Annotated in this window: 51 protein-coding genes (2 of these 51 running past the window's edge); 44 read left to right on the top strand and 7 right to left on the bottom strand. The window is 47.5% G+C overall.

The window, feature by feature from the left end:
- Positions 1-2,690, top strand: the 3' portion of a protein-coding gene (gene addB / locus ABCW45_RS03385; RefSeq protein WP_343220272.1) for a helicase-exonuclease AddAB subunit AddB. The gene continues 859 nt to the left of window position 1, outside the view; only the last 2,690 of its 3,549 coding nucleotides appear in the window; its start codon lies beyond the left edge, outside the window; the stop codon is at positions 2,688-2,690.
- Complete coding sequence (gene addA / locus ABCW45_RS03380) at positions 2,690-6,361, top strand: helicase-exonuclease AddAB subunit AddA (protein ID WP_343220271.1); 3,672 nt, start codon at positions 2,690-2,692, stop codon at positions 6,359-6,361. The genes addB and addA overlap by 1 nt, the downstream gene beginning before the upstream one ends.
- 212 nt (positions 6,362-6,573) lie before the next feature.
- Here the strand turns inward: addA and ABCW45_RS03375 are convergent, their stop codons facing one another.
- A complete protein-coding gene (locus ABCW45_RS03375) occupies positions 6,574-7,194 on the bottom strand; it encodes a hypothetical protein (protein WP_021904841.1) in 621 nt (206 codons plus the stop codon).
- Between the two features lie 307 nt (positions 7,195-7,501).
- On the opposite strand from ABCW45_RS03375, the gene ABCW45_RS03370 reads away from it, so the two are divergent.
- The 6 genes from ABCW45_RS03370 (at position 7,502) to ABCW45_RS03345 (ending at position 13,916) form a co-directional block, all read left to right on the top strand.
- On the top strand, positions 7,502-7,882 hold the full coding sequence (locus ABCW45_RS03370) for a PBECR2 nuclease fold domain-containing protein (RefSeq protein WP_117484779.1): 381 nt from the start codon (positions 7,502-7,504) through the stop codon (positions 7,880-7,882).
- A 251-nt stretch (positions 7,883-8,133) separates the two neighbouring features.
- On the top strand, positions 8,134-9,084 hold the full coding sequence (locus ABCW45_RS03365; protein WP_158553032.1) for an MBL fold metallo-hydrolase: 951 nt from the start codon (positions 8,134-8,136) through the stop codon (positions 9,082-9,084).
- Positions 9,059-9,577, top strand: a complete 519-nt coding sequence (locus ABCW45_RS03360; protein WP_343220270.1) for a dihydrofolate reductase — start codon at positions 9,059-9,061, stop codon at positions 9,575-9,577. Before ABCW45_RS03365 ends, ABCW45_RS03360 begins: the two co-directional genes overlap by 26 nt.
- A gap of 470 nt (positions 9,578-10,047) precedes the next feature.
- Positions 10,048-10,932 (top strand): sulfide/dihydroorotate dehydrogenase-like FAD/NAD-binding protein, encoded by an 885-nt coding sequence (locus ABCW45_RS03355; RefSeq protein WP_015553565.1) that lies wholly within the window; start codon positions 10,048-10,050, stop codon positions 10,930-10,932.
- A 22-nt stretch (positions 10,933-10,954) separates the two neighbouring features.
- Positions 10,955-12,349: an NADPH-dependent glutamate synthase gene (gene gltA / locus ABCW45_RS03350; RefSeq protein ID WP_343220269.1), complete on the top strand. Its 1,395-nt coding sequence runs from the start codon at positions 10,955-10,957 to the stop codon at positions 12,347-12,349.
- 196 nt (positions 12,350-12,545) lie between these two features.
- Positions 12,546-13,916 carry an MATE family efflux transporter gene (locus tag ABCW45_RS03345; protein ID WP_343220268.1) on the top strand — a complete coding sequence of 457 codons (1,371 nt, stop codon included), beginning with the start codon at positions 12,546-12,548 and terminating at the stop codon, positions 13,914-13,916.
- Between the two features lie 199 nt (positions 13,917-14,115).
- On the opposite strand, the gene ABCW45_RS03340 is transcribed toward ABCW45_RS03345, so the two are convergent.
- Complete coding sequence (locus tag ABCW45_RS03340) at positions 14,116-15,135, bottom strand: GGGtGRT protein (protein ID WP_021904832.1); 1,020 nt, start codon at positions 15,133-15,135, stop codon at positions 14,116-14,118.
- A gap of 131 nt (positions 15,136-15,266) precedes the next feature.
- Positions 15,267-15,959 carry an iron-sulfur cluster assembly scaffold protein gene (locus ABCW45_RS03335; protein WP_343220267.1) on the bottom strand — a complete coding sequence of 231 codons (693 nt, stop codon included), beginning with the start codon at positions 15,957-15,959 and terminating at the stop codon, positions 15,267-15,269.
- A 499-nt stretch (positions 15,960-16,458) separates the two neighbouring features.
- Between ABCW45_RS03335 and ABCW45_RS03330 the strand changes: the two genes are divergently transcribed.
- The 3 genes from ABCW45_RS03330 (at position 16,459) to rpoN (ending at position 18,832) form a co-directional block, all read left to right on the top strand.
- Positions 16,459-16,710 carry an acyl carrier protein gene (locus ABCW45_RS03330; RefSeq protein WP_015553560.1) on the top strand — a complete coding sequence of 84 codons (252 nt, stop codon included), beginning with the start codon at positions 16,459-16,461 and terminating at the stop codon, positions 16,708-16,710.
- 139 nt (positions 16,711-16,849) lie between these two features.
- Positions 16,850-17,503, top strand: coding sequence for an endonuclease III domain-containing protein (locus ABCW45_RS03325; protein ID WP_117567386.1), 654 nt, complete (start codon positions 16,850-16,852; stop codon positions 17,501-17,503).
- A gap of 6 nt (positions 17,504-17,509) precedes the next feature.
- Positions 17,510-18,832, top strand: a complete 1,323-nt coding sequence (rpoN, locus tag ABCW45_RS03320) for an RNA polymerase factor sigma-54 (protein WP_343220266.1) — start codon at positions 17,510-17,512, stop codon at positions 18,830-18,832.
- A 200-nt stretch (positions 18,833-19,032) separates the two neighbouring features.
- Here rpoN and ABCW45_RS03315 read toward each other — a convergent pair whose 3' ends face one another.
- Positions 19,033-19,875, bottom strand: coding sequence for a D-amino acid aminotransferase (locus ABCW45_RS03315; RefSeq protein ID WP_117470720.1), 843 nt, complete (start codon positions 19,873-19,875; stop codon positions 19,033-19,035).
- Positions 19,876-20,319: 444 nt separating this feature from the next.
- On the opposite strand from ABCW45_RS03315, the gene ABCW45_RS03310 reads away from it, so the two are divergent.
- Positions 20,320-21,051 carry a GTP pyrophosphokinase gene (locus ABCW45_RS03310; protein ID WP_015553556.1) on the top strand — a complete coding sequence of 244 codons (732 nt, stop codon included), beginning with the start codon at positions 20,320-20,322 and terminating at the stop codon, positions 21,049-21,051.
- Between the two features lie 58 nt (positions 21,052-21,109).
- Here ABCW45_RS03310 and ABCW45_RS03305 read toward each other — a convergent pair whose 3' ends face one another.
- Positions 21,110-21,970, bottom strand: coding sequence for a GNAT family N-acetyltransferase (locus ABCW45_RS03305; protein WP_343220265.1), 861 nt, complete (start codon positions 21,968-21,970; stop codon positions 21,110-21,112).
- Between the two features lie 291 nt (positions 21,971-22,261).
- Between ABCW45_RS03305 and ABCW45_RS03300 the strand changes: the two genes are divergently transcribed.
- The 25 genes from ABCW45_RS03300 (at position 22,262) to ABCW45_RS03180 (ending at position 49,675) form a co-directional block, all read left to right on the top strand.
- Positions 22,262-22,621, top strand: coding sequence for a CidA/LrgA family protein (locus tag ABCW45_RS03300; protein ID WP_015553554.1), 360 nt, complete (start codon positions 22,262-22,264; stop codon positions 22,619-22,621).
- Positions 22,622-22,623: 2 nt separating this feature from the next.
- Positions 22,624-23,298, top strand: coding sequence for an LrgB family protein (locus tag ABCW45_RS03295; protein ID WP_015553553.1), 675 nt, complete (start codon positions 22,624-22,626; stop codon positions 23,296-23,298).
- Positions 23,299-23,623: 325 nt separating this feature from the next.
- Positions 23,624-25,417: an oligoendopeptidase F gene (pepF, locus tag ABCW45_RS03290; RefSeq protein ID WP_343220264.1), complete on the top strand. Its 1,794-nt coding sequence runs from the start codon at positions 23,624-23,626 to the stop codon at positions 25,415-25,417.
- Positions 25,418-25,607: 190 nt separating this feature from the next.
- Positions 25,608-26,375: a nitroreductase family protein gene (locus ABCW45_RS03285; protein WP_343220263.1), complete on the top strand. Its 768-nt coding sequence runs from the start codon at positions 25,608-25,610 to the stop codon at positions 26,373-26,375.
- A 351-nt stretch (positions 26,376-26,726) separates the two neighbouring features.
- On the top strand, positions 26,727-26,954 hold the full coding sequence (locus ABCW45_RS03280) for a helix-turn-helix domain-containing protein (protein WP_015553550.1): 228 nt from the start codon (positions 26,727-26,729) through the stop codon (positions 26,952-26,954).
- Positions 26,947-28,518: a type I restriction-modification system subunit M gene (locus tag ABCW45_RS03275; protein ID WP_343220262.1), complete on the top strand. Its 1,572-nt coding sequence runs from the start codon at positions 26,947-26,949 to the stop codon at positions 28,516-28,518. Before ABCW45_RS03280 ends, ABCW45_RS03275 begins: the two co-directional genes overlap by 8 nt.
- Positions 28,511-29,518, top strand: a complete 1,008-nt coding sequence (locus ABCW45_RS03270) for a virulence RhuM family protein (RefSeq protein WP_015553548.1) — start codon at positions 28,511-28,513, stop codon at positions 29,516-29,518. The genes ABCW45_RS03275 and ABCW45_RS03270 overlap by 8 nt, the downstream gene beginning before the upstream one ends.
- A 5-nt stretch (positions 29,519-29,523) precedes the next feature.
- Positions 29,524-30,879: a restriction endonuclease subunit S gene (locus ABCW45_RS03265; RefSeq protein WP_343220261.1), complete on the top strand. Its 1,356-nt coding sequence runs from the start codon at positions 29,524-29,526 to the stop codon at positions 30,877-30,879.
- Positions 30,880-31,052: 173 nt separating this feature from the next.
- Positions 31,053-31,517, top strand: a complete 465-nt coding sequence (locus ABCW45_RS03260) for a restriction endonuclease subunit S (RefSeq protein ID WP_425518586.1) — start codon at positions 31,053-31,055, stop codon at positions 31,515-31,517.
- Positions 31,518-31,529: 12 nt separating this feature from the next.
- Positions 31,530-34,745, top strand: coding sequence for a type I restriction endonuclease subunit R (locus ABCW45_RS03255; RefSeq protein ID WP_117470716.1), 3,216 nt, complete (start codon positions 31,530-31,532; stop codon positions 34,743-34,745).
- 38 nt (positions 34,746-34,783) lie between these two features.
- A complete protein-coding gene (locus ABCW45_RS03250) occupies positions 34,784-36,319 on the top strand; it encodes an ATP-binding protein (protein ID WP_343220259.1) in 1,536 nt (511 codons plus the stop codon).
- A gap of 163 nt (positions 36,320-36,482) precedes the next feature.
- On the top strand, positions 36,483-37,400 hold the full coding sequence (pyrF, locus tag ABCW45_RS03245) for an orotidine-5'-phosphate decarboxylase (RefSeq protein ID WP_021904817.1): 918 nt from the start codon (positions 36,483-36,485) through the stop codon (positions 37,398-37,400).
- A 127-nt stretch (positions 37,401-37,527) separates the two neighbouring features.
- Complete coding sequence (locus ABCW45_RS03240) at positions 37,528-38,361, top strand: dihydroorotate dehydrogenase electron transfer subunit (protein ID WP_343220258.1); 834 nt, start codon at positions 37,528-37,530, stop codon at positions 38,359-38,361.
- Positions 38,358-39,260 (top strand): dihydroorotate dehydrogenase, encoded by a 903-nt coding sequence (locus tag ABCW45_RS03235; RefSeq protein ID WP_343220257.1) that lies wholly within the window; start codon positions 38,358-38,360, stop codon positions 39,258-39,260. Before ABCW45_RS03240 ends, ABCW45_RS03235 begins: the two co-directional genes overlap by 4 nt.
- Before the next feature lie 31 nt (positions 39,261-39,291).
- Positions 39,292-39,966: an orotate phosphoribosyltransferase gene (gene pyrE / locus ABCW45_RS03230; protein WP_015553544.1), complete on the top strand. Its 675-nt coding sequence runs from the start codon at positions 39,292-39,294 to the stop codon at positions 39,964-39,966.
- 14 nt (positions 39,967-39,980) lie between these two features.
- Positions 39,981-40,130 carry a hypothetical protein gene (locus tag ABCW45_RS03225; protein ID WP_015553543.1) on the top strand — a complete coding sequence of 50 codons (150 nt, stop codon included), beginning with the start codon at positions 39,981-39,983 and terminating at the stop codon, positions 40,128-40,130.
- A gap of 196 nt (positions 40,131-40,326) precedes the next feature.
- A complete protein-coding gene (locus ABCW45_RS03220; protein ID WP_181968511.1) occupies positions 40,327-40,794 on the top strand; it encodes a VanZ family protein in 468 nt (155 codons plus the stop codon).
- Complete coding sequence (locus tag ABCW45_RS03215; RefSeq protein ID WP_021904813.1) at positions 40,775-41,092, top strand: DUF6142 family protein; 318 nt, start codon at positions 40,775-40,777, stop codon at positions 41,090-41,092. The genes ABCW45_RS03220 and ABCW45_RS03215 overlap by 20 nt, the downstream gene beginning before the upstream one ends.
- A gap of 85 nt (positions 41,093-41,177) precedes the next feature.
- On the top strand, positions 41,178-43,247 hold the full coding sequence (locus tag ABCW45_RS03210) for an aminopeptidase (protein WP_343220256.1): 2,070 nt from the start codon (positions 41,178-41,180) through the stop codon (positions 43,245-43,247).
- A 402-nt stretch (positions 43,248-43,649) separates the two neighbouring features.
- Positions 43,650-44,168: a 5-(carboxyamino)imidazole ribonucleotide mutase gene (gene purE, locus ABCW45_RS03205; RefSeq protein WP_015553540.1), complete on the top strand. Its 519-nt coding sequence runs from the start codon at positions 43,650-43,652 to the stop codon at positions 44,166-44,168.
- A 208-nt stretch (positions 44,169-44,376) separates the two neighbouring features.
- Positions 44,377-45,408, top strand: a complete 1,032-nt coding sequence (gene purM, locus ABCW45_RS03200; RefSeq protein WP_343220255.1) for a phosphoribosylformylglycinamidine cyclo-ligase — start codon at positions 44,377-44,379, stop codon at positions 45,406-45,408.
- Positions 45,402-45,995 (top strand): phosphoribosylglycinamide formyltransferase, encoded by a 594-nt coding sequence (gene purN, locus ABCW45_RS03195; RefSeq protein WP_015553538.1) that lies wholly within the window; start codon positions 45,402-45,404, stop codon positions 45,993-45,995. Before purM ends, purN begins: the two co-directional genes overlap by 7 nt.
- A gap of 80 nt (positions 45,996-46,075) precedes the next feature.
- Entirely contained in the window at positions 46,076-47,353 is a 1,278-nt protein-coding gene (purD, locus tag ABCW45_RS03190; RefSeq protein ID WP_015553537.1) for a phosphoribosylamine--glycine ligase, read from the top strand.
- Between the two features lie 152 nt (positions 47,354-47,505).
- On the top strand, positions 47,506-48,726 hold the full coding sequence (locus tag ABCW45_RS03185) for a diaminopropionate ammonia-lyase (RefSeq protein WP_343220254.1): 1,221 nt from the start codon (positions 47,506-47,508) through the stop codon (positions 48,724-48,726).
- Positions 48,727-48,886: 160 nt separating this feature from the next.
- Entirely contained in the window at positions 48,887-49,675 is a 789-nt protein-coding gene (locus ABCW45_RS03180; RefSeq protein ID WP_015553535.1) for a tRNA threonylcarbamoyladenosine dehydratase, read from the top strand.
- A gap of 133 nt (positions 49,676-49,808) precedes the next feature.
- On the opposite strand, the gene ABCW45_RS03175 is transcribed toward ABCW45_RS03180, so the two are convergent.
- Both ABCW45_RS03175 and ABCW45_RS17890 read right to left on the bottom strand, forming a co-directional pair.
- Positions 49,809-50,099 carry a DUF4368 domain-containing protein gene (locus tag ABCW45_RS03175; protein WP_343220253.1) on the bottom strand — a complete coding sequence of 97 codons (291 nt, stop codon included), beginning with the start codon at positions 50,097-50,099 and terminating at the stop codon, positions 49,809-49,811.
- Positions 50,039-50,377, bottom strand: a complete 339-nt coding sequence (locus ABCW45_RS17890; protein WP_420324472.1) for a plasmid mobilization protein — start codon at positions 50,375-50,377, stop codon at positions 50,039-50,041. Before ABCW45_RS17890 ends, ABCW45_RS03175 begins: the two co-directional genes overlap by 61 nt.
- Before the next feature lie 217 nt (positions 50,378-50,594).
- Here ABCW45_RS17890 and ABCW45_RS03170 point away from each other — a divergent pair, with 217 nt between their 5' ends.
- The 7 genes from ABCW45_RS03170 to ABCW45_RS03140 form a co-directional block, all read left to right on the top strand.
- The gene (locus ABCW45_RS03170; protein ID WP_117484219.1) at positions 50,595-51,212 is read left to right on the top strand and encodes a TetR/AcrR family transcriptional regulator; all 618 of its coding nucleotides are present in this window, start codon (positions 50,595-50,597) and stop codon (positions 51,210-51,212) included.
- A gap of 104 nt (positions 51,213-51,316) precedes the next feature.
- Complete coding sequence (locus ABCW45_RS03165; RefSeq protein WP_343220252.1) at positions 51,317-53,092, top strand: ABC transporter ATP-binding protein; 1,776 nt, start codon at positions 51,317-51,319, stop codon at positions 53,090-53,092.
- On the top strand, positions 53,089-54,819 hold the full coding sequence (locus ABCW45_RS03160; RefSeq protein WP_117484221.1) for an ABC transporter ATP-binding protein: 1,731 nt from the start codon (positions 53,089-53,091) through the stop codon (positions 54,817-54,819). Before ABCW45_RS03165 ends, ABCW45_RS03160 begins: the two co-directional genes overlap by 4 nt.
- A gap of 1 nt (position 54,820) precedes the next feature.
- Positions 54,821-55,006 (top strand): cysteine-rich KTR domain-containing protein, encoded by a 186-nt coding sequence (locus tag ABCW45_RS03155; RefSeq protein ID WP_117484222.1) that lies wholly within the window; start codon positions 54,821-54,823, stop codon positions 55,004-55,006.
- 396 nt (positions 55,007-55,402) lie between these two features.
- Positions 55,403-55,867 carry an RNA polymerase sigma factor gene (locus ABCW45_RS03150; protein ID WP_181968364.1) on the top strand — a complete coding sequence of 155 codons (465 nt, stop codon included), beginning with the start codon at positions 55,403-55,405 and terminating at the stop codon, positions 55,865-55,867.
- Positions 55,830-56,045, top strand: a complete 216-nt coding sequence (locus tag ABCW45_RS03145) for a helix-turn-helix domain-containing protein (RefSeq protein ID WP_343220251.1) — start codon at positions 55,830-55,832, stop codon at positions 56,043-56,045. The genes ABCW45_RS03150 and ABCW45_RS03145 overlap by 38 nt, the downstream gene beginning before the upstream one ends.
- Before the next feature lie 816 nt (positions 56,046-56,861).
- Positions 56,862-57,671: the 5' portion of an alanine/glycine:cation symporter family protein gene (locus tag ABCW45_RS03140; RefSeq protein ID WP_343220250.1), read on the top strand. 582 nt of this gene lie beyond the right edge of the window; only the first 810 of its 1,392 coding nucleotides appear in the window; the start codon lies at positions 56,862-56,864; its stop codon lies beyond the right edge, outside the window.

Genomic DNA, 57,671 nt, shown 5'->3' with positions numbered 1-57,671 from the left:
GCCCGGCTCTTGATCATCTGGAGCGGACGTTTTTCCGCTATCCGTATACCCGGTACCACGGCGGAGAGAGAGAGATCATGCTGGTTCAGGCAAAGGACCCGGCGGATGAGATTGACTTTATCACGAACCGGATCGAGGAGCTGGTGAAAAAGGACGGGTACCGCTACCGGGATATCGCCCTGGTCTGCGGGGATCTTCCGGGATATGGCCGGGAGATCACGAGAAGCTTTGAAGAGAATAGGATCCCGCTGTTCTTAGATGAAAACCGGGATGTGTCGGGAAATCCGCTGATCCGGCTGATCCAGAGCGCCCTGGATATTTTGCAGAAGGGCTTTGACTATGAGAGCATGTTCCGGTATCTGAGGACCGGGCTCGTGACAGAGGAGACGGAGGCCGTGGACCGGCTGGAGATCTATGTGCGGGCCATGGGGATCCGGGGATTTGCGAAGTGGGACGCGGCGTGGGAGAAGACCTTTGAGGGCGGAGAAAATTTAAATCTTGTGGAGATGAATGCGTTCCGGGAGAAGATCATGGAACCGCTCCGTGTTTTAAGAGAGCGCTGCGCCGGACGGGGAGTTCCGGTGGCGGTGGTGACGGATGCCTTAAAAGAGCTCCTGGAGACCCTGGGAGCCGAGGAAAAGCTGGAACAGTTTTCGGAGAGGTTCGCGGATTCCGGCATGGACCGGGAGGCGAGGGAGTACGAGGAGATCTATGGTCTTGTCATCGAGCTTTTCGAGAAGTTTAAGAGCCTGTTGGGCGATGAGTGCGTGTCAAGGAGAGAGTACGCGGAGATCCTTTCCGCGGGCTTTTCGGAGCTCTCTGTGGGAATGATCCCCGCGGGGGCGGACCGGGTGGTCTGCGGTGACCTGAAGAGAACGAGACTCGATAAGATCAAGGTCCTCTTTTTCCTCGGTGTGAGCCAGGGCGTGGTTCCGGCGGACCACTCGAAAGGCGGTCTTTTTACGGACAATGAGAGGGAGATCCTAAAGAAGAATTCTATGGAGCTGGCACCAACGGCCAGGGAAGAGGGCTTTATGGAACGATTTTACCTCTATCTCATGATGACGAAGCCGTCGGATCAGCTGATCTTATCTTACCCGACGGTGACGGCGGAGGGAAAACAGACACGGCCGTCCGGAATTATCGGGGAGATGAAAAAACGGTTCCCGGACCTCTTTATCCGGGAGACGGAAGCGGAAAAACGACCGGATATTTCTGTGACGGCGGCGGGAAGAGCCATACTTTCCTGGCTTCAGGAGCCGGACCGGCTGATGGATCCGGAGAATGAGAAGGCGCGGGAGCTTTACAGTTTCCTGTCTTCCGATGAGGCGAAAGCGAAGGAGATGGAAGATCTCGCGAAAGCCGTGGCCTATTCTTATAAGAAAGGCGGCATTGGCCGGGCGGCGGCGAGAGAGCTCTACGGAACACTTTTAAGGGGCAGTGTGACGAGAATGGAAGGTTACGCTGGATGCGCCTACTCCCACTTCCTGAATCATGGACTTGGGCTCCGGGCGGGAAGAGAGTATGAGCTGGACCTCTCCGACATGGGAAATCTGTTCCACCAGTCCCTGGACACCTTTTTCCGCAATGTGCGTGACCATGGAAAGGATTTCCGGACCATCACGGACGCGGAGCGGCGAGCTCTCGTGAAGCGGGCGGTGGAGGAAGTCTCCGCGAAGTACCGGAACACGATCATGAAGAGTTCCGCGAGAAACGCCTACCTGGAAAAAAAGGTGGAGCGGATCACGGACCGGACGGTGCGTGCGCTGATCTACCAGATCCGGAAGGGCGATTTTGAGCCGGAGGCGTTCGAGGTGGATGTGAGCACGCGGATCCCGCTGAAGGATGGGGAAGCCGTGAACCTTCGCGGGCGGATCGACCGCATGGACGTGTTTGAGGATGAGGACAAGATCTATGTGAAGATCATGGACTATAAGTCGGGAAGCACGTCCTTTGACCTGGCGCTTTTGTACCATGGGCTGCAGCTTCAGCTTGTGGTCTACATGGACGCGGCGTTAAAGCTCCAGGAGAGCCGGCATCCGGGGAAACAGGCGGTTCCGGCGGGAATCTTCTATTACCATATCGATGATCCTGTGATCGACCGGGAGGACGGAATGACGGACGAGGAGATCGAGGCGGGAATCTTAAGGAAGCTCCGCATGAATGGTCTCGTGAACAGCAGTCTCGACGTGATCCGGCATATGGACCGGGAGATCGAGAAGGAATCAGATGTGATCCCGGTGGCACTGAAGGACGGGTATGTGCAGGAGTTAAAGTCCTCTGTGGCTGGAGGAAAACGGTTTGCCCATTTGACAGATTATGTAAACCAGAAGCTCAGGGAGATGGGCGAGGAGATCCTGGATGGAAATGTGGCAGTGGATCCCTACAAGCAGGGGAACCGGACGGCGTGCGATTACTGTCCGTACCACAGTGTGTGTGGGTTTGATCTGAAGACTGATGGGTATGGATTCCGGAGATTTAAGCCTATGAAGGCGCAGGAGATCTGGAAGGAGATCGACCAGGAAGAAGATGGGGAAGAGATGGATTCCGGTGCAGTGGAAGATGCTGCAGATAAGGTCGATCCTGTACAGCTGGATCCCGGTAAAACGAAGAAGAAAACTTTAGAGGGCATAGAAAGCGGGAAAAAGAAATCGCCTGGAAAAGAAAATGACGGAAAGGAGATTCTGTAATGGCGACAAAGTGGACAGACGAGCAGAAAAAAGTCATTGAGACGAGACACCGGAATCTCCTTGTCTCGGCGGCAGCAGGAAGCGGAAAGACGGCAGTCCTCGTTGAGCGGATCATCCGCATGATCACAGACCCGGAACACCCGGTGGATATCGATAAGCTGCTGGTCATGACCTTCACGAACGCGGCGGCGGAGGAGATGCGGGAGCGTGTGGAGACGGCACTCGGGAAGCTTCTGGACGAGGATCCGGGGAATAGGAATCTGGAGCGCCAGAACACGCTGATCCACCACGCGAAGATCACCACCATCGACAGCTTCTGCTTAAACCTTCTGCGGGAACATTTCCACGAGCTGGACCTGGATCCTGGATTCCGGGTGGCGGACGAAGGCGAGCTGATGCTCTTAAAAGCCGATGTGATGAAGGAGCTTCTGGAGGAATATTACGGAAGGGAAGATGAGCGGTTCATAAAGTTTGTGGATACCTACGCCACAGGGCGGACAGACGGTGGATTGGAAGAGTATATTTTAAAGGTATGGGAGTTCTCCCAGAGCAATCCGTGGCCGGGGGAGTGGATCGCGGCCTGCAGGAAGGAACTCTGGGCTGGCGGAACCGGTGAAGATGGGGATCCTATGGAGGAGACCGCATGGATGAAGTATCTGATCCAGGATGTGAAACGCCAGGCGGAAGAATTCTTAGACGGACTTTACGAGGCAGCGGATCTCGCGGCAGAGGAAGACGGTCCCCAGGCATATGCACCGATGTTAGCGGAAGACATCCGGGGAATGGAAGAACTCAGGGAAGCCGGGACTTACCAGGAGATTGCGGAGTGCCTTGAGGAGCTGAAGTTTGGAAGGCTGGCGGCTGTCCGGGGAAAAAATATGGACCCGGAGAAGAAAGAACAGGCAGCGGCCTACAGGAACCTCGCAAAGGACGGCATCAAGAAGATGAAGGCATTGTACCTTCCAGGAGATATCGATGAGGTGTTCGCGGATCTCGACGCCTGCCGGGAGCCGATCCTGATGCTTTTGGAGCTTGCGGAGGAGTTTTCTGCGAAATTCCAGGAGGCGAAGGAGGAGAAAAACCTGGTGGACTTTAATGACCTGGAACATTTTGCGCTGGAAGTCCTCACCGGAGGCAGCCTGGATCATAAGCCGGGACTGGTGGCGGATGAACTCTCGGAGATCTACGAGGAGATCCTTGTGGACGAATACCAGGACAGCAACGAGGTCCAGGAGACGCTGATCCGCTGTGTTTCCAGGGAGCGGTTCGGGACGCCGAATGTGTTTATGGTGGGTGATGTGAAGCAGAGCATCTATAAGTTCCGTCTCGCGAAACCAGAGCTGTTTCTGGAAAAGTATGAGTCCTACGGGAAAGAGGACGGGCTGTACCAGAAGATTGAGCTCCACAAGAACTTCCGAAGCCGGCCGGAGGTGCTTTCCAGCATCAATGACGTGTTCTACCGGATCATGACGAAGCAGCTTGGCAATATTAAGTACACGGATGACGCGGCGTTGTATCCGGGGGCGGAATTTCCGGCACTGCCGGTGGACGGTCAGGCGAAGACGGAGGTCCTGCTTTTAAATACCGGGGATCCGCTGTTTGACGGCATGGACGAGGAGAAGGCGGATTATACCGCGAAGGAGGCGGAGGCGAGACTTATCGCCGGGGAGATCAAAAAACTCACGGACCCGGAACACGGGATGAAGATCTTTAACGGGAAGACCGGGGAGTATGAGCCGTTAAAGAAGAAGGACATCGTGATCCTGCTCCGCAGTCTCTCCGGGTGGTCCGAGGAATTTTTAAGTGTCCTTGGGGCAGCAGGGATCCCCGCCTACGCGGATTCCAGGACCGGATATTTCACGGCGGTGGAAGTGGAGACCGTGCTCAACATGCTGGCACTCATCGACAATCCAATGCAGGATATTCCGTTAGCTGGTGTGTTAAAGTCGCCCATCGGCGGCATGAAGGACCGGGAGCTGGCCATCGTGATGGCGGAATTCAAGAAAGATCCGGACCGCGGGGAAGACGTTGGATTTTATGGGGCGGTGAAAAGATATTTGGAGAAACACGGGGAATCGGAGGAAGATGCGGTTATCTATCGCAAGTTGGCAGCATTCCAAAATCTCCTGACGACTCTGAGAGAAGAATCTATGTACCTCCCGGTCTCTCGCCTGATCTACCGGATCTTCGACCTCACCGGGTACGACAAGTACGCCGCCGCCATGCCGGCAGGAAAGACGAGGCAGGCGAACCTCGCCATGCTGGTGCAGAAAGCGGAAGATTACGAGAAGACCAGTTATCAGGGACTTTTCGACTTTATCCGGTACATCGAGAAGTTAAAAAAATACAACACCGACTTCGGTGAGGCTTCCCGCTCCGGGGAACATGACGACGCGGTGCGGATCATGAGCATCCACAAGAGCAAAGGTCTGGAGTTCCCGGTGGTGTTCTTAGCCGGATGCGGGAAGAAATTCAACAGACAGGACGCGAGAGGACGGATCCTGATCGACGAGGAGCTTGGAATCGCAGCGGATTTCTTCGACCCGGAGAAGAAGGTCAAGGCACCGACGTTAAAGAAAAATGTCCTGGCGAGACGGTCAAATCTGGAAAACATGGGCGAGGAGCTTCGTATCCTCTATGTTGCCATGACCCGTGCGAAGGAAAAACTGATCATCACCGCAGGCGACAAGTATATGGACAACAAGCTGGAAAAATGGGGTGGGATCCCGGCTGGCGGCTCGCTGCCGTTTACGATCTTAAGCGCGGCATCCTCCTATCTGGACTGGATCCTGATGGCGTCAAACGGGGCGAAAAACACCCTCGATGTGAAGAATGTTCCGGTGAAGGACCTTCTCGTGGAGGAGGCGAAGAACCAGGAGGAGAAGGCAAAGATCTATCTGGAACTGGAACAGCTGCGGAAAGCGCAGCCGGAGAAAATTCCGGGGCTCATCGGGGTAAAATATCCTTACGCGGCGGACCTTGCGCTGCACGCAAAGATGTCAGTTTCGGAGCTTAAGGAACAGGGGCAGTTTGTGGATGACGCGGAGAGTGCGTTTTTGATTAAGAACGTCAGGGAAAAAGAAGATTCAGAAATTATTGATAAAATGTCTGATACAGCGGCCGAAGAAAAAGCCAGAATAAAGCGTGCCTCCGACCGCGGTACCGCTTACCACCGTGCCCTGGAGCTGATCCACTTCGCGGAAATTTCCGGTTACGATGATATCGTGAAAGAACTCGACCGGATCCGTGAGGAAAAGCGGATGCAGGAGACCGCCATCGATATGGTTTATCCGGGCGTTTTGACGAAGTTTTTCCACTCAGATATTGCAGCCCGCATGAAACAGGCGGACCGGAACGGAAAATTGCGGAAAGAGAGCCAGTTTGTGGTGGGTATCCCTGCACGAGAGATGAACAAGGCGGATTCCGATGCGCTGATCCTGTTACAGGGTATCATCGACGCCTGGTTCGAGGAGGATGACGGTCTCGTACTTGTGGATTACAAGACAGACCGGGTAAAAGAAGGCGGAGAGAATATACTTCTGGACCGCTACCAGATCCAGCTCTTCTACTACGCAAAGGCACTTGCCCAGATCACCGGGAAAGAGGTGAAGGAAGCCGTGATCTACTCTCTGGCGCTGCAGAAAGAGATTCTGGTCCCGATCAATTTATGATAAGATATGATCAAAAACTGCCCGGCACCATAACTAAGGTGCCGGGCAGCGGTTTTTTATGTAACAGGAAATTCAGAGGAATTCCCTGTTACATAAAAAGGCACAAAGATGCGCACTCGCGCGAAGACGTAGATTGTCGCAAGCGACCGCGCGAGGCGCGAGAATGTGCCAAGGTACATTCTTTTTCAAGTTATGAAGTTATCACAAAAAAATTAGTCCGCAATGATCAGCTCTTTTGCATACGGCAGAGTCCCGATCCAGTCGCAGAAGGTATGCCACTCCACAAGCTTGTGAGCCTTTCTCGCATGATAAATATTGACGAGTGTCTCATAATTCATTGTGCAGGTGCGCATCTGGTTGTAGCTGGACGGGAGAAGCTGGATCATGTCGTACCAGTCCTCCTTATTTTTTCCTTCGTTCATGTATTTCAGACGGATCTGTTCGAGGCGGTCTACAACGGTCTGCATATAAGCGAGCGTATCCGGAGTCATATGATCATGGCTGAAATCATCGATGTCGAACGGCTTGGAGTGGATTTTATGCATGGTGCTTGTGGAGTTTGCAACAGTCGCCACTTTGTAGGTGTCATATTCCTTCCACCAGTAGAGCGGAGCCGTAATATCCACGGATACAAAGATCTGGCGGATAAACTTTCTGTGGTCGCTTCCAGCCATGCGGAGACGCTTCGCAAGATCGAGATCGTTCGGTCCAAAGACAAAGTTTCCGTCCTCATCATAGCTGCTGTCCATACGTCCCCAGCTGTTCAGCGGGTTTCTTGCGCCGCGCATGGCATTTTCAAAGTTCATGACGCTTGTGCGTTCAAATTTTATCATAATGTTTTCTCTCCTTGGTTAAAGTCTGGCGGATATGGCATATATTCCATATATACCGGATGCATTCCCATTATAGCTATTTTTTCTTGCAGACACAAGATGATTTTAAGAAGCATTGCAATGTGCGTGTAAATCTGTTACGATATACATAATAAAAATTACTTGTTGATATGTGTTTCATATTTCTATCCCAAGCTATCTATTAGTTTAGCGGTTCTGAACATCTTTATTTTCTGGTGCTTCTAGCAATTTATATGCCAGAGTCTATGAAATCTTATAAGTAAACCCGATAAAAGAGGTATTTGTATTGTATATTGTTGGAAAAATTGATGTGAAAATTTATAGGTGCATATCAGAATACATAATTACAGACGAAGTGATTATTACAGATGAGCGAGTTGGTCATGTGAAGGAAAGACATCCTGATGATTATGAAAAATACTGTGAATACTTAAAAGAGATTGTTGAGCATCCTGACTATATTATTGAAGCGAACAAACCTGATACAGCTTTGATTTTAAAACAAATTATAGAATCAAAAGAGAAACAGTTTAAAACAGTTTTGAGATTAAAGACATCGACAGATAAGCCGGAATATAAGAATTCTATTATTACGTTTATGAAAATCAATGAAAAAGAATGGAAAAGACTTCTGAGAAATAAAAGGATTCTTTACAAACGGGAATAAAATTGATATACTAAGCATAACTTAATCAGGCTTTACCCAGATGATCGTTTGAGGTGGAAGATTTCGTACCCGTCCACACGCCGATGGCTTGACAGGGGAAACCCGAGAGATGCAGGAGAATGGTACGCCTGCCAAATGATTGTCTGGCTAAGTATATAAAAGATAGTGGATACCACCAACTAATAAGCGGGTGGTATTTTATATTTGTACAGGCAATGTCAAATAATAATCAATTAGAGAAAGATAAAAAAATGGAAAATGATTATATCGTCTGCGTCTGCGGGGACGCGAGCCGGGCGGCGTATCTCATTAAGGGTGAGAAGAACGTGCTCTTTGACGCCGGAATGGCCTACTCCGCGGACAGAATGATCGAAAATATTAAACGGGAACTGGGAGATCAGCCGCTGGACGCGGTTCTCTTGTCCCATTCCCACTATGACCATATCTCCGGCGTTCCGTTTCTCAGAAAGGAATGGCCGGATCTTGTGGTATATGGAAGTGCCTACGCGAAGAGGATCCTGGAGAAGCTGTCAGCGAAAAAGACGATGCGGGAGCTTTCCGACGCGGCGGCCCAGGGGGCAGGCCTGAAAAAAGCCCCGGACTACCGGGACGAGGATCTTGTGGTGGACAAGGTCGTAAAAGAGGGGGATGTCCTAGACTTCGGTGATCATAAGATCACGGTATTCGAGACACCTGGACACACAAAATGTTCCCTGTCCTACATGGTGGACCACGATGTGGTCTTTGCCAGCGAGACGGTGGGCGTGACCACTAGCGAGGTGTATATGCCCTGCTACCTCGTCGGATACCAGATGTCCCTGGACGCGGTAGAAAAGCTGCGCCGTGCGGGGGCAAAGCGGATCTTCATTACACATGTGGGAATCCTGACACCGGAGGACGCAGGAACAGCGTTGCTTCCGGGCTTAAAGAAGGAAGAATTTTCCACGGACCGGGTATGGGATTATCTGGAGGCAGGACTGAAGCGGACAAAAGATGAGATCGTGGAGATCATCAAAAAATACCCGACAGAGGAAGAACGCCTTAAGGTCATGCTGGCGACGTATCACAAAGGCGTAAAGCAGGAAGAACAGCCGGATTTCGCGTTCCTTTTAAACGCGGCGGCGACGCTAAAAGTTGTCGAGCGGGAATGCATGAATGAAAAGGAGGAAAGCAGCCATGAATATCATTGCGGCAGTAGATAAACACTGGGCCATTGGAAACAGAGGAAAACTCCTGGTGACGATCCCGGATGACCAGAAGCTTTTCCGTGAGGAGACAAAGGGAAAAGTGATCGTCATGGGAAGAAAGACACTGGAAAGTCTTCCGGCAGGACAGCCATTGGCAGGGCGGATAAACGTGGTCCTCACAAGGGATGAGGCGTACAAGGCAAAGGGATGCGAGATTTTTCATAATCTGCAGGATGCCCTGAAATACTTAAAGCAGTTCAAGTCAGAGGATATTTTTGTGATCGGCGGCGCTGAAATTTACGAGACGTTCCTCCCGTACTGCGATACTGCCCACATTACATGGATCGACTACGAGTATATGGCAGATACCTGGCTTCCGAATCTGGACAAAGAGCCGGACTGGGAGATAACGGCGGACAGCGACGAACAGACATACTTTGATCTCTGCTATGAATTCCGGAGATATGAGAGAACCGGGAAGAAAGCACTGGCGATGGGAGAAGTATAGGAGTTGTCAGATGCTGGCTTCAGAAAAGAAGCTTGCTTGCGAAAACAATCGTAACTATTCAGTACCTTCATAGTTACGTGCAAAAATCCATTCCAGATCAGCTTCGCTGATGGGATTTTTGCCTTCCAGCCTATGTTTTCTTACGGTCAGCGCAGCAAGTGCGCAGAACTACTGAACAGTTACAAATAATCACTGCGTTACAGGAAAGTGATACAGAAGTACAGAAAAATAAAGGAAACTATGTTGCGCATCCAGGCAAAAGATGATAAAATATCTCTAATATTGCCGTATTGCTGTAAGAACAGCGGGCAATAAGTGTGTGTGAATGGTCTGATATCCGAAAACACATCGGAGTCAGATCTGCAATCAGTGTGTGATGGATGAGAAAGCAGCCATTGTGCTGCAATCGTATGATTTCTGTGCCGAAAATCTCAGGTGCAGAAAGACTCAGGAAACAGGAGGTATGGGATATGTACCCTATTTTAGAGGCAAAAAAGCTTGCAGATAAGATCTATCTGATGGTCGTAAAAGCCCCGAGAATTTCCGCGAACTGCAAACCGGGTGAGTTTGTGATCGTGAAGATGGATGAGAAGGGCGAGCGCATTCCGCTTACGATCTGTGATTATGACCGTGAGAAGGAGACGATCACCATCGTATTCCAGACAGTGGGCGCGTCCACAGAGCGTATGTCCGCGTTACAGGCCGGAGATTCCTTCCGCGACGTTGTCGGACCGCTTGGAAATCCGTCTGATTTCGTAAAAGAAGATATCGAAGAATTAAAGAAGAAAAAATATCTGTTCGTTGCGGGCGGTGTCGGAACCGCTCCGGTATACCCGCAGGTAAAATGGTTAAAGGAACATGGGATCGATGTTGATGTCATCATGGGATCCAAGACAAAGGATCTGCTGATCCTTGAGGAGGAGATGAAGGCTGTTGCCGGAAATCTCTATGTGACAACAGATGACGGCTCTTACGGACACAAGGGAATGGTTACCGAGGTCATCAAGGATCTTGTCAACAATCAGGGCAAGAAATACGATGTCTGCGTTGCGATCGGACCGATGATCATGATGAAATTCGTATGTCTTCTCACAAAAGAACTTGAGATTCCGACAGTCGTAAGCTTAAACCCGATCATGGTAGACGGAACCGGTATGTGCGGTGCCTGTCGTGTGACCGTAGACGGCAAGGTGAAATTCGCCTGCGTAGACGGACCGGAATTTGACGGACATGCCGTAAACTTCGACGAAGCAATGAAACGTCAGCAGATGTATAAGACTGAGGAAGGCCGTGCACTTTTAAAACTCCGTGAGGGCGATACCCACCACGGCGGATGCGGTAACTGCAGCGAATGATCGGTGATATGGAGGAAATGACATGGATGGAATGAAAAAAGTCCCGGTAAGAGAGCAGGAGCCGAAGGTTCGCGCAACGAACTTCGAGGAAGTCTGCTATGGATATAATGAAGAAGAGGCTGTCGCAGAGGCGTCCAGATGCTTAAACTGCAAAAACGCGAGATGTGTACAGGGATGTCCGGTTAAGATCGATATCCCGGCATTCGTAAAAGAAGTAAAAGAAGGAAATTACGCAGAGGCTGCAAAGGTCATCGGCAGATCCTCCGCGCTTCCGGCTGTCTGCGGACGTGTCTGCCCGCAGGAGAGCCAGTGCGAGGGCCAGTGTGTCCGCGGCATCAAGGGCGAGGCTGTCTCCATCGGTAAGCTCGAGCGTTTCGTAGCTGACTGGTCCAGAGAGAACGGTGTCGTTCCGGAGAAGCCGGAGAAGACAAACGGCATCAAGGTCGCTGTCATCGGTTCCGGTCCGTCCGGTCTTACCTGTGCAGGTGATCTCGCGAAACTTGGATATGAGGTAACGATCTTTGAGGCACTTCACGAGCCGGGCGGAGTTTTAACCTACGGTATCCCGGAGTTCCGTCTCCCGAAACAGGGCGTTGTACAGCCGGAGATCGAGAATGTGAAGAAGCTCGGCGTTGATATCGAGACAAACGTAATTATCGGCAAGTCTGTAACGGTGGATGAGCTGATGGATGAAGAGGGATACAAGGCTGTCTTCATCGGTTCCGGTGCCGGTCTTCCGAGATTCATGGGAATCCCGGGCGAGAACGCGAACGGCGTATTCTCCGCGAACGAGTACCTCACAAGAAGCAACCTGATGAAGGCGTTCCGCGATGACTACGATACCCCGATCGCAGCAGGAAAGAAGGTTGCTGTTGTCGGCGGTGGAAACGTTGCGATGGATGCAGCGAGAACCGCTCTCCGTCTCGGTGCGGAGGTTCATATCGTATACAGAAGAAGTGAGGCTGAGCTTCCGGCAAGAGCGGAGGAAGTTCACCACGCAAAGGAAGAGGGAATCATCTTCAACCTCTTAACAAACCCGACGGAGATCCTGACCGATGAAAAGGGCTGGGTCAAGGGCATGACTGTAAGAAAGATGGAACTCGGCGAGCCGGATGCATCCGGAAGACGCCGTCCGGTAGAGATCGAAGGTTCCGACTACACCATCGATGTCGATACCGTCATCATGGCTCTCGGTACTTCCCCGAACCCGCTGATCTCCTCCACAACAGGTGGACTTGAGATCAACAAGCACAGATGCATCGTTGCAGATGAGGCGAATGGCCAGACATCCCGCGAGGGTGTATTCGCAGGCGGAGATGCTGTGACAGGTGCTGCTACCGTTATTCTTGCCATGGAGGCAGGAAAAGCAGGAGCGCGCGGAATCCATGAGTATCTGAGCAGTAAGAAAGCAGAATAAAAAGAGGCGGGTCAAGACCGGACCGATCTTGACCGGATGATAAAGAGCTGCTGTGGAAGAGGACTTCCGTCGGCGGCTCTTTTGATTCACAGGAGCTTTCTGTGGATCAAAAAGGCACGACTGTGCCGAGAAAGCACACTTGCGCGAAGAAGTAGGTTGCATATCTGTAAAAAAATAAGATACGGAGGAAGCAAGCATGAGGAGTCCCATGACTCAGGAAGAACGATATATCAAAATGACAGAAACCCCGATCTCCCGGCTGATCCCCAGTCTGGCGATCCCAACGATCATCAGTATGCTGGTGACATCCATCTATAATATGGCGGACACCTTCTTCGTCAGTCGGATCAGCACCAGTGCATCGGCAGCGGTAGGCGTCAGTTATTCGCTGATGGCGATGATCCAGGCACTTGGATTTACACTTGGAATGGGAAGCGGAAATTATCTTTCCAGAGTCCTTGGAAGCCGGGATGAGGAGAAGGCCGAGCGGATCGCCTCCACCGGTTTTTATACGGCTATTTTTGTAGGACTTGTGTTTGCGGCGATCTGTCTGCCGAATCTGGATCTGCTGGTGCGCCTTTTAGGGGCCACCGATACGATTGCACCATATGCGAAGGATTATGCGAAATACATTCTGATGGCAGCACCTGTCATGACGGGAGCCCTTTCTATGAATAATCTGCTCCGGTTTCAGGGACTTGCCGTTTATTCCATGATCGGAATCACAACCGGTGGGATCCTGAATATGATCCTGGATCCGATCCTTATTTTTGGCCTGAATCTTGGAATCTCCGGTGCGGCTCTGGCAACGGCGCTCAGCCAGTGCATCAGCTTTGGAATCCTGTTCTTCCAGAGCCTTTTGAGAAAGGATTGTGTCCATCTCAAACCGGGGAAGATCACCTTGTCTCTTTCACTCTATGGAGAGATTCTCCATGGCGGAATCCCGTCACTTTGTCGTCAAGGCGTTGCTAGCATTGCAACCGCGGCGTTAAATGTAGCGGCGAATCCGTTCGGAGATGCAGCGATCGCAGCACTTTCCATTGTGAGCCGTTATATGATGTTCATTGGTTCGGCCATGATCGGCTTCGGACAGGGCTTTCAGCCGGTGTGCGGATTCAATTTCGGTGCGAAACGGTATGACCGCGTATTGGAAGCTTTCTGGTTCTGCGTTAAGGTCGCTGTGGTATTTCTGGTGACACTTTCGATCGTAAGCTTTGTCGGCGCTCCGCAGATCATGCGGATCTTCCGGAAGGAAGATCTTGATGTGATCGAGATCGGAACCTGGGCATTGCGCTTCCAGTGCGTTACCCTGCCGTTGTCGGCATGGATCGTTATGTCCAATATGATGACGCAGACGATCGGATATGGCTTCCGCGCTTCCCTTGTGGCAGCAGGACGTCAGGGATTATTCCTGATCCCGGCACTCTTTGTTCTTCCGGTGAAATTCGGAATCCGAGGTCTGCAGCTGTGCCAGCCGGTAGCAGATGCTCTGACCTTTGTGCTGGGAGTAGTGATTGTTCTGGGGATTTTGCGGGAGCTGAAGGAAAAACAGGAGCAGCCGGAATAGACGAAAAGAACATAAAACAGGATTTTATCCGAAAGAAGATCATTTGAATTCATGAATCTGGGGCTGTCGCACTAATGTGCGGCAGCCCCAGATTCTTTGGTATACAAGTGTGGTATACAAATAATCGACAAATGAACGACTTTTTATTACTATCCCACACTATAAACGACTTGAAAAAGTCCCATAAAATAAGGATTTTTTAGAACTTTCCTTCATCAGCAGCCTGCTGTACGGAAACAGCAACAGCAACTGTCGCACCAACCATCGGGTTGTTGCCCATACCGATCAGACCCATCATCTCAACGTGAGCCGGAACGGAGGAGGAACCTGCGAACTGTGCGTCAGAGTGCATACGGCCCATGGTATCTGTCATACCGTAGGAAGCCGGACCTGCTGCCATGTTATCCGGGTGAAGGGTACGGCCTGTGCCGCCGCCGGATGCTACGGAGAAGTACTTCTTGCCTTTTTCTACGCATTCCTTCTTGTATGTACCTGCAACCGGATGCTGGAAACGTGTCGGGTTTGTGGAGTTACCGGTGATGGAAACGTCTACGCCCTCTTTCCACATGATTGCAACGCCCTCTGTTACGTCGTTAGCACCGTAGCAGTTTACCTTTGCACGCGGGCTTTCCGGATCAGCGGAATAGCATTTGCGGAATACTTCCTCAACCTCGCCGGTATAGTAGTTCATCTTTGTCTCAACATATGTGAAGCCGTTGATACGGGAGATGATCTGTGCAGCGTCTTTTCCAAGACCGTTTAAAATGACACGGAGCGGTTTTTTACGAACCTTGTTTGCCTTCTCTGCGATACCGATCGCACCCTCTGCAGCAGCGAAGGATTCGTGTCCTGCAAGGAAGCAGAAGCAGTCAGTCTCTTCCTCAAGGAGCATTTTACCGAGGTTACCATGTCCAAGACCTACTTTTCTCTGGTCAGCAACGGAACCCGGGATACAGAAAGCCTGAAGACCTTCACCGATCGCAGCAGCAGCATCTGCAGCACGGCGGCAGCCTTTCTTGATCGCAATCGCAGCGCCTACTGTGTAAGCCCAGCAAGCGTTCTCAAAGCAGATTGGCTGGATCTTCTTTACCTGATCATATACGTTAAGGCCAGCATCCTTTGTGATCTTCTCAGCTTCTTCGATGGATGCGATGCCATAGCTGTTTAATACGGAATTGATCTTATCAATTCTTCTCTCATAGGATTCAAATAATGCCATTTTATTCTCCTTCTTCCATTAAAACTCACGGAAATGTTACGTCAGTTCTTCATTGTGAAAACGGGAAACGCGAACTTTGCGCTGCTCCGTTTGCGCAGCGTAAAATTTCCCGCAAGGCGTGAAATTTTACTTTACTCCTGACGCGGATCAATGATCTTCACTGCATCTGCTACGCGGCCGTACTGTCCTTTTGCCTTCTCGTAAGCAGTTGTCGGATCGTCGCCTTTTTTGATGAAGTCAGTCATCTTACCAAGATTTACGAACTGGTAGCCGATGATCTGGTCCTCAGCGTCAAGAGCGATACCGGTTACATAGCCTTCAGCCATCTCAAGGTAACGCGGTCCCTTCTTTAAAGTACCGTACATGGTACCAACCTGAGAACGGAGACCTTTACCGAGGTCCTCAAGGCCTGCGCCGACCGGAAGACCTTCTTCGGAGAATGCACTCTGAGTTCTTCCGTAAACGATCTGGAGGAAGAGCTCTCTCATTGCTGTATTGATCGCATCACAGACAAGGTCAGTGTTTAATGCTTCGAGGATCGTTCTGCCCGGAAGGATCTCTGCTGCCATAGCTGCGGAGTGGGTCATACCGGAACATCCGATGGTTTCTACAAGTGCTTCCTGAATGATACCCTCTTTTACATTCAGGGTCAGCTTACAGGCACCCTGCTGCGGAGCACACCAGCCAATCCCGTGTGTCAGACCGGAAATATCTTTGATTTCCTTAGACTGTACCCATTTCGCTTCCTCCGGGATCGGAGCTGCGCCATGGTTCACGCCCTGCGCAACCGTGCACATCTGTTCTACTTCATGTGAATAAATCATGTTGAGACTCCTTTCAATATATGGTTCTTAATGCTCGTTAAAAAAATCACATCATACCCGTTTCATTTTCTCACAAAAATCATGTTTCGTCCATACCTTTTTCCAAAATATTCAAATTTTGAGAAGTAATTTTAACAGAAATCGGAGCTATGACAGGACAGCAGAACCCGGGATTTCTTATAGTGGAATGAGTTTTATATCTCGGAAAATCATGTTCTAAATATGTCTTGGCACATCCATATGCCTGGCATAGATGTTCGCGGCGGCAAGCAATTTCATACTGGTGTGCATTGCAGATTACTGTACACGGGAAGGAATTTTCTGAACTGAAAATTCCGTACAGGACAGTGGTGGGAGTGGATTTTGCCGATTTGGCATGCGGCATCTTTTTGAAAGGAAAATCATTGTAAACCAGACATTTCAGCGTTATACTAAAAGGAACGTAACTTCGTCTTCCTGGATGTTCAGATCCTGGGAGCACATAAACGGAGGTGGGTAAATGGATCCTCAAAAAAATGATCTGACAGAACAGGAAGAACTGAAAATTCTCGGAGAGATCCTGGAAGCGTACATCGACACACCGATCGAAAAAGACGCATTTCTGATCAGTGATCTCGGGCTTGATTCCTTCCTGATCGTATACTTTATATCGGAAGTGGATGACCGGTTCGGCGTGACGATTGAGATGCCGGAACATGTGGAATATATGACGGTCCAGGACGTGCTGGATCAGCTGAATCAGAAAAACTGACTGCCTGAAAATTGCGGACAGCATCAAATTCTAGAACAACTGCCGAAGAAAATTCTGGCTGGTGTCTATGAAAAACATAAACGGCAGCTGATTTTGGACATGCGGGGAAAACAGGCAGGAAATATACAGGAGCATACATATGGAAAAAACACTTGAAGAAAAGAAGAAACTTGCGGCAAAAGTGATTGCGGCATTAAAAAAAGAATACCCGGATGCCGGCTGCACCCTGGATTACAACGAGGCGTGGAAACTTTTAGTCAGTGTCCGCCTTGCGGCTCAGTGTACCGACGCCAGAGTCAATGTGGTAGTCCAGGATCTCTACAAAAAGTTTCCGGATGTGAAGGCATTGGCGGAAGCAGATGTGGACGAGATCGAGGAGATCGTCCGCCCCTGCGGCCTTGGAAGAAGCAAGGCCCGGGACATCAGCGCCTGCATGAAGATTCTTTACGAGCAGTATCACGGAAACGTACCGGATGATTTCGATGCCCTCTTAAAGCTTCCGGGCGTTGGAAGAAAGAGTGCAAACCTTATTATGGGGGATGTATTCGGGAAACCGGCGATCGTCACTGATACCCACTGTATCCGCCTGACGAACCGGATCGGTCTTGTGGATGGGATCAAGGAGCCGAAAAAAGTGGAGATGGCTCTCTGGAAGATCATCCCGCCGGAAGAGGGCAATGATTTCTGCCACAGACTTGTAGAACATGGCCGGGCTGTCTGTACAGCGCGGACGAAACCGTACTGTGACAAATGCTGTCTGGCAGAATTTTGTGAGAAGAACGGAGTGGAGTAAAGAGACATGGAGATAAAGACAGGAATTTCATTGCAGACAAAGCAGCAGCTTTCGCAGCTTCAGGTAGAGTCTCTGAATATTCTGGCAATGTCCATGACGGAGTTAAAGGATTTTCTGCAGAATGAGGAGATCGAAAATCCGCTGGTGGAATATACATCGGGAAAAGAAGAAGCAGCGCCGATTACCTATAAAGAGACGGAACGGTTTTACAATGGTACAGACCGGGATGAGAGAAGGGAAAATGAGCTGTATGAGATTGAGGACAGCGAGAAATCACTGGAAGACCTTGTGAATACGCAGCTCCAGTGGGAGCAGATCGGGGAGACGGAACGAAAGATCGTGGACTTCTGCATCCAGTCCCTGGAACAGAGTGGATATCTGATGATTCCGCCTAAAGATATTGCGAAAGATCTTGGAGTTGCGGAAGAACAGGTGGAGGAAGTTCTCTCTATGTTGAAGGAGCTGGAGCCGCAGGGACTCTTTGCGTCAGGACTTGAAGAATGTCTTCTGATGCAGGTTCGTGGGATGGACGAGGAAGAACTCCTGTCCGACATAATAAGGAACCATCTCCAAGACATCGCGGAAGGAAAGATCAGCACGATCTCGCGAGGCCTGAAAATCTCTTCAGCAGAGGTGAGAAAACTGATCCATGTGATCAAGAACTTAAATCCGCGCCCATTAAATGGGATCGGCGGTGAGAAAGCCCAATATATTCTCCCGGATGTGATCCTGGAGTTTCAGGATGGGCAGTGGAACATCGAACTGAATGATAAATGGACTGGAAATCTCCAGGTCAGCGATTTCTACATTCATATGATGGAGACCGCCCAGGATGAGGAATTAAAATCATATTTTGAGAATAAACTGCGCAGAGCCCGCTTTATTATGAACGCGGTGGAGCAGCGCAGAGCAACAATTTTGGGAATCGCACGGGAAATCCTGAAACGACAGGAAGATTATTTCCTCGGAAAAGGTCAGCTGAAACCGATGACACTGGAGGATATCGGCGATGTACTGGAGATCCACAAATCCACGGTCAGCCGCGCGATCCGTGACAAATATCTGAGAGTGCCGTCGGGATGTGTCCTGTTCCGCAGCTTATTTACGACTGGAATCGTCTCATCGGACGGAAACGGCGATGTGAGCAGAAATACAGTAAAGACAAAGCTGAAAGAACTGGTTGCGGCGGAGGATAAGAAAAAGCCCTGGAGCGATGAACAGCTCGCAGGTCTTTTACAGGATGCAGGAATGCCGATATCGAGAAGAACCGTTGCCAAGTACCGGATGGAGCTTGGAATTGGAGGCGTGTTCCAGAGAAAAGATGGATAAGGGTAACTGTTCAGTAGGTCTGCGCACTTGCTGCGCTGACCGTAAGAAAACTTGGGCTGGAAGGTAAAAATCCCATCGGCGCAGCCGATCTGGAATGGATTTTTGTATGTAACTGTGAGGGTACTGAACAGTTACGGATAAAAATGGGGGCTGCCGTCTCAGTGATATGTGAATATCGCTGAGCGGCAGCCCCTGATCATTTACATGGTCTCATTTTCAAATTTTTCCGTATACTTCTTCTGGATCAGATCCACTAACTCCGGTGCCTTTCCTCCGATCGGAGTGCCATTCATCTCGCAGGCCGGGGAGCAGAATTTTGTGGAGCTGGAGACAATGATCTCGTCGGCATCCATGAGTTCTGCCATGGTAAATGGTGTCTCGTCGACGATGATTCCGTTATCCTTGCAGATCTGGATGATGTGCATTCTTGTGATTCCCGGTAAAATATAGTGGTCTGTCGGGTGGGTCTTAAATACGCCGTCCTTGATGATGGAGACGTTGCTGTGGGCGCACTCAGTGACGATATCGCCGCGGTGGAAGACACATTCGCCGCATCCGAGGGACTCCGCTTTCTCTGCAGCCATGACGTTGACAAGAAGGTTCAGAGTCTTGATATTGCAGTGCAGGAAACGCGTATCCTCCATATCAGTGAGCTTTAAGCGTTTGCCGGAGTCGGCCGGTTTTCCAGGTTTCATGAAGATCCAGAGATTCGGCTTTGTTCCTTTTTCCGGGAACTGGTGCTGACGGATACCGGTTCCCCGGGTCATCTGCCAGTAGATGAAGATATCCTTATCGTCCATCTTTGCCAGCATATCATAGAGAATTGCTGCCAGCTCGTCTTTAGTGTAGGGAATATCGATCTTGATCAGACCTGCGCTGTTGAAAAAACGGTCCAGATGATCTTTCAGGGCGAAGATCTTTCCATTTCTTGCCAGCGTTGCCTCGTATACTCCGTCTCCGAAGTAACATGCGCGGTCGTTCATCGGAACGGTCATCTCTTCCAGAGGCCCGAATTTGCCGTTGTAGTAGCCAAGTGTTTTCATTTACATTTCCTCCTGAATTCACGAAAAATTTTTCGGATATAACTGAAATTATTCTATTGCTATCATAGCATGGAACAGGAGGAAAGTAAAGGAAAGAGGAAGAATTTCAGCCAATGTTTTTGGACGTATTGTATAAAACGCCCTATATTTTCCCATTGTCATATGTGAGAATTTCCTGTATAATATAGAATAATTGTAACTGTTCAGTAGGTCTGCGCATTTACTGCGCTGACCGTAAGAAAAATTAGGCTGGAAGGCAAAAATCCTATCGGCGCAGCCGATTTGGAATGGATTTTTGCGCGTAACTGTGAGGGTACTGAACGGTTACGCGTAATTATGAAAATCTTGCAGGGCGGAAGCAAAGCAGCTTTTCGCGGCATGGCGGCAGATATCTGGAAAAGATCTGTCGCATAAATAAAATCAGGAAAGTGCAGGGAGTTACCAATGAACATCAGTATGAACCCAAACGGCGAACTGTACCAGTCTGCTGTCAACGCGCCGGGAACGATCGAGATCCCGGAGAGTTTTTTAAATGAGGCACGTCAGTTCCGGGAATTGAATATGCGTTACACATGTGCGATCCGGGAAGTGAAGACGAAATTAGAGGTATTGAACGATGATCTGGCGATTCGGAATCAGAGAAACCCGATCCAGATGATCAAATCCAGGGTGAAGAAGCCGGAGAGTATTATTGAGAAGCTTCACCGCCGCGGTTTCCCGATCTCCGTAAAATCGGTACGGGAGAACCTTTACGATGTGGCGGGGATCCGCGTGATCTGTTCCTTCGTGGACGATATCTATACGGTGGCTGAGATGTTAGCACGCCAGGATGATATCAATGTCCTTATGGTAAAGGATTATATCCGATGCCCGAAGGTCAATGGATACCGCAGTTACCATATGATCATCGAGGTTCCGGTATTCTTTTCCGACCGGAAAGAAAATATGCGCGTGGAGGTCCAGATCCGGACCATCGCGATGGATTTCTGGGCTAGTCTTGACCACCAGATGAAGTATAAGAAAGATGTGGAAGATGCAAGTGAGATCAGTGAAGAGCTGAAGGAATGCGCTGAGGTGATCGCGCAGACAGATCTAAAGATGCTGTCGCTCCGCCGGAAGATCGAGGACCGGGAGAGTAAGGAAAATCTGCTCCAGTTCGATAAGGATCCGATGTAAGGAGCGGTTCGGGGACTGCGGAAGCGTAAAGTCCACAGCAGTCCCGATAAGGTATAACTTAATAGAGATAGCAGCACAGGGTTTCGGTGATACGGAACCCTGTTTTTTTGTACAGGGTGAGAGCCGGGGCGTTGCCGCCGGATACCTGGAGAAGGACCGGGCGTGGGGCAGTATTGTCAGCAGCGGCACCTGCGCTTCTCACGTCTGAAATATGGTACGAAGTTTCCGGCGAAAGTGGTGAATGCTCGATGGCGGCTGCGTTACCGTTCAGCAACTGTGCAAGTACTGTACTTAAAAACTTTGTCCCATATCCCTTACCGCGGCAGGATTTTTCCACTTCAAAGCCATAGAGGTAGTAGTGGGAAGGGAAGACGGAGAAGTTGATAACGGCGTGGTCAGAGTGAAAGCGGAGAGTCAGAGTGCCGTCAAGATTCAGACATTCAGAGTGAATATCAGCAATTAAATCAAGGGCACTGACATCGGATCCTGTCTGGCTGGAGTGGCAGTCAATGATGGAAAAGTTTTCTGGCAGCAGCTTCATCATATGTTCTTCGGAATTCATTTCTGCTCCGATCGCCTCCAGAACGGCAGCAGCGGCAGAATTTCCCTTATCCGCATAAAAAATCAACTCCGAATCTTCCGGAAGTTCATCGATTCCCGCATCCAGAAGCCCAGAAAAGTGTCCATGACCGCGAAACTCCGGATCCGTGAAGGCAGAGCATTCATAGAGCAGGCCCTCTATAGGGATAAAAGCGATGGCGGAGACGATGGAACCGTCGTGTTCAAAATAGAGAAAGAGATCAGCCTCATCAAACGGGAACGAAAGTCTGGTTCCGTCAGAATCGGTGCATTTATTTACCATGGTTTGGAGCTGTCTGATCTGGGAAGAATCAAGGGAATGGACCCTGTGTAATTTCATAAAAAAATCCTCCTGAAAAAGCCGGAAAATTTCCGAAAGTCATTTACTGGAATACCATACTGATTCCGGGCAGTGGAATGCTTTGCGGATTGCCAGAGCACGCAGTGCGGAGTGATCCTGTATCGGAGAGAGTAAAAGCTTTTTGTCTCCAATATCATGAACATAAGTATATACAGAAAAATCGACCAATTCAAGAAAAATTCCGTGCTTTTTTCTATTGCCGTTCCGCATAAGCGGTGCTAAAATGGTTGCTAGTCTTTGCGTGAGACAACAAAATGAGGAGGAAACATTATGAAGTACGTGAAGGAAATTGTGATCATCTTCGGGATCACAATGGTCGGAGAACTCTTAAATAAGTTCATTCCGCTTCCGGTACCTGCCGGAGTATATGGTCTGTTCATTCTTCTTGGCGGTCTGTGCAGCGGAATCATTAAGCTCTCTGACGTGGAAGTTACGGGAAACCTGCTTCTGGATCTGATGCCGGTGATGTTTATCCCGGCGGCTGTGGGAATTATTGATAAGATCGAAGAGCTGAAGGCTGTCATGATCCCGATGCTCATCATTACCTTCGTGACCACATTCATCGTCATGTCCATCACCGGAGTGACGGCAGAGTGGATCATCAAGAGACAGAAGAAAGGGGAGAAATAGAGATGCCGTTATATTTTGGAGTATTTGTCAGTCTTTTCGCATACCTGATCGGTATGGAATTAAAGAAGAAATTCGGCTGGCCGGTGTTAAATCCGCTGCTTGTGGCGATCATTCTCGTAATCGCGTTTTTAAAGGCCACGGGGATCACCTACACGGATTATAATGAGGGAGCGTCCTATATCAGCTATTTTCTGACCCCGGCGACGGTATGCCTTGCGATCCCGCTTTACAAGCAGCTGGAACTGTTGAAGAGAAACTTGACGGCTGTTGCGACGGCGATCACCGCGGGTGTCATCGGAAGCGTTGTCAGCGTCTATGTGATGTCCATGATCTTTAAGCTGGAACATGTGCACTATGTATCCCTGCTTCCAAAGTCCATCACCACAGCGATCGGAATGGGCGTATCTGAGGAAGCAGGTGGGATCGTGACCATGACCATCGTGAGCATCATCATCACAGGAATTCTTGGAAATATCGTTGCGGACGGCTGGTTCAAGCTCATCGGAATCAAGGAGCCGATCGCGAAAGGCCTGGCACTGGGAACATCCGCCCATGCTATTGGAACAGCAAAGGCCCTGGAGCTTGGTGAAGTGGAAGGTGCCATGAGCAGCCTGTCTATCGCGGTAGCAGGACTTATGACGGTTGTGAGCGTGCCGATCATGTCGGGATTGATCTGATCGTTAGACGTATTTTTATAGCTGTATTGGTCCGACCAATAAATGGAGAAATGTGTCCTGAATGCATGACCCTGCGCAAATGTGTAAGCTGCTGTATGTGGCTGTGCGGGGCAAATCAATGTATCAGGGCACATTCTTTTACATACGAAATATACCAACATTGAATTCTGTCACTGGTGAACATTCATGACCTTTGCTTCGTGATGAACGGAGTGGGGGGACACGCAATAATTTGAGAAAAAATTAAAAATGGGATGGATTTTTGCGCGGGATTGTGCAAAAATTAGATCATGAAAAAGATCTGATTTAAGAAGGAGAGAAAGCCATGGCTGAGAGTGTAAAGAAACGTTCAGAGATCGAAGAACAGGATACCTGGAAACTGGAGGACATGATCGAATCACTGGAAAAGTTCGAGGAACTCATGGACGGTGTGGAGGAGCGGATCCAGGAGTATGAGGCATACCGGGAAAAACTTGGAAACTCCGCGGAATACCTGAAGAACTATCTGACATATGATGAGTCTGTGGACGAGACACTTTCTCTCCTTTATGCGTATGCGATGCAGAGGCGGGACCAGGATACCTCCGTCAGCGAGAACCAGGCGCTGGTGTCGAGAGTCCAGTCCCTGGCTGTGAAGGCGATGGCGGCATCTTCCTTCGCGGATCCGGAGATTTTAAGTATCCCGGATGAGAAGATGGCAGAATTTCTTGCATCTCCGGAGCTTGCCCACTATAAGAAACAGCTGGAACGTCTGCTGGCGAAAAAGGCTCACAGGTTATCGGAGAAGGAGGAGGCGATCTTAGCTGCCGCCTCCGAGATCTCGGGAACTCCATCATCGGTGTTTGCCCTGTTCAACAACGCGGATCTGAAATTTGAGCCGGTGAAGGATGAAAACGGGGAGCTGGTGGATGTGACCCACGCGAGATACGGAAAGCTCATCGAGAGCAGGGACAGGAGTGTCCGCGAGGCAGCGTTCCATTCCCTGTACGCCTCCTACCGTCAGTTCGCAAATACCGTTGCCGCAAATTATGAGGGAAATGTCAAACAAGGAAATTTCTATGCGAGAATGAGAAAATATCCGTCCGCAAGAGCCATGTACCTGGCGGGGAATGAGATCCCGGAAAAGGTTTACGACAACCTGATCGAGTCCGTCCATAACGCTCTGCCGCTGATGCACCGGTACATGAAATTCAGAAAGAGCTATATGAATGTCTCTGAGCTCCACATGTATGATCTCTATGTGCCGCTGACGGAAGATTATGAGAAGACCTACACCTACAAGGAGGCGCAGGAGCTGATCTTAAAGGCGCTGAAGCCGTTAGGAGAGGAGTATCTGAATCTCCTGAGAACAGGATTTGAGAACCGCTGGATCGACGTCTATGAGAATGAGGGAAAAAGAAGCGGCGCGTACTCCAACAGCGCTTACGGCGTTCACCCGTATGTGCTGATGAGCTTTGATGGGACATTGAATTCTGTCCTCACGCTGGCCCATGAGATGGGGCATTCCATTCACTCCTGGTATTCCAACGCGAACCAGAGCTACACCTACGCAGGATACAGGATCTTTGTGGCTGAGGTGGCCTCCACCTGCAATGAGATCCTGCTCTTAAACTACATGATCAACGAGGCAAAGGACAGAAAAGAGAAGTTTTATCTGGTGAACCAGCTTGCGGAACGGTTCCGCACGACACTTTTCCGTCAGGCCCTGTTCGCGGAGTTCGAGTGGGAGACTTATAAGCTTTCCTGGAATGGAACCCCGCTCACAAAAGATTTGCTCTGTGGTCTTTACCATGAGCTGAATTCGGAGTATTATGGGAAAGAGACCGTGATCGACTCCGACATCGACCACGAGTGGGAGCGGATCCCGCACTTTTACATGCAGTTTTATGTGTACCAGTACGCCACCGGATTTTCGGCGGCGATGGCCATCGCGAGACGGATCCTGGCAGGCGACCCGGAGACGAAGGAAGGCTATTTCCGCTTCTTAAAAGGCGGCTGTTCCAGGACACCGGTGGAATTACTGAAGCTTGTAGGTCTTGACATGGAAGAGCCGGAGGTTGTGAATGAGGCTGTGAAGGTGTTTGAGGGGCTGCTGGATGAGATGGAAGAACTGGCGTAAAAAGGAATTTTTTGTCAGAGATTTCTGGTTCGTACCGACGCAGTACGGACTGAAAGGTATCAAAATGTAAATCATTGCAGCAAGTATGCAGGCTTGCTGAGCAGTTGCAGTTTGTCAATTATGAAATCAGGGTGCAGTGTTTGCCGGGAAAAGTGATAATATCCGGCATGAGGGGAAGAGGCGAGCAGTTATGAGTATTTATGAGGCGATTTTTAACCGGTACTCCGTCAGAGAATACCGGATGGAAAAGATTGAGCCGGAGAGATTGGAAGCGTTGAAACGGTATTTGAAAACCGTAGCGCTTTTAGATGAGGAAAAGCCGGTAGAATTTGAGATCGTGGACAACACCGACAAAAAGCTGAAGGTCCACGGACTCTGGAAGACGGAAGCACCGTACTACCTTGCGGTATACTGCGGCGATGACCGCCTTTCCATGCGAAATGCCGGGTACGCAGCAGAGCAGGCAGTCCTCTACCTTACATCGAAGGAACTCGGAACCTGCTATCTCGGAGCGACAAAAGCAGGGGAGGATAAAAAAGACGGACTGAAGCGTTTCCTCGTGATCGCCTTCGGCAAAGCATTCGCAAAGCCGTTCCGCGATTCGTCCATGGCACACAGAAACTCCCTGGCAGCTCTCTGTGCCTTCAAGGATGAACCGGGAGAACAGGTAAAGTCGATCCTCCGCGCCGCCCGCCTCGCCCCGTCCTCCTTCAACTCCCAGCCCTGGCGCTTCGTCGTTTACTCCGACCGCCTCTACATCTTCATGAAAAAAGCCGCCCCATTCTCCGGAAAAGGAGCGAAGGCCTTCAAGGAGTTCAACATGGGAATCATGCTGTCCCATATCATGTTGGCTGCTGAGGAATACTGGATGAACATGGAGACGCTGGTGGAGGAGCAGTTTGCGAAGAAGGATTATAAGAATGGGGAGTATGTCTGTACGATTGTGTTTCATAGTTGAGGGAAGAAAATAGAAAATAACAGGATGCGGCATCTGGTGTAAATACTGGGTGCCGCTTTTATGTATACTTATTTCGGAAAGTCATATACGGCAAATCGTCCTCAACTTGAGGACGATTTGTACGGATGTAAACGCTGCTTTATTTTTCTTTATTTCTGAAATAAATCACTATAAGTTTCCATACATGCAAGTGTTGGTAAAAGTAAATCATTTTCGAGATAATAGATCAACAACCAGTTTGGTTGAATATGAAAATTCAAGTGGCTGTTTTTAACTCGTGGTCGTTGAAAAACTCACGATGTCGTGATAATATTTACATATACCTGCTAACAAAATAATGGAGGATATGGTATGGCAGTCAGTTATAAAAAATTATTCCATTTGTTAATAGAAAAAGATATGACGAATGCGCAGCTTCAACAGGAGGCTGGCTTTTCGGCTAATATTATCACACGTTTGAAACGAAACGGATATATTTCTTTGGAAAGCGTGGAAAGTATGTGCCGTGTTTTAAATTGTGGAGTGGATGATATTTTGGAATTTGTACCAGAGGATAATGGAGGAAGAGGGAATGATTGATACAAAAAAAGAACAGGAACGTGATGAGCTGCATCGTGCAATATGGGCAATCGCGGATGAACTGCGCGGAGCAGTTGATGGATGGGACTTCAAAAATTATGTTCTGGGTACGATGTTTTATCGTTATATTTCAGAGAATCTGTGTAATTATGTAAATAGCGGTGAGATCAATGCAGGCAATACCGATTTTGACTTTGCAAAAATGGCAGATGAAAATGCGGAGGAAGCAAGAGAGGGACTTGTAGAAGAAAAAGGATTTTTCATTCTGCCGAGTGAACTGTTCTGCAATGTTCGGTCCAATGCCGCAGATGACGAGAATTTAAATGAAACATTGGAACGGGTATTCCGTCATATCGAGGAATCTGCGAAAGGCAGTGAGGCGGAGAGTGATTTTGCCGGACTGTTTGATGACTATGATGTGAACAGCAATAAATTGGGTTCTACGGTTGCAAAACGTAATGAAAAGCTTGTGAAATTACTGAATGGTGTGGGCGAAATGAAGCTGGGAGATGTGAAAGACCACTCCATCGATGCGTTTGGTGATGCATATGAGTATTTGATGATGATGTATGCGTCAAATGCCGGAAAATCTGGCGGAGAGTTCTTCACTCCAGCGGATGTGTCAGAATTGCTTACACGGCTTGGAACGGTAGGAAAAACAGAAATTAATAAAGTATATGATCCGGCATGTGGCTCGGGTTCGCTGCTTCTGAAAGCAGAGAAAGTTCTTGGCAAAGATGCGATCCGCAACGGATTTTACGGTCAGGAGATCAATATTACAACCTATAACCTGTGCCGCATTAATATGTTCCTGCATGATGTAGGATTCGATAAATTCAACATTGCATGTGAAGACACTTTGATTAGTCCGCAACACTGGGATGATGAGCCATTTGAGCTGATCGTGTCCAATCCGCCATATTCGATCAAATGGGCGGGGGATGAAAATCCACTGCTGATCAACGACCCACGTTTTGCTCCGGCAGGAGTTTTAGCACCGAAAAGTAAAGCAGATATGGCGTTTATTATGCATAGTCTGTCATGGCTTGCATCCAACGGAACAGCCGCTATTGTATGTTTCCCGGGAATTATGTACCGTGGAGGTGCAGAGCAGAAAATCCGTAAGTACTTAGTTGATAACAACTATGTGGATTGTATCATTCAGCTGCCGAGTAATCTGTTTTTTGGTACTTCAATTGCAACCTGTATCATGGTCATGAAGAAGAATAAGGCAGATAATAAGACGTTATTTATTGATGCTACAAATGAGTGCGTGAAGGTTACCAACAATAATAAACTGACACCAGAGAATATTGAGCATATTGTAGATGCGTTTGCAAAGAGGGAAGAAGTAAAACATTTTGCACATCTGGCAAGTTATGAGGAAGTATCCAGCAATGATTATAATCTGTCTGTATCCACATATGTTGAAGTTGAGGATACCAGAGAGAAAATTGATATTGTGAAGTTAAATGCGGAAATAAAAGAAATTGTTGCTCGTGAACAGGTGCTTCGTGACGAGATTGACAAGATTATCGCAGATATTGAGGTGGGGTATGAGTAGAGAATTCCAATTTTTAATGTACCAGTCTGTTGATGAGGATATTTCAGTAAATGCTGTCATCCATGATGAAACAATTTGGCTGACACAAAAATCAATGGCAAAACTCTTTGATGTGGATGTTCCGGCTATATCCAAACACTTGTCTAATATTTATGGCGACGGAGAATTGACGCAGGATTCAACTGTTTCCAAAATGGAAATAGTTCAGCAAGAGGGAAATCGTCAGGTAAAAAGAACACAAAATTTTTATAATCTGGATGCAATTATTTCTGTAGGTTATCGTGTAAATTCTCGCAGAGCGACCCAGTTCAGAATTTGGGCAACAAGTGTTCTGAAAGAATATATGATTAAGGGCTTTGCTATGGACGATGAGCGTTTAAAGCAAGGAAAAACCGTTTTTGGAAAAGATTACTTCCGTGAATTACTGGAAAGAGTTCGTTCCATCCGTGCGAGTGAGCGTCGTATTTGGCAGCAGATTACTGATATTTTTGCGGAATGCAGTATCGACTATGACAAGGACGCGCAGGTTACCCATGAATTTTATGCGATGGTGCAGAATAAATTTCATTATGCAATTACGGGACAAACGGCGGCAGAAATTGTTTATACGAAAGCAGACAGACTGAAGGAACATATGGGACTAACCACTTGGAAAAATGCTCCAGAAGGTCGTATCTTGAAATCGGATGTGTTGATTGCTAAAAATTATTTGGAAGAAAAACAAATTCGGCAACTGGAACGGGCAGTAACAGGATATTTTGATTATATAGAAGATTTGATAGAAAGAGAAAATACGTTTACCATGGAGGAATTTGCTGCCAGCGTAAATGAATTCCTCGCTTTCCGTAGATATGATATTCTGCGTGACAAGGGGAAAATTTCCGGAAGAATGGCAAAAGAAAAAGCTGCCACTGAATATGCAGAGTTTAATAAAACGCAAAAGATAACTTCTGATTTTGATAAGGAAGTGAAAAAGATGTTGGAAAAAGGCGGTGAGTAAACTTAATGAGTAGATTAGATGAGTTGATAAAGGAACTTTGCCCGAATGGAGTGGAATTTCAAAGAATCAAAGATGTATGTGATGATGTTATTGTGCCAATGCGGGATAGACCAAAAACCTTTGATGGAAATATACCATGGTGCCGTATTGAAGATAAAGAGGGACAATATTTTAATAAATCATTATCTGGTCTTGGAGTAAGTGAAGATGTTATCAAAAAAATGAATCTAAAAGTATTTCCGACAGGAACGGTAATATGTTCGTGTTCTGCTTCATTAGGAACATATGCAATAAATACTCAACCGCTTATAACAAATCAAACTTTTATTGGTTTAGTTTGTGGAAAAAGACTGTTTAATAAGTATCTTCTTTATTATATGGAAACACAAACAAAATATTTAAAATCTCAAGCATCGACAGGAACGATTCCATATATTTCGAGAAAAAAATTTGAAGAAATGTTGATTCCGGTACCTCCTCTGGAGGTACAACGTGAAATAGTCCGCGTGCTGGACTCTTTTACGTTACTTACAGCCGAGCTTACAGCCGAGCTTACAGCCGAGCTTACAGCTCGGAAGAAACAATACGAATTTTATAGAGATAAATTACTCTCTCATGATGGAAACTATCTGGTGAAGTCACTTGCTGAACTAGGAGAGTGGTCTGGTGGAAAAACTCCATCTATGTCAGAAAAAAGTTTTTGGGAGCAAGGTACAATTCCCTGGATTTCGTCAAAAGACATGAAATCATCAACCTTGATAGAGACGAAAGATCACATTACAGAAAAAGCGGTAAAGGAAGCATCTATGACAGTATATCCAGCAAATAGTATTGCTATAGTAACAAGGTCTGGAATATTAAAACACACTTTTCCGGTCGCCTATGTACCTTTTGAAACTACCATTAATCAAGATATAAAAATGCTTGTTGTTAATGAAGGCATTCTTCCCAGATACGCATTTCATGTAATACAAGGAAAAGGAAATGACATTTTGATAAAAACCAAAAAGCAAGGTGGAACAGTAGATTCTTTGGATTTTCAAAAGGTACTTGCATATAAAGTCCCAGTTCCGTCTAAGGACATACAAAGTAGGGTGGTAGAGTTACTTGATAATTTTGAATCCATCTGTACCGACCTAAATATCGGTCTGCCAGCCGAAATTGAAGCACGCCAAAAACAATATGAATATTATCGAGATTTACTCTTGACATTTGCTGAAACAGGCAACACGATTATGACAGACAGACAGACAGACAGACAGACAGACAGACAGACAGACAGACAGACAGACAGACAGACAGACAGACAGACAGACAGACAGACAGACAGACAGACAGACAGACAGACAGACAGAGCGTAATTAAGCTTATTCAATATGTATTTGGTTATGTTCCTCTTGAATTGGGGACTATTGCTACAGTTACAAAACTTGCAGGATATGAATTTACTAAGTACGTTACTTACTCAGACGAAGGTAAAATCATTGCTCTTCGTGGTTTAAATGTTAGAAATGGAAAGTTAGATTTAAGTGATGTGAAATATATTGATAAAAGTGATTTATCAAAATTGACTAGAAGCAAACTATATAATGGTGATATGCTTTTTACTTATGTTGGAACAATAGGACGGGTTGCTGTAATCGAAGAGAATGATAAGTATTATCTTGCACCTAATGTTGCACTAATAAGAGTAGATAAAAAAATTATAAATCCAGAATATATGCGTTACTTTTTTCAAACAAATATATTTCGGGAGACACAAATAAATCGTCTGCTTCAAGCATCATCGATGAAAAATATACCAATGGAAAAAATTCGTAAGTTTGTATTGCAAGTACCATCACTTGAAGAACAGGAACGCATTGTGACAGTTCTTCGTCACTTTGATGTCCTTTGCAATGATCTATCAGTAGGTCTTCCAGCTGAGATCGAAGCCCGTCAAAAGCAATATGAATATTACAGAAACAAGCTGTTATCTTTCAAAGAATTACAAAAATAAGGAGGCGATCATGTGCCATACTTTAATATCGTAGCGGAGACATCGGAAAATACTGTTGTCACAGAATATGAACCAGTCAAGAAGCGCTCTGACAGTTATCAGAGTGAAGCGGAATTGGAACAGGGGTTTATTCGTTTGTTGTGTGAGCAGGGCTATGAATATCTGCCTATTCACACGGAGAAAGATTTGATTGCAAATCTCCGTAAAAAGTTAGAAGAACTGAATAATTATCGATTTTCTGACACAGAATGGGAAGATTTTTTCAAAAATGCTGTTGCTAATCCAAATGAGCATATCGTGGAAAAGACCCGAAAGATACAGGAGGATAATGTTCAGGTACTGACTCGTGATGATGGTTCTTCCAAGAACATCACGCTCATAGATAAAAAGAATATTCATAACAACAGACTGCAGGTCATCAATCAATATGTGATCGGTACAGAAGATGGTGCAAAGCATGACAACCGCTATGATGTTACGGTACTGGTGAATGGCCTGCCGCTCGTACATATCGAACTGAAACGCAGAGGTGTTGCCATTCGAGAGGCGTTTAACCAAATCAATCGATATCAGAGGGATTCTTTCTGGGCGGGCTGTGGATTATACGAGTATATTCAGATTTTCGTAATTTCAAATGGAACAAATACAAAGTATTATTCCAATAGTACCAGACGAAATGCAGAAAAGGAACATGAAAAACGTGGTGCCAGTAAGACAAAGACGAGCAACAGTTTTGAATTTACTTGTTTCTGGGCCGATGCTAATAATCGAGTGATCCCTGATCTCATTGATTTTACCAAGACATTTTTTGCGAAACATACGATTCTCAATATCCTCGCAAAGTATTGTATTTTTACGTCTGAGGATATGCTGATGGTTATGCGTCCATACCAGATTACGGCTACAGAAAGAATTCTCAATCGCATTGAAATTGCTAATAATTATAAAAAGTATGGCAGTGTTGAAGGTGGAGGTTATATCTGGCATACCACAGGATCAGGAAAAACACTCACTTCTTTTAAGACAGCAAGACTGGCGTCAAAATTGTCGTATATTGATAAAGTATTGTTCGTGGTTGATCGTAAGGATCTGGATTACCAGACCATGAAGGAATATGACCGTTTTGAAAAAGGAGCTGCAAACAGCAATACTTCAACCGTTGTATTAAAACGTCAGCTTGAAGATCCGGATGCCCATATTATTATTACTACAATCCAGAAATTAGCTACATTCATAAAGAAAAATCCGGGGCATGAAGTATACACGAAGCATATTGTCATCATTTTTGATGAGTGCCATCGCAGTCAGTTTGGTGACATGCATACTGCCATTGTAAAGAATTTCAAGAAATATCATTTATTTGGATTTACAGGAACGCCAATATTCTCGGTCAATTCCGGCAGAGCGAAGAATCCAGAATTTTTTACAACAGGACAGACTTTTGGCGATCAGCTTCACAGCTATACAATTGTGGATGCAATTAATGATAAAAATGTTCTCCCGTTTCGTGTCGATTATATTAAAACAATGGATGCGGATGAAGAAATCACAGATGAGATGGTCTGGGACATCAATAGGGAAAAGGTTATGATGGCTCCTGAGCGAATTCATATTGTGACGCAGTATATACTGGAACATTTTGACCAGAAGACATATCGTGGAGATAAAACATACATATACAATACACTTACGAATATTGCAGAGGTTGCCTCGGCTAAAAGGGACGAGGTAGAGGAAATCAAGCAGAAACAGAGAATCAGTGGCTTTAATTCTATTTTTGCTGTATCAAGTGTGCAGATGGCAAAGCTGTATTATCAGGAATTCAAAAAGCAGATGTCAGCAGATCCGACTAAGAAATTGCGTGTTGCGACTATTTTCAGCTATGGCGCAAATGAGGAAGAATCGGATGGCATTCTGGATGAGGAAAACTCCGAAGATACTTCTGCACTTGATCAGCCGTCCAGAGATTTTTTGGAAGAGGCAATAGAAGATTATAATCAGATGTTCCATACAAATTATGACACTTCAAGTGATAAATTCCAGAATTACTATAAAGATGTGTCTCTTCGTATGAAGAATAAGGAATTGGATATTCTGATTGTAGTAAATATGTTTCTTACTGGTTTTGATGCGACAACCATGAATACTTTATGGGTGGATAAGAATCTGAAAATGCATGGATTAATACAGGCATTCTCGCGCACAAACCGCATTTTGAATTCTATAAAAACCTTTGGAAATATTGTATGTTTTCGCAATCTGCAAAAGCGGGTGGACAGTGCCATTTCCCTGTTTGGGGACAAGAATGCAGGAGGCATTGTTCTTCTGCAGAGCTTTAAGGATTATTATTATGGATATGAATCGGTAGATGGCAAACCGATGCCGGGATATGTGGATATGGTGGAAGAACTGAATGATAAGTTTCCACTGTCAGAATCCCAGATCATCGGGGAACAAAATCAAAAAGAGTTTATTGCCTTGTTTGGGGCAATTCTCCGAATGAGAAATCTTTTGATTTCATTTGATGAATTTAAAGAGAAAGAATTGATTACTGAGCGTGATCTGCAGGATTATCTTGGTCGTTATCAGGATCTGCGCGATGAGTGGAAACACAAGCGGCAGGAAAGTACGGATATTACAGATGATGTGGTATTTGAGATTGAACTGATTCGTCAGATAGAAATCAATATTGATTATATTCTGATACTTGTGAAGAAGTATCATGATACCCATTGTGAGGATAAAGAAGTATTGATAACCATCAACAAGGCAATTGACGCCAGTCCGGAACTGCGCAGCAAGAAACAGCTCATTGAAACCTTTATAGCGGGAATCAATGATGTGGATGATGTTATGAATGAGTGGCATAGCTATGTGGTAGAGCAGCGAGATCATGACCTCGATAATATTATTGCAGAAGAACGGCTGAAACCGGAAGATACCAGAAAATTTATGGAGAATGCATTCCGGGATGGAGAGATCAAGACGGCGGGAACGGATATAGATAGGCTTATGCCGCCAATCTCTCGTTTCGGCGGCGGTGGAAGAGCAAAGAAGAAGCAGGGCGTTATTGACAAACTGAAACAATTCTTTGAAAAATATTTTGGAATCGGTGGTTCATCTACATTTACCGATGCGGAACAAAAGATAGTAACTTACGATTTTAATAGTCGGGATACATTATCGATGGTTGCGGAAACGAAGACACCATATGGAAATGGAAAATAATTGCGAAATATAGTAGAAACTGAGTGGAGGTGAATTTATTGACTATTGGAGAAATCTTAGCAGGTGAATCAAAAAATGTAGAGTTTAAAGTCCAGAGACCGAAGGATAGTATAAAATACATGAAAACAGTTATTGCCTTCTCAAATGGAGAGGGCGGACGCATTGTATTTGGCGTTGATGATGATACTCGTGAGGTAGTCGGTATTCCTAAGGAAAATGTCTTTTCGGAGATTGATGCGATTACTACAGCAATATCGGACAGCTGTGAACCGGTCGTTATTCCAGATGTTTACTTACAGACGATTGAGGATAAGACGATCATTATTGCTGAGATCAGCCCGGGAAAACAGAGACCGTATTATATCAAGTCCATGGGAATTAAGGATGGCACTTATATCCGGGTTTCGGGGACATCCCGTCCTGCTGGACGTGACCTAACAGCTGAAATGTATTATGAGGATGAGGGACGATCCTATGACAAGGTTATTCGCAGAGATTTGACAGTTACAGATGAAGAGATTGCAGAACTATGCAGGCAGATGAAAGAAGTAGCTATTGCGAATGGAAAGTCAAAGACGCAGAAAGAAGCGGTTAAGGATATAACAAAGAATGTACTGCTCAGTTGGGGACTACTGGCAGAAGCAGAAGATGGAAGTATACATCCTACAAATGGATATGTTTTCCTGTTGGGAAAGGATGAATTCTTGTCACATATCCAATGTGGAATGTTCAAAGGAAAAACGCGTGCTGTATTTGTGGACAAGCGTGAGTATAGCGGTCCATTATGGCAGCAGATCGATGATTCGTTCCAGTTTGTATTGAGAAATATTCATTTAGGCGCAAAACTTGAGGGAATTTATCGGAAAGATATTTATGAATTACCGCCGGACAGTATTCGTGAGTTGATTATTAATGCTGTGATGAACTGTAGCTATTTACAAAGTTCACATATCCAGGTGGCGATTTATGATGATCGGTTGGAGATCACCTCTCCGGGCGGTTTGATGCCAGGTGTGACATTGGATAAAATGAGAGAGGGATACTCTAAAATTCGAAATCGTGCATTGGCACATGCTTTTTCATACATGAATCTGATTGAAGCATGGGGCAGTGGGATTCCGAAATTGTTGGAGGCGATGAAAGAGTATGGACTGCGGGAGCCAGAGTTTCAGGATTTAGAGATCGGGTTCCGTATTAATCTTTATCGGAATACGGAAGATACAGTGATAAGATGTGCGGAAGAAAATATCCAAAGTGGCACCCAAGCTACCCAAGGTAATACCCAAGCCACCCAAAGTACCACCCAAACTGTGCAGGACACCACCCAAACTGCGCGGGATACCACCCAAACCACCAAAGATACCACCCAAACTACCACCCAAACGAAACTAAGCCAAGAGGCCAAAACTATTTTGCAGATAATAAGCCAGAATCCAGACATGACTCAGAAAGAGATTGCAGAAAAATTAGGTTGGAAAATCAACAGGGTAAAATATCATGTAAATAGGATGAGGCAACAGAACATTATCAAACGTGTCGGTACCAGCCATAAAGGACATTGGGAAGTAGTATAAGAGGGGAGGCCAGCTCCCCATCTGTCACAATATTCCCCGATTCTCCTCAAATTGCAGAAATTTTCCCAACCTCTATATTTCTACTTGAAACCGGAAACACCATATGCTAAAATTGGAAAGAATAAGGTGTTGTAGAAACGCAACTACATCGGAGGAGGAAACTATGATCAGTCAGCTCATACAGAAGATTCAGAAGACAAAGGCACCGATCTGCGTCGGTCTTGACCCTATGTTAGGTTATATTCCGAACCATATTGTCCAGAGAGCATTTAAGGACTTCGGCGAGACCATGGAAGGAGCTGCCGAGGCTGTATGGCAGTTTAACAAAGAAATTATTGATAACACTTATGATTTGATTCCCTCAGTGAAACCGCAGATTGCAATGTATGAGCAGTTTGGCATTGAGGGTCTTAAAATATATGCCCGCACCATCGAGTACTGCCAGAACAAGGGACTCCTTGTGATCGGAGATGTAAAGAGAGGCGATATCGGATCCACTTCCTCCGCATATGCAGTTGGACATATCGGAAGTGTAAAAGTCGGAAGCAATGTATGCCGCGGCTTCAATACAGATTTTATCACCGTAAACCCGTACCTCGGAACAGACGGAATCAAACCGTTCGTCAATGTCTGCAACGATGAGGACAGAGGCCTTTTCGTTCTCGTTAAGACATCCAACCCGTCCAGCGGTGAGTTCCAGGACCGCCTTGTAGACGGAAGACCGCTCTACGAGTTAGTCGCAGAGAAGGTCGTTGAGTGGGGCGAAGCAAGCATGGACGGCGATTACAGCAACGTAGGCGCTGTTGTGGGCGCTACATATCCGGAGATGAGCAAGATCTTAAGAAAGCTCATGCCGAAGACATACTTTCTTGTACCGGGCTACGGCGCACAGGGCGGTACCGCGAAAGACTTAATGCACTGCTTCAACGAGGATGGTCTCGGAGCTGTCGTAAACTCCTCCAGAGGAATCATCGCTGCGTATAAGCAGGAGAAATACGCAAAGTTCGGTCCGGAACATTTCGCAGAGGCATCCAGACAGGCCGTTGTGGATATGATCGCGGATATCAACTCCGTATTATAATAGTACATTGAAAATTTATCAGCCATGGCGTATGTCCGTGGCTGATGTGTTGTAACCATATAAAAACAGTGTTCCGGAAAGTTGGAAAAGCACCGGAATACTGATAGTAAACCACCAGGAGGAAACCATGGCACAGAAAAAAGTAAACGCTGTGATCCACAGCCAGGAAAAACTGGCAGAGGGAATCTACAGCATGTGGCTTGACGCACCGGAGATGGCAAAAGCAGCCGTACCGGGACAGTTTATCGCTGTTTACACCAATGACCAGTCAAAGCTTCTCCCGCGTCCGATCAGTATCTGTGAGGCGGACAAGGAGAATGGAAGACTTCGGATCGTTTACCGCATCGCGGGAGCTGGAACAAAGGAATTTTCCGCATACGAGGAAGGCGATACCCTCGATATTATGGGACCGCTGGGAAATGGATTCCCCTTAAAGAAGAAAAAAGCATTCCTGATCGGCGGCGGAATCGGAATCCCGCCGATGTTAGAGCTTGCTAAGAACCTTGACTGCGAGAAGACAGCAGTCATCGGTTACAGAGATAAAGAGACTTTCCTCGCGGACGAGCTTCGCAAATACGCCGATGTCGTGATCGCGACAGAGGATGGAAGTGTCGGAACAAAGGGAAATGTCATCGACGCGATCCGCGCGGAGAAGCTTACCGCGGATATTATCTACGCATGCGGACCAACTCCGATGTTGAAGGCATTAAAGACCTACGCAATGGAGAACGGGATCGAGTGTTATATCTCTCTGGAAGAAAAGATGGCATGTGGAATCGGTGCCTGTCTTGGCTGTGTATGCCACAGCAAGGACATTGATGAGCACAGCAACGTGAGAAACAAGAGAATCTGCAAGGACGGTCCGGTATTCCGCGCTGAAGAGGTAGAACTTCTGACTCCGGATGAGCAGCGCGAGCGCATCGCCTCCGGCATCATGATCAAGAAGGAGGAGCAGGCATGAATACAAAAGTAACACTTGCCGGTGTAGAGTTAAAGAACCCGGTGATGACCTGTTCCGGTACCTTTGGTTCCGGTATGGAATACGGCGAGATGATCGATCTTGACCGTCTCGGCGCTGTTGTAACAAAAGGAATCGCAAACGTGCCGTGGCCGGGAAATCCGACTCCGCGAGTGACGGAAGTTTACGGCGGAATGCTAAATGCTATCGGTCTTCAGGGTCCGGGCGTCGACGTGTTCATGAAGCGCGATGTTCCGTTCTTAAGACAGCATGACACAAAGATCATCGTTAATGTCTGCGGAAAGTCCGAGAGCGACTATGTGGATGTTGTGGAGCGTCTCGCTGACGCTGACGTGGATATGCTCGAGATCAATATCTCCTGCCCGAACGTAAAAGAGGGCGGAATCGCATTCGGCCAGGATCCGAAATGCGCGGAACAGATCACAAAGGCGGTAAAGAAGGTCGCAAAGCAGCCGGTAATCATGAAGCTCTCCCCGAACGTTACGGATATCGCTGAGATGGCGAGAGCCGTTGAGGCAGGTGGAGCTGATGTGGTATCTCTGATCAACACCATCACGGGAATGAAGATCGATATCAACAAGCGCACATTCGCCCTGGCAAACAAGACCGGCGGTATGTCCGGCCCGGCGATCAAACCGGTGGCTGTCCGCATGGTATATCAGGTCGCAAACGCTGTGAAGATCCCGGTGATCGGAATGGGCGGCATTATGACGGCTGAGGACGCGCTGGAGTTCATCCTCGCAGGTGCGACAGCAGTGTCCATCGGAACCGCGAGTTTCATCAACCCGGATACGACGATCCAGGTGATCGAGGGCATCGAGGCGTACATGAAGAAGTACGGTGTGGAAGATATCCACGAGTTAATTGGTGCTGTGCACTAAGAATATTATTTTGAAAGGAAGTTTTTAGGTCATGGAAAAGTACAAGCAGGAATTTATTGAATTCATGGTTGATTGCGGCGTATTAAAATTTGGAGATTTCGTAACAAAGAGCGGAAGAAAGACACCGTTTTTCGTAAACACAGGCTTCTACCGCACAGGCGCCCAGCTCAGAAAGCTCGGCGAGTACTACGCGAAGGCAATCAATGATACATTCGGAACAGACTTCGATGTTCTCTTTGGACCGGCTTACAAGGGAATCCCGCTGACCGTTGCAACAAGCATGGCGATCAGTGAGCACTTCGGCGCAGACATCAAGTACTGCTCCAACAGAAAAGAAGTAAAAGACCACGGTGACAAGGGAATCCTTCTCGGCAGCCCGATCGCTGACGGTGACAAGGTCGTTATCATCGAGGACGTGACAACAGCGGGTACATCCATCGAGGAGACACTTCCGATCATCAAGGCACAGGGCGATGTCGATGTTCTCGGTCTTGTTGTATCCGTAGACCGCTGCGAGAGAGGTAAAGGCGAGAAGTCCGCTCTTACCGAGATCCAAGAGAAATACGGTTTCCGCACAACAGCGATCGTAACCATGAAGGAAGTAGTTGAGCACCTTTACAACAAAGAGTACAAGGGAAAAGTTATCATCGACGACACATTAAAAGCAGCGATCGACGCATACTATGAGCAGTATGGCGTAAAATAAGAAGGAGCGGTTTTATGGAAAAAATTTATAAGACCATGAGAAACACAGGGGCAGCGAGCATCGCGGTTGGAGTTATCGTTGCATCTGTCGGACTTGCTGCCGGAATCATCGCGATCGTGAATGGGGCACTGCTTCTTAAGAGAAAATCTGAGATTACGTTTTAATCGGATCAGGGCGGTTTTAACGCGGCTGTGAAAACAAAAAGAGCGGTGAAGCATGCCTGAAAAGTGAAATGAACGGAGTGGGAGATGTGGCCTTTATGGCGGCATCTCCTTTCCTGCTTAAAAATTCGGAGAGTATCCGGAGAGAAGGACCACGAAACAGGAACCCCTGTTTTGGTGGGAATGGAGAATTTTGAAAATGAAAAAACACAGACATCGGATTCTCGGGGCGGTTCTTTTTGTCCTGTATCTGGTTCTGCTGACATATTTCCTGTTTTTCGCCGAAGAAATGGGGCGCAGCCCCGACGCGAGGGCCGAATATTCCTACAACCTGACCCTTTTTAAAGAGATTCGGCGCTTTCTTTTATACAGGAACATTCTTGGCTGGCGCGCGGTGTTCTTGAATATTTTCGGCAACGTGCTGGCATTTATGCCCTTTGGCTTTTTTCTGCCGGTCATCTGGGTGCGGACGAGACACTGGTATATCACAGTACTCTTAAGCTTTGCCATGAGTCTTCTTGTGGAGACGATGCAGCTTGTCGGCAAAGTCGGAAGCTTTGATGTGGATGACCTACTCTTAAATACCATCGGTGGTTTTGCCGGGTATATTATTTTTGTCCTTGCGAGAGGCGTTTGGGAGAGATACAGTGGAACGAATCGGAAATAAAGTATCGTATATAAAAAAGCCGTTTGCAAAGAACAGTTTTGTGGCGGCAGGGCTCGCAGCGGCGGCACTTGTCTTTTATGCCGCTGCCATCAGCTTTTCGTACTATACCCAGGGGAATGCACCGCTTGCGGCTGCGGCTCTGGGTTTTTGCAGTATTATCATTGCGGTGTCATCGGTGGTCTATGGTGTATTTGCCATGATGGAGAAAGAGAAGAATTATCTTCTGGCGAAGATCAGCCTTGCGGCGGCGGGGATCCTGCTGCTGGTGTGGGTACTGATGATCGTGTTTGCGCTGTAAAGATGACAGGGCGGAACCGGGAACAGCGGTCCGGAGCGCATCTTTTTCAGGTGCGGAAAATGAACGTGAAATGGAGGCATGACACATGGAACAAGATCTGATCAGAGAGCGCTATGACCTTTCCATGGCGCGGATCCAGGAAATTCTGACGGAAGAGACGGTACCGGAAAACTACCGGGATTATTTTAGAAAAGTGACAGAGTTCATTATCCAGTGCGGCGAGGTCTTAAAGGCGAAAGAGGACGGAAGCCTGGATCAGATGACACTGGAAGAGGGAAGAACGTTAAACCATAAGCTCTATGTGGATGTTCTTCCGGAAAACTATGAGACAAGCTATACGAATCCGGCTTACGCGGTGAAGACACTGGGGGAGGAGTACGGAAAGCTTCTTTCCTATCTCTATGCGGAGATCCGCGGGGATATCATTTACGCGTTTGAGGGACGTGTTCTGGATCTCGTGATCGGAAACGAGGCACTGATCGAGATCTACAATCTCTTTGAGGGCGAGACACTTCCGGCAGCGAAGGAGATCAAGGACGTGCTCTACTGGAGCGCCAGCGACTACTGTGATGTGACTCTGACTTACCGTGTACAGGAAGGCGTGGATCCAAAGCTTGACTTCGCGAAAAAGATCATCATGGAGAGTGACCTTTCCGATCTCTCGTATCTCTACCGGTTCGGTGCGTATATTTCCCCGGAAGAGGAGAAGACAGCGGCGTTCTTAAACAGCCTGCCGGAGGAAGAGATCAGGAAGATGGCAGATACCTATACTGACGGATATATCCGTGGATTTGAGGTCATGGGCCGGGATCTTTCGAAGAAGAAGACGGTGTCAGTGCGTTATCCGATCGGTTTTGAACGCATGGTACGCCAGGCAGTAAAAAATTTCGAGTCAGCGGGGCTTTCGGTGATCTTTTGCAGAAGTGCTGTGGGCAGCATCAACCGGAATCCGGCAGGACACAGCGGATACGCATCCTCTTCCCCGAACAGACAGTATGATTATGACCATCGTTATGACAGCGCAGTCTATATGGATAAGGCGTTCCGTGACCGGAAGATCGGTGTCTTAAAGACGGCCTACGAGCAGTATAAAGAGGACGCAGTCGCTTACGCGGGACCGGCGGTCATCGAGACCTTCGGCGAGCCGGGCTTTGATCCGGTGAATAAGCCGGAGGCATGGGCGTTTACGGAGAAACAGCAGAACCTTTATCTGGAGTACAGGAATCTCTCTATGCCGGTGGTGAACGAATATATTCCGGGGGATGAGACGAGCTTTACGATCATCGCGTTCCCGGTTCCGGCAATCGGGGAACTGTTCCCGGAGATCTTTAAGGAGACGATCCGGATCAACACCCTGGATTACGAACTTTACCGTGACATGCAGCAGAAGATCATTGATGTTCTCGATACGGCAGAGTATGTGGAGATCACCGGAAAAGGGGAGAACCAGACGAACATGCAGGTCCAGCTGGCTGCGATTTCCAACCCGGAAAAGCAGACGAAGTTTGAGAACTGTGTGGCGGATGTAAATATTCCGCTTGGCGAGGTGTTCACTTCCCCGAAGCTTGCGGGAACGAACGGAATCTTAAATGTGGGAACGGTTTATATCGGAGATATCCAGTACCGGAATCTCCGCATGGAATTCAAGGACGGCCGTGTGGTTTCAGCGGTATGCGATAACTTCGTGGAAAATGGAGTGATCGATCAGGAAGCCGGACACCGTCTCATCGTGCAGGGAATCATGAACGGTCATGAGACGCTGCCCCTCGGTGAGTTTGCCATCGGAACGAACACGACGGCCTACGCCATGGCGGAGAAGTTTGGAATTCTGAACCGTCTGCCGATCCTCATCGTCGAGAAGATGGGACCGCACTTTGCAGTTGGCGACACCTGCTACAGCTGGTCTGAGGACAGCCCGATGTACAATCCGGACGGCAAGGAGATGATCGCGAGAGACAACGAAGTTTCTATATTAAGGAAGGAAGATGTCTCGAAGGCGTACTTCGGCGTCCACACGGATATCACGATCCCATATAAGGAGCTGGAGAGAATTTCCGCAGTCCATACAGACGGAACGAAGACAGATATTATTCTGGACGGAAGGTTTGTGCTGGCGGGGCTGGATGAATTAAATAGGCCGCTGGATGAAAAATAAGAAAAAGTTGTAACTGTGAAGATACAGAATCGTTACAAAAAGTTTTATCAGACTGCAAAACCAGAATAGCATAGAGAAAATTATGAACACAGTGGTTATGCAGCTGATGACAGGACACCCTGAAATATGTAATTCATTTATGTATTTCAGGGTGTTTTTACATAATTACACTGAGCGTGGACACTTGTGATCCCAGGAAAAGCCGCTGACAGACCGATGGATGGGAAGAATATTATATTTTGCAGTATCACATCACTGCATGAAGTTGGCAGAATCTACGGATTCCTACTTGACGCGCATAAAAAAACCTTGTATTATGATTGATAAGGAAATATTGTTACTAAAAAGCTATTTATTAGTATTACTTATCAATAATCGTTACACTCATAAGGAGAAAAAACAATGGCAAAAGTTGGAATTGTAATGGGCAGTGACTCTGATATGCCGATCATGGCACAGGCTGCCGAGGTACTGGAACAGTTTGGTATTGATTTTGAAATGACGATCATTTCCGCTCACAGAGAGCCGGATACATTTTTCGAGTACGCAAAGAGCGCCGAGAGCAAAGGCATGAAGGTCATTATTGCCGGCGCAGGCAAGGCAGCTCACCTTCCGGGTATGTGCGCAGCGATCTTCCCGCTTCCGGTCATCGGAATCCCGATGAAGACTTCTGACTTAGGCGGCGTGGATTCCCTCTATTCTATCGTACAGATGCCGTCCGGAATCCCGGTAGCGACCGTAGCGATCAACGGAGGAAAGAACGCCGGAATCCTTGCGGCAAAGATCCTTGCGGCATCCGATCCGGAACTCCTTGAAAAATTAAAAGCTTATTCCGAGAAGATGAAGACGGAAGTTGAGAGCAAGGCTGAGAAGCTCGACAAGATTGGATACAAAGAGTATCTTGCTTCCATGAAAAAATGACAAGTAACAGAGATATTAAAAACAGAGTTCCCGCAGACAGAAAGGTGAGTAGCTGCCGGGTATTGTGTTTCCAGCAGGGTCTGATGAAGACACAGTGTAAACTCATATAAGCATAAAAAATATAGAAATCGGGACATGATCGCGCATGCAGCATGCAGAATGTGCAGAGAATGTCCGAGAACATAAGATTCTCCAGGAGGAAATACATATGGATTACAAGAAAGCCGGAGTTGATATCGAGGCTGGTTACAAGTCTGTAGAACTGATGAAAGAGCATGTTAAGAAGACCAGGCGTGAGGAAGTTTTAGGAGGTCTTGGCGGATTTTCCGGTGCATTCTCCCTCGCAAAGATCAAAGATATGGAGGAGCCGGTCCTTCTTTCCGGTACTGACGGATGTGGAACAAAGGTGAAACTTGCGATGATCATGGACAAGCATGACACCATCGGTATCGACGCAGTTGCCATGTGTGTCAACGATATCGCGTGTGCAGGCGGTGAGCCGTTATTCTTCTTAGACTATATTGCATGCGGCAAAAACTATCCGGAAAAGATCGCGGATATCGTAAAAGGTGTTGCGGAAGGCTGTCTCCAGTCTGAAGCTGCCCTGATCGGCGGTGAGACCGCAGAGCATCCGGGTCTTATGGCAGAGGATGAGTATGACCTTGCAGGTTTCTCCGTTGGCGTCTGCGATAAAAAGGATATGATCACAGGCGAGGATCTTCAGCCGGGTGATGTGCTGATCGGAATGGCTTCCACAGGCGTTCACTCCAACGGTTTCTCTCTTGTCCGCAAGGTATTTGAGAAAGAGATGACTGCGGAGGGCTTAAATACATATTACGACGAGCTTGGAAAGACTCTTGGTGAGACACTTCTCGCTCCGACAAGAATCTATGTGAAAGCTTTAAAGAACGTGAAAAAAGCAGGCGTTACCGTAAAGGCATGCAGCCATATCACAGGCGGCGGCTTCTACGAGAATGTTCCGCGTATGTTAAAGGATGGCGTCCGCGCTGTGATTCATAAAGACAGCTACCAGATCCCGCCGATCTTCCCGCTGATGCAGAAAAAGGGCGAGATCGATGAGAAGATCATGTACAATACCTTCAACATGGGAATCGGCATGGTCGTTGCAGTCGCTGAGGAAGATGTCCGCACAACGATGGCAGCCATGAAGGCAGCAGGAGATATCCCGTACATCATCGGATCCATCGAGGCAGGAGAAAAGGGAGTGACCTTATGTTAAGAGTCGGCGTTCTTGTTTCCGGCGGAGGAACGAATCTTCAGGCGATCTTAGATGCCATCGACGCGGGAACGATCCGCAATGCGAAGGTAGAGGTCGTCATCAGCAACAACGCAGGCGCGTTTGCTTTGGAGCGCGCGAAAAAGCATGGGATTCCGGCTGAGTGTCTTTCCCCGAAGGATTTTGCGTCCAGGGAGGAGTTCAATGAGGCACTGGTTGCTAAAATCGATTCCTATGAGCTGGACCTCATCGTGCTGGCAGGATATCTCGTGAAGATCCCTGCAGCCATGATCGAAAAATACAGAGATAAGATCATCAATATCCACCCGTCTTTGATTCCGTCCTTCTGCGGTGTCGGCTTCTACGGATTGAAGGTCCATGAGGCTGCTCTTCGGAGAGGTGTAAAGATCACCGGTGCGACGGTACATTTTGTGGACGAGGGAATGGATTCCGGTCCGATCATCTTACAGAAGGCTGTTGAAGTGGAAAAAGGTGACACGCCGGAGGTCCTTCAGCGCCGCGTCATGGAACAGGCAGAGTGGAAGATCCTGCCGAAGGCCATCGACATGATCGCAAACGGAGAGATCTGATACAGGATAGAAGACAGCCGTTCCTGGCTGCGCGGGGCGTATACAGGAACGGCTTCACTGATAAGCAGGAGGAAAAACGAATGAAGGTTTTAATCGTTGGCAGCGGCGGAAGAGAGCATGCGATCGCATGGAAGGTCGCACAGAGCAAGAAGGTCGATAAGATCTACTGTGCACCGGGCAATGCAGGTATTTCTGAAGTAGCGGAGTGCGTGCCGATCGGTGCCATGGAATTTGATAAATTAGTTGCTTTCGCGAAAGAAAAAGAGATCGATCTTACTGTGATCGGTATGGATGATCCGCTTGTAGGCGGAATCGTTGATGTCTTCGAGAAAGAGGGACTCCGTGTATTCGGACCGAGAAAGAACGCGGCGATCCTCGAGGGTTCCAAGGCATTCTCCAAGGATCTTATGAAGAAGTACAATATCCCGACAGCGGCTTATGAGACATTTACAGACCCGGAAAAGGCGCTGGAGTATCTTGAGACCGCAAAGATGCCGATCGTACTGAAGGCAGACGGTCTTGCGCTTGGAAAGGGCGTTCTGATCTGCCAGACATTGGAAGAGGCAAAAGAGGGCGTTAAGACCCTGATGATGGATAAGAAGTTCGGCTCCGCGGGTGATGAGATCGTCATCGAGGAGTTTATGACAGGCCGTGAGGTATCCGTACTGTCCTTCGTGGACGGAAATATCGTGAAGATCATGAGCTCCGCCCAGGATCACAAGCGTGCGAAGGACGGCGACCAGGGCTTAAATACCGGCGGTATGGGCAACTTCTCTCCGAGCCCGTTCTACACGAAGGAAGTCGACGAGTTCTGTAAGAAATATATCTACCAGCCGACCGTTGACGCCATGAAGGCAGAGGGAAGACCGTTCAAGGGAGTTATCTTCTTCGGTCTCATGCTGACCCCGGACGGCCCGAAGGTCCTGGAGTACAACGCGAGATTCGGCGACCCGGAGGCGCAGGTCGTTCTCCCAAGACTGGAAAACGATATTGTGGACGTCTTCGAGGCATGTATCGACGGAACGCTCGATCAGGTCGACTTAAAGTTCGACAATGACCGCGCGACAGTATGTGTGATCTTAGCGTCCGACGGCTACCCGGTAGAGTATAAAAAAGGATTCCCGATCGAGGGACTTGAGAAGTTCAAGGGAAAAGACGATTACTATGTCTTCCACTCCGGCACAAAATTCAACGAAAACGGTCAGATCGTCACCAACGGCGGCCGTGTCCTCGGTGTGACCGCCACCGGAAAAGATCTGAAGGAAGCCAGAAAGAAGGCTTATGAGGCTACGGAATGGATATCATTTGAGAATAAGTATATGAGACATGATATTGGTAAGGCGATCGAAGAGGCGTAAGCCGATTGTGATGTGTGAAAAAGTATAGGAGGAAGACCTTTTGTGGAGAGATTCGTGAAGGGTCTTCCTTTTTAATATCCGGATTTTTACTGCGAATTTATGGCACGTATGTTATAATTTTATAATTGAAAGATCGTGGAAAGGGGATTCTTATGGCAAAGAAATTAGAAGAGGAATACGGAACAAAAGTTTTGATGAATGTACCGGAAGTGGATCAGGTGGATCTTTCGGCGTTTTCTGAGGGAAAGGCGAAGGAGACGAGGAGATTTCATGAGAGTATTCCGGCGTATAACCGGACACCGCTGGTGCAACTGCGGGGGCTTGGCGGCAAGCTTGGTGTAAAAGGAATCTTTGTGAAGAACGAGGCGGAGCGGTTCGGGATGAAGGCGTTTAAGGGACTGGGCGGAACGTATGCGATGTTTCGGATCCTGTGCCGGGAGCTGGGGCTTGATCCAGGAAAGGTGGATTTTTCGGAATTTCAGAAAGTGGATGTGCGGGAAAAGACTGCGAAGTACACGTTTGTGACGGCGACGGATGGAAACCACGGAAAGGGTGTTTCCTGGGCTTCCGGGCTCTTTGGGGCACATGCTTACGTCTATATGCCGAAAGGCACCGTAAAGGCCCGTGAGGAGGCTGTACGGCAGGCTGGTCCGGCGGAGGTGACAGTCACAGACTGGAATTACGATGATACGGTAAAATACGCGAAGAAGATGAGTGAGGAGCACGGATGGTTTCTGATCCAGGATACTTCCTGGGACGGATATGAGGAGATCCCAGGCTGGATTATGGACGGGTATCTTACCATGGCGTCGGAGGCGGCGGAGCAGACCGAGGCAGCGGGAGAGATTCCGACCCATGTGTTTTTGCAGGCAGGCGTCGGCTCCATGGCGGGGGCTGTCGCGGGATATCTTGTAAACCATTACGGGGAGAAGGCACCGAAGATCATGATCGTGGAACCGGACGTGGCGGATTGTATTTTCAGATCCGGGGAAGCGGGGGAACTTTGCTCGGTGGACGGAGCGCCGGAGACCATCATGGCGGGATTAAACTGCGGAACACCGTGTAAATCTATCTGGCCGGTGTTAAAATCGGTTCCTGCGGCTTACGTTACCTGTAAAGACTATGCGGCTGCCCATGCCATGCGGGCATACGCAAAGCCGGCGGGGGATGATCCGGTGATAGTATCCGGCGAATCCGGGGCATCGACTATGGGAGCTGTACTGATGCTGTTGGAACGCCCGGAACTTGAGGCTGCGAGAAAGGCGCTGGGACTTGGAGCGGATTCCGTGATCCTGCTGATCAACACGGAAGGCGATACGGATCCTGTGTCCTATCGGAATATTGTGGAGTGCGGGGCGTATCCGTTGCCGTAAGTCTAACAACAGAGTGATCGAGGGTACGGTACACGTGCAATGTCAGTAACTGATCGAGTGGTGAAATCGCGAAATAATGAAGCACTCTCTTTACACATATCAAACTAGTGGGTATAATGGTATCTGGTCAATTGAAGTACAGACAGGATTGGAGTTAGATATGTTAAATCAGTTCTCGAGAACACAGCTCCTTTTAGGAGCGGAAAATATGGACCGTCTCGCGAAGGCAAAGGTGGCGATCTTTGGTATCGGCGGAGTCGGCGGATATGTGGCTGAAGCGCTGGCGAGAAGCGGAGTCGGCTCTTTTGTGCTGGTGGATGACGATAAGGTCTGCCTCACGAACATCAACCGACAGATCATCGCGACGAGAAAGACCATCGGACAGTACAAGGCGGAGGTCATGCGTGACCGGATCCTGGAAATCAACCCGGACGCCCAGGTGGAGGTCAGAAAGTGCTTTTACCTTCCGGAAAACGCCGACGAATTTGATTTCACGGAGTATTCCTATGTGGTGGATGCTGTGGACACCGTGACAGCAAAGCTTGAGATCATCATGAGAGCCATCAGCTGCGAGATTCCGGTCATCAGCAGCATGGGGGCAGGAAACAAGCTGGACCCGACACAGTTCCATGTGGCAGATATCTATAAGACCAGCATGTGTCCGCTTGCGAAGGTCATGCGCCGCGAGTTAAAGAAGCGCGGAGTGAAGAAATTAAAGGTGGTTTATTCCACAGAGCCGCCGGTAGAGCAGCAGGAAGACATGAGCATCAGCTGCCGGAAAAACTGTATCTGCCCGCCGGGTGCAAAGCATAAATGCACCGAGCGCCGCGCGATTCCTGGAAGTATCGCGTTTGTTCCGTCCGTTGCGGGACTGATCCTGGCGGGGGAGGTCGTGAAGGATCTCTGTGTGATGCCGCCGAAGAAAGCGGAGCAGCAGGAGAACGCGTAGTTTTCTTTGGGGCAGCATGAATTTAAACTGCATTTAGAAAGATGAAAAAGGATACCAAAAGGTCGGCACTCATAAAACAGCATAGAGTTGTTTTCGAGAAACGGCATAGCTTCAGCTATGCCGTTTCTCCGTTTTACAGGTCAGCGAGCAAGGACGCGGGGAGTATCCCCACAAGGTCATAGGAAATGTCAATCTGCTGTTCCCTATGTCCGCTTAACTTGTCGGGAGCGTGAACATATACCGCCTTTATCATGTCATTCAAGACAGCGGGCGTCAGCTCGTCCAAATCAAGATACTTCCGTACCTTGCCGATAAACCTGTCAATGTTTTCTGCCTGTTCTTCCTGCTGTATCATTTCTTCATTCAGTTGCAACAGCTTTTCCCGCAGTTCTTCCCGCTCCTGCTCGTAATCGTCAGAGAGCATTTGAAATCTGCTGTCAGAAAGTTTCCCGTTGGCGTTATCTTCGTAAATACGCTTGAATAGCCTGTCCAATTCCTCAATGCGCCGTTCCGCTTGTGTAAGCTGTCTTTTCTTCGCCGCAAGTTCCTTTCTAAAACAATGATGTACCTGTCAATCAGCATTTTACGGGAGTAAGCAGATAGGTTCATGGTCGGTATCTGCCTCATTTTTTCCTCAATCAACGTCCGTTCGTCCTCCGTCACTCGGACAATGATGTGCACGTTCCGTTTTCTATTTTCCATTCGCAGTTCTCCTTTCACTACCTACAACACCACAGGAGGCGGTTTTGCCAAAGTTTCAGAGAAAGATTTTTCAAAAAGTTTTCTTACTTCTTAATACGGAGAAAATCGAAAAATGCCAATTCTATAATGCAAAATTTTCAAACTATTGACAAAGCGCCCTCTTTACTGTATCATATAACAGTAATATATAACGATGTTATATGAGAGGAGTGAGTTAATGAATGAAGTAGAGCAGACGACATTACACTTAATTCTTTCAGCCGCCATGCAGGAATTTCTTGAAAAAGGTTTCAAGTCTGCTTCCTTGAGAAACATCGTCAAAACAGCAGGGGTAACAACAGGGGCATTATATGGCTACTACGACAGCAAAGAGGATTTATTTGAAGCATTGGTAGGTAAACATTACAACTTTTTGTTAGATTGCTTTCGCAAGGCGCAAAAAGAATTTGCAGAAATCCCGCCGGAGGAACAGCCTGACAATCTTACCTCTACTTCCGGCGAGTGTATGTATGAAATGCTTTTGTACGCCTATGAACACTTGAATGAATTTAAGCTCATTCTTTGTTGTTCCGAGGGAACGCGCTTTTCAAAGCTGATTGACGAAATGGTGGAAATAGAAACAAATGCAACACATGATTATTTCAAGGTGCTTGAAAGGTTGGGCAGGCCGGTTCCCTCGATTGATAAACGGTTAGAGCATATTTTGATTACTGGAATGTTCAACACTTTTTTTGAATTGATTATACATGAAATGCCGCTTGAAGAAGCAAAGCATTATCTAAAAGAAATGCGGGCTTTTTACACCGCAGGGTGGATGAAAATTATGGGGCAATAAGCCCTATAATTTTTACATGTAAGTTAGTTATTGCTAACTCAAAAAGTGGATATTTGAGGTTTCCATAATCTCTTTTATCATAAAAATTTTAAGGAGGTTTTTCAATGAAAAAACAGTCTAATCTATCAAGATTGATGGGTTATGCCGGAGGGCATAAAATATTGACCTATCTTTCCTGGGTACTGTCAGTCATGAGTGCGCTATTGGCTCTTGTGCCGTTTTGGTATATATGGCGTATCATTCACGACATACTGGAAGTTTCCCCGGATTTTTCAAAAGCGGGGAATGTTACAAGCTACGGTTGGTCTGCCGTATTGTTTGCGGTTATCTCTATTGTTGTCTACATAGCCGCTTTGATGTGTTCGCATTTGAGCGCGTTCCGGGTTGCCGCAAATATCCGAAAAGAGCTTATGCGGCATATCACAGCCCTGCCGCTGGGGGTAACAGAAAAGTACGGAAGCGGCAATCTGCGAAGGATTGTTAACACCTCAAGTGCCGCAACGGAAACCTATCTTGCACACAGGCTGCCCGACAAAGCGGGAGCGATTGCTACCCCCATAGGGCTGCTCTTTCTACTGCTTGCTTTCGATTGGCGGTTAGGGCTTTTGAGTCTTGTTCCCGTTGTGCTTGGCTTTTTGATTATGATGAAAATGACCGGAAAAGACATGGCGCAGAGAATGGAACAATACCAAAATTCACTTTCCGACATGTCAAATGAAGCCGTTGAATATGTACGGGGTGTACCCGTAGTAAAGACGTTCGGGCAGACAATCTTTTCTTTCAAACGCTTCAAAGATGCGATAGACAATTATGAAGCATGGGTAATTGCGTACACAAAGGGGTTGCGTCTGCCCATGATGTTCTATACAACGGCAATCAACGGCGTATTCGCGTTTCTGATTGCCGGCGGTATTCTCTTTACAAGGGGCGGCGTAACAAATGAACTGCTGCTAAACCTTATCTTTTATATTGTGATTACTCCTGTCATTGGTACAACACTCACAAAAATTATGTTTATGAGCGAGGACGCAATGATTGTAGGGGACGCATTAGGCAGAATTGATGAAGTGCTAAACGAAAAACCATTGTCTGAAAGCACCGTGAATAATACCCCTAAAGACAATGGAATTACATTAGAACACGTTAGCTACAGCTATGACGGAGAAAAAAACGCGCTGAATGATGTGTCACTTCGGGTTGCACCGGGACAGGTGATTGCATTGGTAGGTGCGTCCGGCGGCGGCAAGACGACCCTTGCAAATATTGTAACAAGATTTTTTGACCCGCAAAAAGGGCGCATACTGATAGGGAATATCGACATACGCGACATTCCAAAGGAAACATTGATGAATAAGGTGTCCTTTGTATTTCAGAATAGCCGTCTTATCAAAGCGTCCATATTGGAAAATGTGCGTATGGCAAAGCCTGACGCTACACGTGAAGAAATCGCTCATGCACTGGAAGTTGCACAATGCCTGGATATTATCGAAAAATTACCGAATGGCATTGATACGGTTGTGGGTACAAACGGCGTGTACCTGTCCGGCGGTGAACAGCAAAGAATAGCGATTGCCCGCGCAATTTTGAAAAATGCGCCTATCCTAATTCTGGATGAAGCGACCGCATTTGCTGACCCCGATAATGAGGTGCGTGTACAGAAGGCTTTATCTGCTCTCTCAAAGGGAAAAACTGTTATTATGATTGCACACAGGCTATCGTCAATCACAGGTGTTGATTGTATTTATGTAATGCAAGACGGCGAGATTGTCGAGAGCGGCACGCATAATGAGTTGATAGAGAGAAACGGCATATTTGCAAGAATGTGGAAGAATTATTCCGAAGCAGCAGAATGGAAAATTGCAAAGGAGGTAACAGCATGATTAAAACATTGCAAAGACGATTTGCGTTATCAAGACAAGGAGCTGTCGATTTGATAAAAGGTTGTATTGCCTGCGTTTTGCAGGATATATCGTTTATGCTTCCGGTGGGGCTGCTCTATAATTTTGTCATTGACACCATGAACGGGGGCGTAAATGGAAGCCGCATTGCTTTCTATGGGGTTGGCGTTTTGGTTTGCTTATACCTTATCTTTGTTGCAACTTGGTTTCAATATAACGCCACCTATTTAGCGACTTATGTGGAAAGCGGAGTAAGACGCATTTCGTTAGCAGAGCAGCTCCGCAAAATCCCCTTATCCTTTTTTGGAAAAAAAGACCTTGCCGATTTAACAAATTCCATTATGGGCGATTGTGCCACACTTGAACAGGCATTTTCCCATTATGTACCCGCTTTGGCAGGCTCCCTTGTTTCAACAACGTTGATTGCAATTTGTCTTTTTTCTTATGATTGGCGTATGGCTCTTGCGGCTGTTTGGGTTTTGCCGATTGCATTTACAATCGTATTCTTTTCAGCCCGCATACAGGAATATTTCAACCGTAAATCCGTAGCGGCAAATGTCGCGCTTGAAAGTGGCGTACAGGAGTGTATCGAGAGTTTACAGGACTTAAAGGCGAACAATGCAGAAGAAAGCTATCTGAAAGGACTGGACAAGAAAATTGATGATGTGGAAAAGCGGCACATTATAACAGAACTTGGAACGGCACTTTTTGTTGTTTCCTCAACATTGATATTAAAGTTTGGAATTGCTACGGTTGCGCTTGTAGGCTCTGCGCTGCTCATTCAAGGGGAGATTGATATTCCGCTGTTCTTTCTATTTCTGCTTGTAGCCTCAAGGCTGTATGCCCCGCTGGAGGGCGCATTGCAAAACCTTGCCGCAGTCATATCCACAAAAACGAACATAGACCGCATGAATGAAATCCTTGACCAGCCAATTCAGACGGGCGGCAATACACTAACAAATAAAGGCTATGATATTGTGTTCGACCATGTAGGATTTGCTTATAATACCGGGGAAACCGTATTGAAAGATGTGTCCTTTACGGCAAAGCAAGGAGAAGTTACCGCTTTAGTCGGACCGTCCGGCGGCGGCAAAACTACGGTGTCACGTCTTGCCGCCCGGTTTTGGGATATAAGCAAAGGCAATATCACTGTCGGCGGTATGGATATATCGAAAATAGAGCCGGAAACACTGTTATCACTGTACTCTATCGTGTTTCAAGACGTGACGCTGTTTAACAATACAATCATGGAAAATATCAGAATAGGCAGAAAGGACGCAACAGATGAAGAAGTGATTGCAGCGGCAAGATTAGCAAATTGTGAAGAATTTGCGGCAAAGCTCCCGGACGGTTATCACAGTATGATTGGTGAAAACGGCTGCGAACTGTCCGGCGGTGAAAGGCAGCGTATTTCAATCGCCCGCGCTTTCCTCAAAAATTCCCCTATCATCTTACTTGACGAAGCAACGGCAAGCCTTGATGTAGAGAATGAAACATTGATACAGGCTGCCTTGTCAAGGCTGATAAAGGATAAGACCGTACTTGTTATCGCCCACCGTATGCGTACCGTAAGCGGCGCGGATAAAGTAGTTGTGCTTTCAGACGGTTCCGTTGCCGAACAGGGAACGCCAGAAAAACTGATGAACACAGGCAAAATTTATCCGCATATGGTAAAGCTGCAAATGATTAGCGGGGATTGGGGCATTTAGTATGAATAACGAATGGATAATATGTCCCATATGCCACAGCAAAACAAGGTTGAAGATACGGAACGATACTGAACTGAAAAACTTTCCCCTATACTGCCCAAAATGCAAGCAGGAAACTCTTATTAGCGTACAACAAATGAATATATCAGTTATCATAGAGCCAGACGCAAAGACGCAGAGCCGATAACACGCAGGTTTGAAATGTGGTTATCGGCTCTTTCTTTTTTGACAACCTATGCGATTGCTGACAGATTGCAACTCAGGCGACAGTTTTATGAAGATAAAGCCGCCGTTCTCCTTTTGCAAAATTGGATTTACAGGGACGTGATAAAGTCGCCCATTTTTAGGGACATGGCGGTATCTTTGGAGGTATCGTCATGTCCATTTTATGTCAACACGGTTTTCCAATCAGTAGCCTATTAAAAAAAGCTCTTTCCTGCCTATGGGATATTGCGGCTATCAAGAGGAACTTTTACATCATCATAAATGCCCTACTACATCATATAGCATAACCGCCTGTTCAGTTTTTCGCTGCACAGGCGGTTTTGTTATAGCCCTCATTCCAAACGGAAAGGGGGTGAGAATGATGTTATCCACAGAATACAGAGAAAGTATCGAACGCCGCTTTCACGCATTTTGCAAAGCCGTATTGCACAATGAAGCCTGTAATTATTACAGGGAAAGGAAACACAGAACGCAGCGCGAGATATCCTTTGGATACTTGCAAGAGAACACGTCTTTTGCGCCTCACAGTGTAGACGAATACTTTGTCTTGCAGGACAAGTCGACTGCCTTTGCAGTCAACGGGCAGACGGTTATTATTGACAGCGAGAAGTTAGCAAAAGCCTTGTTGTGCCTATCGGAGCGTCGGCGGGAAATTATCCTTATGCGCTATTATCTGCAATTAAGAGATAAGCAGATTGGGGCGTTATTGGGAAAGCCACGCACAACGGTCAACTATCAGAAAAACGCAGCTTTGAAACAGTTGCGGACAGAAATGGAGAAGATGAATGATGAGGAACAGCAAATACAACCTTGTTCCCTATGAAGTGATTGAAAGAGCAATCACAGGCGATACCGCCGCGCTCCTTGCGGTACAGGAACGGAACAAAGCCTATATGGGCAGACTAAGCGGAGGGAACGCCGATATGAAGGAGCGATTAAACGAAAAGCTGCTCATGGATGTTATGAAGTTTCGACTGGACTATCAACCACCGAGCAAATAGCAAAGCCATGAAAAACCGTCAAGGGTCAAGATAAACGGGCTGCGCCCGCCCTTGACGGCTTTTCATGTCCTTGCCATGGGACAATCAAGAGGGCGCAAACGGATAGACCGCTTGCGCCCTCTCTAAATTATGGGGTTTTCTGTTACGCAGTAGGGTTTGAAAAATCCTGTATTCATGCGGCTTTGCAAAAGCAAAATGAGTGGCGGCAAGGGGAATACTCATACCCCTCAAAATGGCGTTCTACTGCGTAACAAAACGGACATATCGCCGTTTAGACGATACGCCCGTTTTGCTTTGCCCCCTGTATGGCAGCTACCCTGTTTCAGTTTGTTGTGATACTGTTTTATGAGTAGCTACCAAAGAGGTGTCCTTTTTTATTTACGCGAGCAACGAGCCAAAGTCCATGATTGAATGAGACCTTGGAGACTGCCGCAATAACTTGAGAAGCTCGCAAAGCGTGCTCCTCATAGTTTATACGGACAAGAAGATAAAGTTCAGACTCGCATGAGCATCAGAGTGGCTGGGTACCAGCGTCGTTTGTTCAGGGGACCGAAACAGGGGGGGATCAGTCTCGATAACCTGAGGGGCTTAAAATAGCTGCGTATTTTTTACCTCATAATATAACTGATAATTCATTCCCACATACGAGCTATTCATAAGGATTACTTGACAGCACACATTATAAACGTGTATAATAAAAACTTGTACATGCCAATTTAACAGACTGGCGCGTTTTAGTATTGAAGCCTGAAAAGTACGCTTTGGGGGAGCGGGCGCCTGTCTGTCATGTTATATCGAAAAGGAGAAAATTTACTTATGGTAACAGCAGTTATCGAAGCGGTGTACCGCTTCTTATGGGGAGACCTGTTTACGATTCCGCTGGGGAACGGAAATGGGATCGGGATTCCGCTTCTTGTTTTGCTTTTAATTCCAACGGGAGTCTATTTTACGCTTCGGACAAGATTTCTTCCGGTCCGCCTGTTTCCGGACATGATCCGGGCTTTGAACGGAAAGAAACAGGAGGAAGGCGGCCTGTCACCGATCCAGACTTTGTTTGTGTCCACAGCGACCCGAGTAGGAATGGGAAACCTCGTGGGAGTCGTTGCGGCGATCTCGGCAGGCGGTGCCGGTGCTGTGTTCTGGATGTGGCTGTCGGCGGCGCTTGGGGCCTCCACAGCGTTTGTGGAGGCGGCTTTAGCGCAGCTTTATAAGGAAAAGGACCCGCTCTACGGCGGTTACCACGGTGGTCCGGCTTACTATATCCACAGCTATGCGGAGAGGGTGAGAAAGAAGAAACTGAAACGTTCCGTGATCGCGGTCCTGTTTGCGCTGTCCGGCCTGATCTGCTGGGGTGGAATCAGCCAGGTCATCAGCAACTCTGTGGCGTCGTCATTTGAGAATGCCTTTGGAATTTCGCCGCTCGTGACGACGGTAGTCCTCGTCGTGATCTCTGCGGTGATCGTTATGAGAAAGAACGCTACGGTCCGCGCCCTTGATGTGATCGTTCCGATCATGGCGGGCTGCTATTTTGTGATCACCCTGTTTATCATCGCGACCCATTTGAGTAGTGTTCCTGGCGTGTTTGCGAGGATCTTTGCGGAAGCCTTCGGCCTTCGCCAGATCGCG

Origin of the sequence: Pilosibacter fragilis (assembly GCF_032490495.1) — a bacterium.
GTDB lineage: Bacteria > Bacillota > Clostridia > Lachnospirales > Lachnospiraceae > Pilosibacter > Pilosibacter fragilis.
Note: the sequence above shows the minus strand (reverse complement) of the source record. Positions and strands in the feature narration are given on the sequence as shown.

Coding starts and splice junctions, on each gene's coding strand:
- ABCW45_RS03335 (WP_343220267.1), bottom strand. CDS start 15,959: ATGATTTATTCACATGAAGTAGAACAGATGTGCACGGTTGCGCAGGGC.
- purN (WP_015553538.1), top strand. CDS start 45,402: ATGTTAAGAGTCGGCGTTCTTGTTTCCGGCGGAGGAACGAATCTTCAG.
- ABCW45_RS03280 (WP_015553550.1), top strand. CDS start 26,727: ATGGCAGTCAGTTATAAAAAATTATTCCATTTGTTAATAGAAAAAGAT.
- ABCW45_RS03325 (WP_117567386.1), top strand. CDS start 16,850: ATGGAAAAAACACTTGAAGAAAAGAAGAAACTTGCGGCAAAAGTGATT.
- ABCW45_RS03175 (WP_343220253.1), bottom strand. CDS start 50,099: ATGCTCTCTGACGATTACGAGCAGGAGCGGGAAGAACTGCGGGAAAAG.
- ABCW45_RS03155 (WP_117484222.1), top strand. CDS start 54,821: ATGAATAACGAATGGATAATATGTCCCATATGCCACAGCAAAACAAGG.
- ABCW45_RS03345 (WP_343220268.1), top strand. CDS start 12,546: ATGAGGAGTCCCATGACTCAGGAAGAACGATATATCAAAATGACAGAA.
- pyrF (WP_021904817.1), top strand. CDS start 36,483: ATGATCAGTCAGCTCATACAGAAGATTCAGAAGACAAAGGCACCGATC.
- purE (WP_015553540.1), top strand. CDS start 43,650: ATGGCAAAAGTTGGAATTGTAATGGGCAGTGACTCTGATATGCCGATC.
- rpoN (WP_343220266.1), top strand. CDS start 17,510: ATGGAGATAAAGACAGGAATTTCATTGCAGACAAAGCAGCAGCTTTCG.
- pyrE (WP_015553544.1), top strand. CDS start 39,292: ATGGAAAAGTACAAGCAGGAATTTATTGAATTCATGGTTGATTGCGGC.
- ABCW45_RS03265 (WP_343220261.1), top strand. CDS start 29,524: ATGAGTAGATTAGATGAGTTGATAAAGGAACTTTGCCCGAATGGAGTG.
- addA (WP_343220271.1), top strand. CDS start 2,690: ATGGCGACAAAGTGGACAGACGAGCAGAAAAAAGTCATTGAGACGAGA.
- ABCW45_RS03360 (WP_343220270.1), top strand. CDS start 9,059: ATGAATATCATTGCGGCAGTAGATAAACACTGGGCCATTGGAAACAGA.
- ABCW45_RS03225 (WP_015553543.1), top strand. CDS start 39,981: ATGGAAAAAATTTATAAGACCATGAGAAACACAGGGGCAGCGAGCATC.
- ABCW45_RS03375 (WP_021904841.1), bottom strand. CDS start 7,194: ATGATAAAATTTGAACGCACAAGCGTCATGAACTTTGAAAATGCCATG.
- ABCW45_RS03275 (WP_343220262.1), top strand. CDS start 26,947: ATGATTGATACAAAAAAAGAACAGGAACGTGATGAGCTGCATCGTGCA.
- purD (WP_015553537.1), top strand. CDS start 46,076: ATGAAGGTTTTAATCGTTGGCAGCGGCGGAAGAGAGCATGCGATCGCA.
- ABCW45_RS17890 (WP_420324472.1), bottom strand. CDS start 50,377: ATGGAAAATAGAAAACGGAACGTGCACATCATTGTCCGAGTGACGGAG.
- ABCW45_RS03210 (WP_343220256.1), top strand. CDS start 41,178: ATGGAACAAGATCTGATCAGAGAGCGCTATGACCTTTCCATGGCGCGG.
- ABCW45_RS03180 (WP_015553535.1), top strand. CDS start 48,887: ATGTTAAATCAGTTCTCGAGAACACAGCTCCTTTTAGGAGCGGAAAAT.
- ABCW45_RS03170 (WP_117484219.1), top strand. CDS start 50,595: ATGAATGAAGTAGAGCAGACGACATTACACTTAATTCTTTCAGCCGCC.
- ABCW45_RS03310 (WP_015553556.1), top strand. CDS start 20,320: ATGAACATCAGTATGAACCCAAACGGCGAACTGTACCAGTCTGCTGTC.
- ABCW45_RS03285 (WP_343220263.1), top strand. CDS start 25,608: ATGAGTATTTATGAGGCGATTTTTAACCGGTACTCCGTCAGAGAATAC.
- ABCW45_RS03150 (WP_181968364.1), top strand. CDS start 55,403: ATGATGTTATCCACAGAATACAGAGAAAGTATCGAACGCCGCTTTCAC.
- ABCW45_RS03305 (WP_343220265.1), bottom strand. CDS start 21,970: ATGAAATTACACAGGGTCCATTCCCTTGATTCTTCCCAGATCAGACAG.
- ABCW45_RS03220 (WP_181968511.1), top strand. CDS start 40,327: ATGAAAAAACACAGACATCGGATTCTCGGGGCGGTTCTTTTTGTCCTG.
- ABCW45_RS03235 (WP_343220257.1), top strand. CDS start 38,358: ATGAATACAAAAGTAACACTTGCCGGTGTAGAGTTAAAGAACCCGGTG.
- ABCW45_RS03295 (WP_015553553.1), top strand. CDS start 22,624: ATGCCGTTATATTTTGGAGTATTTGTCAGTCTTTTCGCATACCTGATC.
- ABCW45_RS03340 (WP_021904832.1), bottom strand. CDS start 15,135: ATGGCATTATTTGAATCCTATGAGAGAAGAATTGATAAGATCAATTCC.
- ABCW45_RS03365 (WP_158553032.1), top strand. CDS start 8,134: ATGGAAAATGATTATATCGTCTGCGTCTGCGGGGACGCGAGCCGGGCG.
- ABCW45_RS03165 (WP_343220252.1), top strand. CDS start 51,317: ATGAAAAAACAGTCTAATCTATCAAGATTGATGGGTTATGCCGGAGGG.
- ABCW45_RS03160 (WP_117484221.1), top strand. CDS start 53,089: ATGATTAAAACATTGCAAAGACGATTTGCGTTATCAAGACAAGGAGCT.
- pepF (WP_343220264.1), top strand. CDS start 23,624: ATGGCTGAGAGTGTAAAGAAACGTTCAGAGATCGAAGAACAGGATACC.
- ABCW45_RS03355 (WP_015553565.1), top strand. CDS start 10,048: ATGTACCCTATTTTAGAGGCAAAAAAGCTTGCAGATAAGATCTATCTG.
- ABCW45_RS03315 (WP_117470720.1), bottom strand. CDS start 19,875: ATGAAAACACTTGGCTACTACAACGGCAAATTCGGGCCTCTGGAAGAG.
- gltA (WP_343220269.1), top strand. CDS start 10,955: ATGGATGGAATGAAAAAAGTCCCGGTAAGAGAGCAGGAGCCGAAGGTT.
- purM (WP_343220255.1), top strand. CDS start 44,377: ATGGATTACAAGAAAGCCGGAGTTGATATCGAGGCTGGTTACAAGTCT.
- ABCW45_RS03270 (WP_015553548.1), top strand. CDS start 28,511: ATGAGTAGAGAATTCCAATTTTTAATGTACCAGTCTGTTGATGAGGAT.
- ABCW45_RS03330 (WP_015553560.1), top strand. CDS start 16,459: ATGGATCCTCAAAAAAATGATCTGACAGAACAGGAAGAACTGAAAATT.
- ABCW45_RS03185 (WP_343220254.1), top strand. CDS start 47,506: ATGGCAAAGAAATTAGAAGAGGAATACGGAACAAAAGTTTTGATGAAT.
- ABCW45_RS03145 (WP_343220251.1), top strand. CDS start 55,830: ATGATGAGGAACAGCAAATACAACCTTGTTCCCTATGAAGTGATTGAA.
- ABCW45_RS03300 (WP_015553554.1), top strand. CDS start 22,262: ATGAAGTACGTGAAGGAAATTGTGATCATCTTCGGGATCACAATGGTC.
- ABCW45_RS03240 (WP_343220258.1), top strand. CDS start 37,528: ATGGCACAGAAAAAAGTAAACGCTGTGATCCACAGCCAGGAAAAACTG.